Raw genomic sequence first — 57,671 nt, forward strand, 5'->3', positions numbered from 1 at the left:
GGCTCTGGTCTTCTATCCTATTTTTTTTAATCATTTTCCTGGTATTATTCTTTTTCTTTCCTGCGAATTCCAAGGAAGGCAGCCAGGTTGCCGCGTTTGCCGTGGGAGGCACGATGGGAAAAGAGAAAATCCGGATTGCAGCAGGTGCAGATTCCAGGCATGGAAATGTGTTCCTCCTGGATTCCTGCTTCCAGGAAAATAATGCGGTTGGCTTCCCAGAGATTCAGCTGATACTTTCCATTGTCTTTTTTGTAAAAAAGACGATTCCAGTATTTTTCATTAAAAGCATTCTGAAACTCAAGGATCACATCTTCGCTTACTTCATAGCAGTCCTGGCAGATGGACGGGCCGATGGCGGTAAGAAGTTCTGCAGGATCGGAGCCGAATTCCTGGTGCATTTTCTCTATGGTTACTTTTCCGATTTTGCCCACGGTTCCGCGCCAGCCGGAATGGGACAGGCCAATGGCATGATGAACCGGGTCTACGAAATACAGGGGCACACAGTCTGCATAGTAGGTGGCCAGCACCACACCCGGGACGTTGGTGATCATTCCATCTGTATCATGGAAGGTTCTCGGACGGGTGATGCCGTTTCCTCTGTCTTCTGCCCCTACCAGGCGCACATTCGTGGTGTGAGTCTGATCCGATGACACAACATCCTCCGGGGCAAAGACTACGGCTGCACCCAGTCTTCTGTAATTTTCTTTTACCGCATTCTCATTATCGCCTCGGGTGAAGCTTAAATTCATAGAGGAAAAAATCCCCTCACTTACACCGCCCAGCCTTGTGCTGAAGCAGTGAATGATCTCCGGGAGGTTCTCAAATGCAGGGTAAGCGAGAAAGGTAACACCATTCTTCTCTCTCACCTGCATGTGTGTCTCATCACTGCTGTGCCATTTGATATCCATAATGTTCTCCTTATGTTTCAGTATATGAACTCTAACAAGCATCTGCATATTCATCGGGCAGACAGGCTCTAATCTTCTTAAAACAGTCTGCCAGTTCTGGTACTGCGCTTATCGAAATTCAAAGGCATTCTTTATCCACCTGATCTCACTGCCCTCGATTCCCACTACGTCAAACCTGCATTTTACATCCAGACTTCTGTAATGAGTCATTAAATATCCGGCAGCTACCTTGGAGATGATCCATTGCTTGCGCTCATCGACTGCTGCCAGAGGATTGCCGGAGTACTCCGAGCTTCTGTACTTCACTTCCACGAAGATGAGCCATCCATCCGGGTCCAGCCCGATCAGATCAATCTCGCCTCGCTTGTTACGGTAATTCCGCTCCAGGATCATAACATTCTGTTTTTCCAAATACCTGGCAGCCAGATTCTCATAAAAGGTGCCAACACTTCTCTTATTGATCTCCACGAAAACTCCAAATTATTTTGTGTCGGTATCTTATGTACTTTCGAAATATTTTCTACACAAAGTTCTTAATAAACGTTGCCCTATGTATGGGGCTTGGCCCGTATTTCTTCAGCGCTTCAATATGCGCAGCCGCGCCGTACCCCTTGTTAGATGCAAAGCCATACTCCGGCATGGTCTTGTCGTATTCTACCATCATCCGGTCTCTTGTTACCTTCGCCACAATGCTTGCCGCAGCAATGGACACACTCTTGGCATCTCCCTTTATAATCGGCACCTGTGGGATAGTCACCTGGGGAATGGTCACCGCATCATTTAAAAGAATCTGTGGCACCGGATCCAGCTTACTGATAGCTTCCCGCATAGCCTCATAGGTAGCCTGAAGAATATTGATCTCATCAATCCGCTGGGGACTTGCCATTCCAATTCCCACTGCCACCGCATTCTCCATGATCACATCATACAGCTCTTCTCTTTTCTTTGCACTTAACTGCTTGGAATCATTAAGATACAAAATCTTGCAGTCCTTTGGCAAAATTACCGCACCTGCAACCACCGGACCGGCAAGAGGACCTCTTCCCACCTCGTCAATGCCGCAGATATAACCCAGGTCTTCATATTTATGCTCATAGACCTTCATCGCTTCCGTGCGGGCAAGCTCCTTCTGGTAAGCAGCCTCCTTCTTATGAAGCTGTTCCAGAAGCTTTCTGACACCGTTTCTGGTATCATCCTTGTATTTTTCAAAAAAGGCATCGTACTCTTCCGGCTGCAGTACCTGAAGCTCTGCCTTGATTTCTCCAATTTTCTGCATGTTATTTTTCCTCTTGGGGCACCCATTCCAAGGTAATTCTTCCAATTTTGCCGGAACGGAAATCATCAAAAAGGATCAAAGAAGCCTTGGCATAGTCAAGCTCCTCGCCTTTTTTCAGGCAGCCTCTGGATCTGGCAATTGCCTCTAACACCTGTACAGCGGTTCCCTCTTCTGCAATCTGATAGCGTTTTTCCAGCGCTCCTGCATATTTTTCCCTGAGAAAATCGATCAGGGTCAGGGAAAGCTCTTCCAGGTTCAGAATATCATCCTTGATGGAACCAATGTACGCAAGACGCATTCCCACTTCCTCATCCTCAAATTTGGGCCACAGGATTCCAGGAGTGTCAAGAAGCTCCACATTCTTGTTCAGGCGAATCCACTGCTTGCCCTTAGTCACGCCAGGCTTGTTGCCTGTTTTGGCGCAGGCTCTTCCTGCAAAAGTATTGATAAAAGTGGATTTGCCAACGTTGGGGATTCCCACTACCATGGCGCGGATGGGACGGTTCTTGATTCCTCTTCTTCTGTCCCGCTCTGTTTTCTCCTTGCAGGCTTCCTGGATGGCAGCCTGAATGGCTTTCATTCCGGCGCCGCTTCTGGAATCCACCTTCACCACATAGAATCCTTTCGCCTGGAAATAGGCCTTCCAGGCTTCATTCTGGCGTTCATCGCCAAGATCAGATTTATTCAGAAGGATCAGTCTGGCTTTGTTTCTGCCAAGCTCGTCAATGTCCGGATTGCGGCTTGCAAGGGGAACTCTGGAGTCCACAAGCTCAATGATCAGGTCGATCAGCTTGATATCCTCCTGCATCTGTCTTTTTGCCTTGGTCATATGACCAGGATACCACTGTACGTTCATATTTACCTCGCTTTATTGTTCTGCAAAATTTTTCAAGTAAGTTAGAAACAGAGCCCTTTCCAGGCAGGCCCTGCGCTCTACTATTGATCCAGCAGGCCGATCTCTTTTCTTGGGGAAATCTGGAACCACAGCTTGCCGGTTATGTATTTCTTATTTACCTTGCCGATGTCAGCGTAACGGCTGTCCTCGCTGTTGTTTCGGTTGTCTCCTAGAACAAAGTACTCTCCTGCTTCCAGAGTAATGGCATTGGCTGCCATTCCCGGATTGTTGATGGACGGAAAATCCTTGCCTTCTTTGTAGGCCTCTCCATTAATCAGGATCCGTCCGTTGACAATCTGGATCGTCTCACCTGGAAGTCCGATTACCCGGCGGACATGAAGTGCCGCATCGTCGCTTCCGTTGGTGCGAAAAACAATGATGTCGCCCCGCTTCGGTGAGGAAGTCTTATAGGCAAGTTTATTTACAAAATACTGGCTGCCAACGGCCAGTGTAGGCTCCATGGAGCTTTCCTGCATGGTTACGGACTGAAACAGCATCATGGAGGTGAGCACCGCAAAAATAAGGGTGACCACGATCTCAAATACCCAGATCAGCACCTTTCTTAACTTACTGTCTTCTAACTTCTCTCTGGCACTGGACAGGGCTTTCTTCTCCATCCGTGTGATCTCCGGCATATTAAAAAGCTGCTCCGTCTCTTTCTTGTTTCTTCTTTCGCTCATAATTACTCCGTTTACATACTGATACCGCGAATATTCCAGCGCTATTGTACCAGGTTGCAAAATTTATACCACTTGCTGCTACATTAGATACACGATTTCATTCTAACACAGTTTCCGGTAAAGAAAAAGAAAAAAATGCTGCACAGACAGTGATCGCCATCTGTGCAGCAAATTTCATTCACGATTGAATACGTCCAAAATTATCTAACCAGCTCTTTAACCTTAGCTGCTTTACCTACACGGTCTCTTAAGTAGTTAAGTTTTGCACGACGTACTTTACCACGACGAATAACCTCAACCTCTTTTACGTGTGGGGAATGAAGCGGCCATGTCTTCTCAACGCCAACACCGTTGGATGCTTTTCTTACTGTGAAAGTCTCACGGGTGCTTCCGCCCTGTTTCTTTAATACAGTTCCCTCGAAGATCTGGATACGCTCACGGTTACCCTCTTTGATAAGAGCGTGTACTCTTACGGTATCTCCTACGTTGAACTGCGGTACTTCTTTTTTCAGCTGCTCTGCTTCGATGTTTTTAATAATTTCGTTCATGTTATTCTCTCCTTATTCTCTGGATGTTCTTAATACCCATCACGGTAACAGCGGACCATCTTTTTTCACAACATAAGTGATTATACTATAGTTGTTCCCGTATTGCAACCATTATTTTTGCAAATTTTGTTTCTCACCAGGTTTTCTGAAGTTTTTTCGCATTCTTTACAAATAGCCATTATTTTTCAAGCCATTGTCGAAGCATATTCTCATTCACTTTAAGGATAGCCGCTATCTGCGATTTCGCCATCCCCACTTTTGTCAGTTCTATTGCCGTTTCTTTTGCCTTACGTATTTCACCCTCTGTAATACCTAATTTCTTTCCATCATCGTACCCGGCCTCATATTCTGCCTTACGGAGCTTTTTCTCCTCTTCCTCTTTGTCGTATTCAAATATACTCACAGCAATCACCTCTGCTCTATTTTTCTTCAGGAATTCTGCAAGGATCCCACTTTGAATGCATTCGTCCACTGCACATTTGACAGCTGCATCCAGTTTCATTTCTTTCTTGTATTTTCTTACCAATGCAAAGTATTTTGCATATTCTCTCAGTGTCTGGCACTGCTCCATCAGTTCTTTGTTATGCCCTTCATTCATATTTAATGTCAGTACCTTTAATTCAAGCCTTGGTTCTTTATCTGGCGTTTCATACGCATCTGACAATGCATTTTCCCATCGGTCTTCTTTTTTCTCTGTTCCATTGTAGAACACAATAAAATTCGGAGCCGGTATTTTCTGCAATACAGAAGAATATAAAGACTTATGGTCAACCAGCTTTTGATACTCACTGGAAATATAAAACAAATCCCTTAACGGCATGTTTGGATTATATGTAGACTGGTGTTCATACAAAAATAGATTCGTAGCAATGATAAACGCAAGATCATTCTTCATCCCCATATAAATTGCATTTTCCAGTGTCACGATTTCCAATTTTTCCGGATTTTTGTAGGAAGTCCCATTTACTGCATTATACAATGACAGCAAATTCTTCCTGTCAGAAAAAAGCATTCGAAATACGGTATCTTTATAGTTTCTGTTTGCTTTCAGATTCTTTTCTGTAATCTGCTTTTTCTTTACAGTACCAGCGTTATTCTTTCTTTTTGCCATAGGCTTATACCTCCTGTTCCTCCAGGAGTATGGGAATATGCCGCACTGCTATTTTACACCTCAAACCCCTGCCCTGTTTTTTGATTGAAATTAAAAGCATGGATTTCTGAAGTGATGATTTAGAATAACAGATGGCAAGAATGCCTAGACTTATAGAAATATGCTTTGAAATTATAGTACCATTTGCTCTAAACTTTTTCAAGAGCCTTTCTAAAAAAAGCCATGTATACAAGTAAAGAATTTCACCTGTACACACGGCTTATTGTTTTATGAAACTTTCTGTAGATGCCTTTCCCTTTCAGTAAAACCTTACCAGCAGATGACCTCGCAGCCGTCTTCGGTTACCAGGACGGTTACTTCCCACTGGGCGGAGGGCAGGCCGTCTTCGGTACGGACGGTCCAGTCGTCTTCCTCGTCGGTATAAACCTCGTCGCTTCCCATGTTTACCATAGGCTCAATGGTGAACATCATGCCAGGCTCCATGATCACGCCGCTGTTCTCCTCGGAGGTGTAGCTTACCCATGGATCTTCGTGGAATTCAAGGCCTACGCCGTGGCCGCCGATTTCTTTAACGATGGTGTAGCCATTCTCAAGAGCATGCATATGCACCGCATGTCCCATGTTACCGATTGGCTCCCATGGTTTTACCTTGGAAATACCGATTTCCACGCATTCCTTGGTAACGCGGACCAGCTTCTCCTTCTCCGGGCTTACGTTTCCGATGCAGAACATACGGGAAGAATCGGAGAAATATCCATTATAAATAGTAGAAACATCTACGTTTACAATATCGCCATCCTTCAAAATCTCATCCTCGGAAGGAATGCCGTGGCACACTACCTCATTAATGGAGGTGCAAACGCTCTTTGGAAAACCTTCATAATTCAGCGGGGCCGGGATTCCGCCGTGGCGTACGGTCTCCTCATGAACCCAGCGGTCGATCTCCTCTGTGGAAACGCCGGCTTTGATGTGTTCTGCCACGTAGTCAAGAACTGCAACGTTGATCTTGCAGCTCTCCTTGATCTTCTCGATCTGCTCCGGAGTCTTGATCAGCTTGTGGTCCAGGACCGGATAGCCTTTCTGTCTGAGCATCTCCACCTTCGCATCAAAAGCCTCATGACATTTTTTGTATTTCTTTCCGCTGCCGCACCAGCAGGGATCATTTCGTCCGATTTTTGTTGACATTTTACTCTCTCCTTCAAATCCTGGCTGCCAGATCCGGCAGTCTGTTTTCTTTTGTAAAAATTTTCTCTGGTGTCTATTTTATACTTGAAATATGCAAATTGCAACAGTATTTCCAATATGAAATCATGCTTTGCATGGTTTCGCACCGCAATTTTCGGATTTTCTGTGAACTTTATTCACAAAACGGACATGTCGCCTACCGGCGGCATCACCATATATGAAAGCTATCCAAGTGCCACATCCAGCACCATCATCAGCACAAACCCGCCTGCGAACGCCAGGGTTCCGATGTTGCTGTGTTCCCCTTCGCTGGCTTCGGGAATCAGCTCTTCCACTACCACGTAGATCATGGCACCTGCCGCAAAAGCCAGCAGATAGGGAAGCACCGGAGTAATGTACTTCGCAAGCAGAAGGGTCAGACCGCCCGCGATAGGCTCCACCGCACCGGATGCAGTTCCATAAACAAAGGATTTTCTCCGGCTCATTCCGTTGCCGCGAAGGGGCATGGAAATAATGGCGCCCTCCGGAAAATTCTGTATGGCAATTCCAATGGCCAGGGCAAATGCGCCCGCCATGGTCACCGTCTCATTTCCGGACAAAGCTCCCGCAAACACAGCTCCTGCCGACAGCCCCTCCGGAATATTATGCAATGTCACCGCAAGTACAAGCATTGTTGTTTTTTTTAAATTGCATTTTGGTCCTTCGTTTTCCTCACTGTCCAGATGAAGATGAGGCACTGTGCGGTCCATAAAAAGCAAAAATCCAATTCCAATCAAAAATCCAACTGCCGCAGGAATAAAAGCCAACCGTCCCATCCTAGCATTCATATCCATTGCCGGAATCAAAAGGGACCATACCGAAGCCGCCACCATCACGCCCGCCGCAAAACCAAGAAACCCTTTTTGCACCAGCGGATTCAGTTCCTTTTTCATAAAGAAAACACAGGCCGCCCCCAGGGTCGTTCCAAAAAAAGGGATCATCAGTCCCCAGAATACATTCATACGCACAAAACTCCTTTATATTCTACAATAGCTTATGCCGGAAAAAAGGTTCTGTACCAGATCTCTGCCGCATCCACGCGGCCAGGTACCATTCCTGCCCTTTTTATGTCCGGTCAAAAGCAGCCTCATTTAGTTAGAATATCCTAACTCGTAATATCATATCACATTTCCCTCTGAATTCCCATACTGCTTATTGGTAATTTCTATCATCAATCCATCCAAAACATTTTCGTATGCCGCTCCAATGGCACGGAATCATTCTTGCCTAATATTCGTCCCTATGTTATACTTACTCCTTGCGGGTTACTGCATATTCAGGCAGTCCTGCGATCCTTACAAATTACTTCTCAGCACCTGGCAGATACACAGTTTAGAGCGTGCCCCCAAAATCAATCCCGCAATCTGCACACCCCCGCTTTGCGGTATATTTTGCCCGAAGTCCGTTGCTGCCCGGAGGCTGAGTTTTAGAAAAGAGGTATTCCATGGAACAGACAAAAGAACAGAAACTTGGCACAATGCCCTTGCCCCGTCTTATGGCTAGCCTTGCAATTCCTTCTGTAATTGCCCAGCTGATCAATGTTCTTTATAACATTATTGACAGAATGTACATTGGGCATATCCCCAAAGTTGGACCAATCGCACTGACAGGAGTAGGACTTACCTTCCCCATCATTATGCTGATCTCCGCATTCAGCGCATTTATCGGTGCAGGAGGTGCTCCCCTGGCTTCCATTGCCCTTGGAAAAGGTGACAAAGAACGTGCGGAAAAAATCCTGGGAAATGGTGTCAGCGTCCTTCTTATTTTCTCCATTTCCCTGACAATTATTTTCATGATTTTTAAGCGTCCCCTTCTGTTTTTGTTCGGGGCAAGTGACCAGACCATCACCTATGCGGTAAATTACATCACCATTTATCTCATGGGAACGATTTTCGTACAGTTTGCTCTGGGACTGAACATGTTTATTTCCTCCCAGGGACAGGCGCGGACTGCCATGCTTTCCGTACTGATTGGAGCCGTGATCAACATCATCCTTGATCCCATTTTCATTTTTGTATTGAATATGAATGTACAGGGCGCTGCCCTTGCCACGATTATTTCCCAGGCAGTGAGCGCAGTGTGGGTAGTAAAGTTTCTTCTCTCTGAGAAATCCGCCATCCGCATCCGCAGGAAAAACCTTGCCATTGACTTTTCCATTCTGAAAAATATTATGGCACTTGGAATTTCTCCTTTCATCATGCAGGCAACAGAAAGCGCCATCAACATTGTATTAAACCGCGGACTTTCCATTTACGGCGGAGACCTTTATGTAGGATCCATGACCATCCTGCAAAGCGTAATGCAGCTTGCGGTAGTTCCCATCCAGGGCTTTACCCAGGGCGTACAGCCGATTATCAGCTATAACTTCGGTGCCCGTAAGTTTGACCGTGTGAAAAAGACCTATCGTCTTACCATCAGTTTTACCTTTGCGGTTTCCACTATTTTCTGTCTTCTGACCGTATTTTGCCCGGGTATGTTCGCCGGAATCTTTACCTCTGACCCTGAACTGCTTGCACTGGTGAAAAAAGTAATGCCAATCTTCATGGCGGGAATTGCCATCTTTGGTATTCAGATGGGCTGCCAGACTACTTTCATGGGACTTGGACAGGCGAAAATTTCCCTTTTCATTGCCCTGCTTCGTAAGGTGATCCTACTGATTCCGCTGGCACTGATTCTTCCGAAATTCTTTGGTGTTATGGGAATTTATTACGCAGAACCAATTTCCGATATCACCGCGGCAACCACAGCCTTCACTATTTTCCTCTGCGTCCGCAAGAAAATCGTGTCCGAGGAAGCCCTTTCCAGGCTGGGATAAAACACAACTATCATAAAAAGAGAGTATCTTCTTACCTTCCCCAAAAGGAAAATGGTAAAGATACTCTCTTTTATATTTCATAAATTTCAGCCGAATTATTAATTACCGCTGTCCGTTCCTGCATCCGCAGCCCCATCTGTACTTCCCGCGGTGTCCTCGCTTCCGGACATGATCTTGCTCAGCTCATCGATCATCTCGTCATCCTTCAAGCGGAACTTAACCTCAACACGGCGGGACGCTTCCTTATCTACGTTTCCATTGGCATCCAGAATAGGGTTCGCCATGGAATGTCCGTTTACGGTAAGGTAATCCTGCAGATCCAGACTCTGGTCTGCAGTCAGGAATTCTCCCTGGATGTCCAGAAGATACTGTGCCACTGCAAGGGAACGTCTCTGTGACAGTTCCAGGTTGTACGCATAATCACCATCTGTATCCGTATAACCGTCAATGATGATCTCCGCAAGATAACTCTTATATGTATCCTCCATCAGAACCTTGCAGTAAATGGGAAGTACATTTCGAAGGGCTTCCTTACCTGCATCCGTAAGCTCTGACTCATTGACATCGAACAGAACACTTGCATCCAGTGTCAGCGCTCCTGTCTGGGAATCCAGATTTACGTTGATATTGTTGTTCTGGAACTCTTTCTTGAGCGCCTCTACAACCTCAGCCTTGACACCGATAATGTTATCGATCTTGGTCTGCTGTTCGCTGAGCAGTGTGGTCTTCTCATCCAGATCGGTCTGCTGCTGATCCAGAAGCGCCTGCTGCTCTTTCAGCTTGGCTTCCTGCTCTGCCAGTGTCTGGGCAAGGGCCGTGAGCTTCTCATCCTTGGTCTTAATGGTGCCTTCCTGTTCCTCAATGGTATTCTGCTTGGCAAGAAGATCTGCTGTATACTCTGCCTGAAGGGCCAGCTTCTCATCTCTCTCCTGAATACTCTCGTCGTAGCTCTTCTGAGCCTGAAAAAGCGTCAATGACATGATCAGTATGAAAAGAAGCAGAACACCGGCCATAACATCGGAGTAGGAGCGCCATACATTAAAGCCGTCCTCTCCTGATTTTCTTTTTTTGCGCATGTTTCTCTCCTCTTATCTGAATAAGCCGAATTTCCCTTTCTGTGCAGCTTTGGAAAGCTCCTTCATGTTCTTGTTGATCTCTTCCAAAAGAGCCTGCTGTCTCTCATTCTGCTCTGCGATCAGGTCCGCAAGCTTGTCCATGGAATCATTTCTTCCGCTTGCGATCAGAGATACATCTCTTGTGTTGGCTGCAGAAACCTCGCTAAGGAGACGTCTTACCTGCTCCATAGTCTTATAGGAAAGCCGCTGATACTGGGCAAAATCCTCCATCTGTGCAGTGAAGCTCTCTGCCATCTTCTTATTGGCCTGAATCAGATCTGCACCTTCCTGGCCTGCAGAAGACACCTTCTCAATAGAAGCAGCTGCTGTCTCCACATATTTCTGCATTGCCTGGTTACATGCAACCCAGAACTTGGCAGCGGATTTCTCAGCATCCTTCAGGTAATCCACAACATGCTGGTAATCCTGCTGCTGCATCTTCTGGATCTCCTGATTCTCGGAAAGAATACGGTTGGCAGTGGACATATACCTAGTCTGCATGCCGCCCATCTCCTTCACCATATCGGTGATGGCCTTGTCCTGCTTCTCATAGGTCTCAGAAAGCTTCTGGCTCATGGTCTGGTACATGGCAGACGTATAAGCTGTGTTCTCTTTCTGGGCCTTCTTCAGCTGGTCAAGAGCCAGGTTGAAATCACGGAACTGCAGATGGAAGGAATTGTTCATCTGCTTCAAAAACTCATCGGAAATATCCCGGATGGCATCCTCCTGGCATCTGGTCACAGAAGCCACCAGCATATCCAGAGAATCGTTCATCTTCTGGAAGGTAGGGGTAATGACCTTTTCAAAGCTGTCTGCCATCTGAACGGAAAATTGCTCTGCCATCTGCTTCATGGCACTTGTCTGCAGCTTCTGGCTTGCAAGAAGCAGGTTCCTGGATTCATTCTCCGCAGTAGGCATTACACAGGAGTGGAATTTCTCAAGGAATGCCTGCAGTTCCTCTGTCATGGAAGAATACTCTCCTTTCATGCCAAAGGTATATACAATGGAAAAAGAAATACCATAAATAGAGGTAAGGAACGCTACCTTAATACCTTCTACCAGCGCTGCCACAGAGGAAGTCATGGCGCTGTAGTCTGTAGGCTGGAAATCACGAAGTCCCCATACCAGACCAAGGAAGGTTCCCAGAATACCGATGCTGGTGAAAATATCCGGCACCATTTCCAGAAGCTTCTTGTGGATGTGGATATCCAGCTCATCCTCATTGATAAACTCCTCGATATCTCCAAGACCTTCCTTACTGTTGTTGATGCTGTCTGTGAAGCTGTCCATCTTCTGATCCAGATATTTATCATCAAACAGTTCTCCTAAGTAAGTGAGATTCTTCGGGTCGGTCTTGCCCGGAGTCTTGAACATGCTGTTCAGTTCTTCTACTGCCCTGTGAAATGCAGAGCCAAGATTGTTCATGCGGAACATTCCGCCGAACATTGCGATCATGTACAGTACTGCGATCACCGCCAGGAATACGAAATTGTAAATGGTGGATGATACATTTCCTCTGCCTGCGTATAATGTCAGCGCAGTGGTACCTGCAAGGACCGCAACAAACAATACAGAATGTGTTATTTTTTTCTTCATTGTCTGCCTCCCCATGTTTAATTTTGATGTTAGGGTCAAAAGGTCTTTTGCCCCTAACTTGATATCCACGAATTGCTCCGCTGCAAAGCAGCTCCCGCAATTCTCGAACATTCGGAATCCGCTGATTTACTACGTAAATCGCTACTTCCTCATGTTCGGCGGGTCCCAAGTTCAAAAGCCTTATCACGCAAGCATGAACGGCTTTTTGACCTTTTGCCCCTGATATCATCATATATTGTGAATTATAGTATATTTTTATTATAATATCACAATTTTCTAATAATAACAAGTCGCCAGGCATAATTTGCATTACTATAAAAAATACCAGGCTAAAAAAATACCCCTGTCCGGTAAAAAGGCCTGTTTGACTGTCTTTTCACATAGACAAGGGTATTATAACATATCACATATTTTCAGGCGTAAACCTTATCTTCCTCCAGGAATCTGGCTTTGCCATCTTTTACTTCTACTAAATTGATGCTGCAGTTGGGCGGCACGCATCCATGCCAGAAATGCTCCGGATCCTGATACAGATTCTGAAGCAGCGCCCGCACTGCACATCCGTGGGAAGATACAAGCACGGTCTTATCTGCCAGAGAAGGATCCGTGGTTTTCTCCACCCAGAAATCCCTGGTCCGCTTCAGCACATCCTGAATATTTTCCCCATTGTTGGGACGTGGGAATTTCAGAGGATCCTTGAAAAACAGATCAAATTCTCCGCAGTCTGACTCCATGGCATCGCCTTTTCGCATCACATGGCCTTCCAGATCTCCGAAATTAATCTCCTGGATCCGCGCATCCGGTATCGTTGGAACATCCCTGCCCCCAAGTACCAGAGCCGCTGTCTGTCTTGCCCGGGTAAGAGGGCTGGTAAAACAGATGTCAAAATCCACATCCCGCAACACCTCTCCCGTCTTTTTCGCAAGGTCGATTCCCTCCTGTGCAAGAGGAATATCCGCTGCCCCCTGGGCCTTATGCAGATGATTCCAGGGAGTCAGCCCATGTCTTATCACATATAAAAGCATCAGCTTCTCAACTCGATTCCAAGTCCTTCCAGACCATTTAAGATTTTCTTCATTGCTGCAGAAATCTCGCTCTCCTCCAGAGTCTTGTCATGATCACGGAATACAAGGGCATAAGCCATAGACTTGTAGCCGCCTCTGATCTGGCTTCCTTCGTAGATATCAAACAGCTGATAGCTCTCCAGGATCTTTCCGCCGCGCTGTACCAGAATATCCTCGATCTGTCCTGCAAGAACGTGCTTCGGAACCAGCATACTGATGTCACGGGTTACAGCCGGATATTTGGCAATTCCAGTGAACTTGTGGTTGAAGTTTGCAAACTCCAGAACGCTCTTAATATCAATCATTGCAATATATGCACGGTCGCCGATTCCGTAATTGTCAGCAACCAGCGGATGAACCTCTCCAAGGTATCCCACAACAGTGCCTTCATAGATCATGTTGGCCTGTCTTCCAGGATGAAGGAACGCCTTCTTGCTTGCAGGATCATATTCCATTTTCTTCTTCATGCCGATCTTTTCAAAGAATTCCTCGCAAACACCCTTCATGTCAAAGAAATCACCGTTTCCGTACATTCCAAGTGTGAACATGGTTCTCTCATCCGGCAGTTCTGTAAGCGGCAGAGCCTTTGGCAGATAAACATTTCCAAGCTCGTACAGGCGAACGTCTTTGTTTCTTCTGTTGTAGTTGGTTGCAAGGGAAGAAAGCATTCCGTTCAGGGTGCTGGTACGCATGATGCTGTAGTCCTCACCAAGCGGATTGCTGATGGTGATCACCTGGCGGAGCATATCATCCTCCGGGATTCTTAACTTGTCAAATACCTTCGGGCTTTCGAAGGAGTAGGTCATGCCTTCGGAAAATCCGCAGTACTCTGCGATATCTCTTGCAATGTTCTCAATGCGAAGCTTAAATGGCATTTTTCCTGTGGTAGCTTCACCGGACGGTAAAGTAGTCGGGATCTTGTCATATCCGTAGAAACGTGCAACCTCCTCAGCAACATCTGCCATGCAGTGGATATCCTGACGGAAGGTAGGTGCTACGATCTCATTTGTTTCCTCATCATAGGCAAGCTCAATTTTTGCAAGATAGCCAAGCATCTCTTCTTTGGAAAGATTGGTTCCAAGAAGTCCGTTGATGCGGTCTGGCTCAAATTTCACACGGGATGGCTCACTTACTTTGCTGCAGATGTCAACCATTCCTCCAACAACCTCGCCGGCGCCAAGCTCTTCCATCAGCTGGCAGGCTCTGTCGATTGCGGCTTTTGCATTGTTTGGATCAAGGCCTTTCTCGAATTTACCGGAAGCATCTGTACGAAGTCCGATTCTCTTGGAGGAAAGTCTGATGTTGGTTCCGTCGAAGCATGCTGCCTCGAAAAGAACGGTGTGCACATTGTCTGTGATCATGGAGTTCTCGCCGCCCATGATACCAGCGATTCCAACCGGCTTCTCGCCGTCGCAGATCATCAGCACGTTCTCATCCATGGTACGCTCCTGGCCGTCAAGAGTGACGAATTTCTCGCCCTCGCCAGCACAGCGGACAACGATCTCATGGTTTGCAATGGTGTCAAGGTCGTAAGCGTGCATTGGCTGTCCGAACTCTTCCATTACATAGTTTGTAATATCAACCAGGTTGTTGATCGGGCGGATTCCGTTGGAAGCCAGGCAGCGCTGCATCCATTTCGGGGACGGTCCGATCTTTACATTTTTTACCACTCTTGCACAGTAACGCGGGCAAAGCTCCGGTTTCTCTACAGTTACTTTCACGTAGTCGGATGCTTTCTCATCGTTTCCTGTCACCTTTACTTCCGGCGGGCAGAATTTCTTGCCGAAGGTAGCGGCTGCTTCTCTTGCGATTCCAAGAACGCCGTAGCAGTCTACACGGTTGGAAGTAATCTCATATTCAAATACAATGTCGTCAAGTCCAAGTGCCTTGATCGCACTCTCGCCCACAACTGCATCTTCCGGGAAAATATAGATTCCGTATTCCGGAGCTTCCGGATACATGTCGCGGTTGCTTCCAAGCTCTTCAATGGAGCACATCATACCGTTTGACGGAACTCCGCGAAGCTTGCCGGCTTTGATCTTGATTCCGCCAGGTGTCATTTTGCCGTCATGGCCGCCAGCTACACGTCCGCCGTCCAGAACAACCGGAACCTTGTCTCCTTCTTTAACATTTGGTGCACCGGTTACGATCTGAATGGTCTCGCTGCCGATATTTACCTGGCAGATGATCAGCTTATCAGCATCCGGGTGCTTCTCGATCTTCTTGATCTGTCCGATGACGATTTTGTCAAGGTCTGCGTCAAGCTTGGTAAATCCCTCTACCTTTGTACCTGACAGGGTCATTGCATCTGTATATTCCTGTGCGGTTACATCAAGATCCGGCACATACATTTTCATCCAAGATAATGAAGTATTCATTTATTTAATCCTCTTCTCACTTTTTATTTATTAGAGCCTTTTTCAAACATGCTCTAGAACTGTTTCAGGAAACGGATATCGTTCTCATAAAGCAGGCGCATGTCATCGATCTCATATTTCAGAAGGGCAATACGCTCAAGACCTACACCGAATGCAAAGCCTGTGTACTCATCCGGGTCAATGCCGCACATGCGAAGTACGTTGGGATGAACAGTTCCGCAGCCAAGGATTTCAATCCAGCCGGAGCCTTTACAGAAACGGCAGCCTTTTCCGCCGCACTTGAAGCAGGAAACGTCAACCTCTGCACTTGGCTCTGTGAATGGGAAGTGGTGCGGTCTGAATTTGGTTTTTGTCTCAGGTCCGAAAAGCTCTTTGGCAAATACTTCCAGAGTTCCTTTCAGATCTGCAAAGGTAATGTTCTTGTCAATGACAAGTCCCTCGATCTGATGGAAGGATGGAGAATGGGTTGCATCCACCTCATCAGAACGGAATACACGGCCAGGTGCGATCATACGGATTGGCAGCTTGCCTTTCTCCATGGTACGGGCCTGTACCGGGGAAGTCTGGGAACGAAGAAGGATGGAGTCATTGATAAAGAAAGTATCCTGCTCGTCTCTTGCCGGATGGTTCTCCGGGATGTTCAGTTTGGTGAAGTTGTAGTCTGCATACTCCACTTCCGGTCCTTCTACAATCTCATAGCCCATTCCGATGAAAATACGCTCTACCTCTTCCAGGGCGATGCTGTTGGGATGACGATGACCGATTCTGGATTTCTTTGCAGGAAGAGTTACGTCGATGACCTCGGCTTTCATTTTCTCTTCTCTGACTGCTTCCTCTAATTTCTGTCTGGATTCTTCCAGAAGACCCTCGATCTTGGCTCTTGTCTCATTTACAAGCTGTCCTACTTTCGGTCTTTCTTCCGGTGATACGTCCTTCATTCCTTTTAAGATTGCGGTCAGTTCACCTTTTTTTCCAAGATATGCAACGCGCACATCGTTTAACTTGTCCAGGCCTTCGGATTCCTCGATCCGGATTCTGGCGTTCTCAGCCAGTTCCTGAAGTCTCTCTTTCATATCCATGGTTCATTTCTCCTTTATTCTTATGATCTGCCAGAAGAGTGGAAGGAAAGGAAATCTCGGCATAGCCGATATTTCCTATTGTAAAAGTGGATTGCTCCGCGCTTCGCGCTCCCGCAATCCACCCCATATTCACAATCCGGCCTATCGGCCTACTTGTTCATATGGGGTAGCCTGGGCAATATCTGTGCCTGCGTGCAAGCAAGCTTTCACGCAGGCACAGCTGCTGCCCAGACTTTTACAATAAAAAAGCTCCGTCCCCAGCTAAAGGGACGAAGCATATCCGCGGTACCACCCTGATTCCTGTGTATACAGGCTCTCTCGCCGCTTAACGCGCAGCATCACGTCGCTTCCTACTGAATCTTTCAGAAACGCGGCTCCGGTGCGAAACTCAGAAACTATCTGAACTTAAGGAAGCTTACAGCCGATGACTTCCTCTCTCTGGAAGAAAATAATTTCCTAAAAACACCTTCCTGGCTTTTTCTCTTTTATTACTATGCCACAGGAAAGCAAATCTGTCAAGGGCTTTCTTTTTCTTTCTTTTTGGCTTCGGAGGATTGTGTTTTCTTCTCCGGCACTTTCTCCAGAAGCTTTCTTTTCTCTTTTTCGATTTCTTTTTCCGCTTCCTCGTGCTCCCGGCTTAACATTTCCCGCACAGATGCCTGGGCCAGCCGGAACTGTTTCTCAAAGTAAGAATTGATCTCCGCACCGTACAAAAGCAGGTTCATGCAGATGTACAGCCACAGCATTACCATGATCAGTGCCGTCAGGCTTCCGTACATATTGCTGAAGCCTGGAAACAGCTCGAAATACAGGGAAAAGAAATAGGAAAACAAGGACCATCCCGCTGCGATCAGCACCGCTCCCGGCACCTGGCTTTTGAAGGTTGCCTTGCGGTTGGGAAGCATTTTATACAGAATCAGGAAGATCAGAAACAGGCCGGCAAACACAAGGGCTGTCCTGGCTCCGATCACCTTGCCGATGATTTTTCCCACAAAAGGAATGTATTTCAGCGCCATGGCCTGGATCTGGTTTCCCAGTACCAGAAGAAGGAGGCTGGCAATGATGGCAACGCTGAACATAAAAGTATATACCACTGCATACAGCCGGGTCATCAGCCAGTTACGGGTCTCCTTTACATGGTAAATGGTGTTCAGCCCATTGGTAAGGGACTGCATGGCTTTCCCCGCAGACCACAGTGCCATGATAGCGGAAATAGGCACCACTGCCGTGCTTCTTCCATAAACCTCAGATACAATGGTAAGCACAAAATTCTGTATATTATGGGGCACAAATGCCCGGATGGCCTCGCTGACCATGTTGTACGTCAAAGGCGTGTAACGGATCATAGTTGTAAGAAACAGAATAAACGGAATGAACGACATGATCAGAAAGTACGCAGCCTGGGCTGCATATGCGCCCACATGATCCCCGTTTGCCCGCTGCATGAACCCACGGATCAGCTGGACAACGCTCTGTTTTTCTTTCTTCTTATCCATACAATTGCTCCTGCTGTTACTGCGATAGGCGGTGCAGGACCTGATATAGCAAACATTAAACATCTGCTGCATTTAAGTACCCCTGCCAGTCTATCGCGCAATTTTTTTGTATCATACCATGAAATGGGATTTCTGTCTACGGTCTGCCTGGATATTGCCTGCCATCGGAAAATTTATTCATACCTGTCCAAGGTAATGTCCCGGAAAAAATATTCCAGGATTTCCTGCCAGCTGTAACCTTCTTTTGCCATCTCATTGGCTGCCGTCTGGCTCATTCCCACGCCATGCCCGAAACCGCCGCCTGTGATTTCCACGCAGCCGCCTTTATTTGCCTTCAACTGAAAATAAGAGCTTGGCAGAAGGCTTCCCCCAGTCACGGTGCTTCCATCTTTTTCCGTGATGGTCTGGCCCTGCGGGGACAAAAATTCCCGGATTTCGTATTCCCCTTCTAACTGCACCGCCTCCTTTTCTGTGGTGATCTGAAGCCCGGTTACGGCACCGCTTTCACTTTTTTTCACCACCTGTATGGATTCCAGGCTTTCACTGCCGGTCAGATTCCTGGTTCTCTCTTCCAGAACCGTCCAGGGAATTGTCACCTTCCAGCTACTCCAGGGAGCGTTCTGATCAAACTCGCATTCCACGCTTTTCAGATAGGAGGATGACGTCCCGCCCCAGATTTCGTCCGTGCTGGTTCTGCCGGATGAGGTGGAAAAATAATAGGCAGTTACTGGCTTTCCGTCCTGGCACATGATCTGGCCGCTGGTTTCTCTTACTGCCTGGCTGGTTTTGTCTGTGGGCGCAATGTTGCCATAGACCTGGAAATTCACGCTGTCATCCACATCTGCCCCGTATTCTTCCTGAAGGCTGCCCTCTTCCATCTGGCATACAGCATAGGTTCTGGCACATACTGCCTGTGCCATCAGGGCCTGGCTTTCGTAGGAGGCCGGCATCTCGCTTGGAACCACGCCTTCCAGGTAGGTTTCCAGGGGAAGTTCATTGATCAGGAGCAAGCCCTGGGGCGTATTTTGAATTTCCAGGGTTCCGTAGTAAACCGGCGGACTCTCCTGTCTTTCTATGGAAGTGATGGTGATTCCCGCTTCTCCGCCGCCCAGGACAAGTTCGCCCTGGGAAAGTTCGGGGGAATCTGGAGTATACTCATAATCTGCTCCGTTTAAATTCAAAGTCACAGAGGAATGATAATAAGATTGATAGCCTGAATCCATGAGAAGCACACGGATTTTTCCTGACAGCGTAGAAAGTCTCTCATCCCCAGATTCAGCAATTTCTGGAAGGTCATCGTTCTCCGTTGCCTCAGCGCTTCCAGTATTCTGCATACCAACCGTCATTCCGCTCTCAATCCCTCCCGCCCCGGCAATTCCCAGCACACATCCTGTCCAGGTTTTCCAGCCTTCTTTTTCCCTGGCGCGGTTCACCTCCGCCGCCTTATGAAACAGCAGCAGCCACCCCAACAGCACAATGAGAAAATAATTAATTTCATAAAAAAATCTGGTCTTCTTCATACAGTAAATATATGAAGAAGACCAGACAAACATGTCCTTATATATGGGAATATTGCCACAGGCAGCCTGTCCTTTTATTTGCGCACGCCAAACTTATATGCAGTAAAGGACTGGTATTTCTCTCCGACTTCCAGTACAGGAGAATGGAAGGTCTCCACATTCACTGCGTTTGGCTCCACCTGTGTCTCCAGACAGAAGCCCTCACGCTTGTTGTAAACATGTCCGTTCTTGCCTTTCTCATCAATGACGAAATTGCCTGCATAGAACTGCACGCACGGACAATCAGAAATTACATCCATCGTAATACCGGATGCCTCATTATAAGCAGATGCGATCACTCTTCTGCTGCCCTTGGCGTAATTGTCGGTCACATAGTTGTGGTCGTAGCCGCCAGTAAACTTCAGCTGCTGGAAATCGGCGTCAATCTCGTCACCAATCTTCTTAGCCTTGTTAAAGTCCATTGGAGTGCCCTCTACCGACGCATACTCACCTGTAGGAATGGAAAATTCATCCACCGGAGTGTAATCCTTGGCATGAATGGTAACATATGTATCCAGAACCTTGCCGCTGCCCTCTCCTGCAAGGTTAAAGTAAGAGTGGTTGGTCATGTTGGCCACGGTTGCCTTGTCGCTGATGCCGCCGTAATAAATCTGGATGGCATTGTCCTCAGTCAGCTCATAAGTAACGGAAACCTCAAACTCTCCCGGAAATCCGTTCTCCCCGTCCGGGCTGATCCTGAAAAAAGTAACTGCATTTTTATCCTGATCGGTATTCTTCACAGTCCAGATCTTCTTCTCGAAGCCATTGGGACCGCTGTGAAGATTGTTGTCATTCTCATTCTTTCCTAACTGATATTCCTGTCCATAAAGGGAAAATTTCGCGCCTCCGATACGGTTGCCGCTTCTTCCGATAATGGCTCCGAAAAAGCATCCGTTCACCTCATACTGCTGAACGTCATCATAGCCAAGCACTACATCTATAAGCCTGCCGTCCTTATCCGGAACAACCACCTTCACAAGGATGGCACCGTAATCCATAACCTCTGCATAAGCGCCTGACTGATTCTCAAGATGATAGAGAGTAATCTCCTCGCCGGAGGTTAATTCCCCAAATTTCTTTGCTGTAACACCCATGTTACCTGCCTCCTGATTCTAAAAAATCCCAGAATGCCGTTCCCTTTCTTTTGACGCCTAGCTTGCCGCTAGGTGGGTATCCTCAACAGGACTTCTGCCTACCACAACGAGAGGTCTGACATCCGCACTGCGATCTTGGATTCCCTTGATGTCAATGTAGGTTCAAAAATAAAAGGGGCCTCGCACATCCCAGGATTCTTTTTTTCTAAAAGTTATTATACTCTAGTATATGCCGTTTTTCAACATAAAATGCAGATTTTTCAGCAGACATTTCCTTTATTTGATTCCGAGAATATCCTTCACGGTCTTCGGCATATCCTCTGCATCCACTACGCGGTCATGAAGAACCGGTGCGGTACGGATATCGTTGACAGCTTTCGGCACTGCTACGCCAGAGAGCTTCTCCAGGGCGTCTGCAAGTCCGAAGTCATCCAGATTCTCATGTCCCTCTGAAATAGCATCCATAACGCTTCTTGTAAATTTGTACGGGCTTGCTGTGGAAGCGATCACTGCCGGAACATCGTCCTTTGTATCTGCCACATATTTCTTATATACGCCTGCCGCAACTGCAGTATGCGTATCAATGACATAATCACTGGCCTTATAAACCTCACGGATGGCATCCTTTGTCTCCTCTTCTGTACAGAAGTTGCCGTAGAAGTCTGCAAGCTGTGCTTTCATCTCAGGTGTAATGGTGTACTCGCCGCCTTTTGACAGTGCTTCCATCAGCTGCGCGCAGGTATCCGGATTCTCGCCTGTAATACGGTAGATCAGACGCTCCAAGTTGCTGGAAATCAGAATGTCCATAGACGGAGAGCTGGTAAGGATGAAATCTCTCTTGCGGTTATAAGTACCAGTGGAGAAGAAGTCAAACAATACCTTGTTCTCATTGGATGCACAGATCAGCTTCTTCACCGGAAGTCCCATCTGTTTCGCATAGAATGCTGCCAGAATGTTTCCGAAGTTTCCTGTAGGTACTACCACGTTGATCTCCTGGCCGGCCTGGATCTTGCCCTGGCGGACCAGTGTGGCATAAGCGTATACATAATATACGATCTGCGGAACAAGACGTCCGATATTAATGGAGTTGGCGGAAGAAAACTGGAAGCCTGCATCGGCAAGCTCTGCTGCCATCTCCTTGTCATTGAACATTTTCTTCACTGCTGTCTGGGCATCGTCAAAGTTGCCTGTGATGCCGACTACGTAAGTATTGGTGCCCTTCTGGGTCACCATCTGCTTCTCCTGGATGGGGCTTACGCCGTGCTTCGGGTAAAATACAATAATTCTTGTGCCCGGAACATCCGCAAAACCAGCCAGTGCAGCCTTGCCGGTATCTCCTGAGGTCGCTGTAAGAATGACGATCTCATTTTTCACGTTGTTCTTCTTCGCAGCGGTGGTCATCAGGTATGGCAGAATAGACAGTGCCATATCCTTGAACGCAATGGTCGGTCCGTGGAACAGCTCCAGGAAATATGCACCGTCTGCTTCCTTAAGAGGTGCGATCACATCTGTATCAAATTTCTTATCATATGCACTGTTAATACAGGTTCTTAATTCTTCCTCTGTAAAATCTGTAAGAAGACGGCTCATTACCTGATATGCTGTCTCCTGATAAGACATCTGGGAAAGCTCTTCCATAGAAACATCAAGGGATGGAATGCTTGTGGGTACAAACAGACCTCCATCTTCAGAAAGTCCCTTCAAAATAGCCTGGGAAGCGGTTACCGGCTCCCCTTTTCCTCTGGTGCTCTGGTACATTACCTGCATGTTGTCATTCCTGCCTTTCCTTTATTGTCACAGGGCTAACGCATTTCTCCTGTTCTGGTACAAAATTCTCTTATTTTTTCTATCATTTTGACCTTACAGGTATTATACATACTTCACCGTGCTAAATCAATAGGAAATTTTAAAAAGCCACCCAGGCGGCAGATGTGCCCGGTATGGCTTCCCGTTTTTCCAGAATATTATTTTTTCGCCAGCTGAACATCGGCTTCTTCCCCGGAGTCCTTGATCCCGTCTTTTCCCGAATCATTCTCGTCTGGATAGGTGTAAAATTCGTGAACGCCGTACTTAAACAGCTTCTTAAGGTCTTTATCAAACCAGACCACGTTCTGTTTCTCCGCTGCGGAGCGCTGTATAAAGAACAAAGCTCCCTGGGAGTAGTCCACGCCCTCCAGGGCCTGCTTTACCGCCTCTTTCGTCTCATCTGTGACCGTTACCTCATAGAACCTGCCGTCATAGATGGGGGAAAACTGGGGCACTCCGTTTTTCCGGTCCATGATCACATCCGTAACCGTATTAGGAAATTCCTTGTTTGCCACACGGTTCATAATTACATTGGCAATCAGTACCTTGCCCTTAATATCCTCGGTTCCTGCCTCTGCCTCCACAATATGGAGCAGATTGTCGTAGTCCGAATCGGACATCATCTTGGCACTTGAGGAAACAGACACGGCTGCGTCAAAGCTGTCCACGGTGTCCGCCATGGAATCTCCTACATCCAGCTCGTCCGCATTTCCTGTTACCTTTTTCACACGCTGACCTACCATTACGTTCTCACAGGAGGTTCCGATCCGTGTTACAGCAGATCCGGCCAGAGGGGTATCTGCAACACTTGTCACCATACCTGCAATTCCTGTAGGCAGGGTATACTCCAAAGTTCCCGAAACGATCCCGGCAAGCTCGGTCTCGTTCTCTGCATCCGAAGCTGCGTATACCTGGCTTCGTTCCCCGGACCCTGCTGCCTTTGATCCAACTGCCAAAATCATCGCCAACGCGGCACAGGCACTAAGAGCTACAAAATTATGTATGGGAGAATGATCCGGCTTTTCCAAAGGAATCTTATTATCCTCATCAGTTGTTACATCATGTAAACTTCTTTTTAATTTCATATTCTTCTTTCCTTGCACTTTTGTTATGTTTTGATTTCTTTAATTATTTATTTCGTAACATTTTTGTAATGTATGAGAAAATTATATTTAATAAAGGCTAAAATGTCAAGGTTTTTTTATTACAAATGTATTATACCCTGTGATTTTCTTTCTGGTCAACGCTTTTCCATCGTATTATTCGGACAAAAAAAGCCACCGCAGCTTCCTTTTTCGGGAAAATCTGCGATAGCTTTTCTTCTTATTATAATAATACGACAGCGTCCGTCAATATTTTCAGCGATTGTTGATGGCTGTTACAAGTGCGTCAATGGAGGCACGGATGATATCCGGGTCTACGCCTGCGCCCCATGCCATGGTGCCGTCTGGCTTCTTGATTCCAACATAGGCAATGGCCTTGGAACTGGAGCTGCGCTCTAAGGCATGCTCCTGATATACTTCCAGGGTATATTTCAGCTCGTATGCTTTCTTCAGTGCGTTGCTTACCGCGTCAAGACGGCCGTTTCCAGTGGCTTCTGTTGTAATGGTCCTGCCGTTAAATGTGGAGGTAACCTTAGTTGTGATTCCAACCTCTTTCTGCTGGAAATGAACCTCGTTGATGCTGTACGGCTGTGCCACGTTCTCGAAGGTTTTCTTAAACAGGTCAAAAATCTCATCCGGGTGAAGCTCTTTGTGAAGGTGATCGGAAACACCTTTGGCTGTGTAGCCCATTGCCTCACGCATTTTCGGAGGAAGGTTCAGGCCGTATTTGGTCTCCAGGATGTAGCCTACGCCGCCTTTACCGGACTGGCTGTTGATACGGATAACGTCTGCATCGTAGTTGCGGCCAACATCGGTCGGGTCGATCGGCAGATAAGGAACGGTCCAGCGGTTCGGGTCTTTTTCCTCGATCCAGTGCATGCCTTTTGCGATGGCATCCTGATGGGAGCCGGAGAAGGCTGCAAATACAAGAGCGCCGCTGTATGGGCTTCTCTCTCCTACTGACATTCCCGTGCAGTGCTCGTATACCTCGCAGATATGCGGCATGTCGGAGAAGTCAAGCTTCGGATCAACGCCCTGGGAATACATGTTCATGCCAAGGGTTACAATATCAACGTTACCGGTACGCTCGCCGTTTCCAAATAAGGTTCCCTCAATACGGTCTGCGCCTGCTAAGATTCCCATCTCGGAATCTGCTACGCCGCAGCCTCTGTCGTTGTGCGGATGCAGGGATACGATCACGTTCTCACGGTGCAGCATATGCTTGCACATGTACTCAACCTGGCTTGCGTATACATGAGGCATGGAATGCTCTACGGTTACCGGAAGGTTGATGATGCATTTGTTCTCCGGGGTCGGCTGCCATACATCGATGACTGCGTTGCACACTTCGAGAGCATATTCCGGCTCGGTTCCGGTGAAGCTCTCCGGGCTGTACTCAAACTGGAAGTTTCCTTCTGTCTGCTCAGCCAGCTCTTTTAATAATTTGGCACCGTCTACAGCGATCTTTAAGATTTCTTCTTTGGATTTTTTGAATACCTGTTCACGCTGTGCAACAGATGTGGAGTTGTATACGTGGACAATGGCTTTTGGAGCACCTTTGACTGCCTCAAAGGTCTTGCGGATGATGTGCTCTCTGGCCTGAGTCAGTACCTGGATGGTAACATCCTCCGGGATCAGGTCGCGGTCGATCAGGGTACGAAGGAAGGTATACTCTGTCTCGGAAGCTGCCGGGAAACCAACCTCGATTTCTTTGAAGCCAATTTTTACAAGAAGTTTAAAAAACTCAACCTTCTGCTCCAGGCTCATTGGGATTACAAGTGCCTGGTTGCCGTCACGAAGGTCTACGGAACACCATGTTGGTGCTTTGTCAATGTAGTCCTTCTTTGCCCAGTCCATGCAGGTTTCCGGTGGAAGGTAATACTGTCTTTTGTACTTGCTTGCGTTCATCATTTTTCTGTTCCTCCATATTGTAAATTTAAGATCTGGCTTTTGCGGATTTTTCGTGAATGTCAAATATAATCTGCTTACTTGGGAAAAATATTCTCGTCTTACAGGAAAGCAGTTTCTGTAAACAAAAAAGTCTTCCGCCCCGCACATATCTGTGCAAGAGACGGAAGACATTATGTCCTACGCGGTACCACTCTTATTTCATGAAAAATCATACACTCAACGGATACGGGATCACTCCTTATATCCTCTCCTGGTAACGGTGGAAGCCGTCTGCGTCTACTCTTGCCGACAACCGAAATATGTACGGGCAATTTCAAGCAGCTGCTCCAAGGCGAGTTCTACAGATTCCTTCCGCTGTCTTACACCGACCGACAGCTCTCTGCGCTCTGGTTCCTGTATACTATTCCTTATCAAAGCATTTCTCTTATTATCCTGTGGTTAATACATTAACATTTTTGCCGCATTTTGTCAATGAGAAATTTAAGCGGCCGGTTGTCAGCCATTCAGGTAGTGGTGTACGCCTGTTCCTGTGTGGCCTTTCTGCTTGATGTAATTGTTAATGTAGCTGCAGCCTGCAGAGAAATTTCCCTTTCCGATCACACGGATCAGGGAATTGTAGCTGGTGTTGTCGCTTTTGGTGATCATCTCACGAAGCAGGGTCTTTACGTTGGCAGTCAGGGCGATTCTTTTTTCCCTGACGCTGGCGTAGGTAGCTTCCATGACAAACAGCTTGATGATGCTGGCCGGGTACATGCTGGTGTCGTTGATGGTGAATGAAGTGTTGGTCTTTAAGTCTTTTACATAGACAGACCAGCCGCTGCCGTAGCTGTTCAGTACGGACTGAACGTTTTTCTTCAGGGTGCCAAGGTAGTTTTCCAGTTGGTCCAATTCCGTAGTTCACACCGCCGACCCGATACCATCCGTACTGCTGATGAAGTCTTCCATTCACTTCCCCGAAACAGTAAGTTCCCTTGAAACGTGTGCTGCCAATTCTGGTATCCAGGTCATGAAAGGTTCTTCTGTCAAGCCTTCCCTGGGTATTAAAGTAATAGTATCCAGTGGTGATTTTACATCCCTTCGGAGTCTGCAGATGAACAATTCGTCTCAAATAATTGAGTCTCTTGAAATTCACTTTACTGCAGTTAAGATACCATTGTGTTCCATCCAAAGTCAGGGTTCCGCTATATTTCTCATTTACCTTGACTTTCCAGGTGGTCGTGTTCTTGGTGGCTGCCTGCGGTGTTGCTGTTGGCATGAAAAACAGAACCGTAAGCAGCGCAGCCAGACCCACAAACCACTTTTTCCATTCCTCTCCTGTAAAATATGTATACGAACCATATTTTACCGCAAAGAAATAGAAATTTTAATTTTTCTCGAGAATTTTCGACATTTTTAGTAATTTTTCGTTACGATCTACTGACAGCATTTTTGTTTTATGTAATTTTAGAAAATAAAAAAGAACCTGAAGTCAACTGCTCCAAGTTCTTACATCTCTGCTTCTAATCGGGGCAACAGGATTTGAACCTGCGACCTCACGGCCCCCAGCCGTGCGCGCTACCAAGCTACGCCATACCCCGAAACGATTAATAGTATATCAAATTCCAAATAAGATTGCAACTATTTTTTTCAAAACATTAAATATTTTTACATAAAACGTGAAGCCCATTCCTGGAACTTCACGTTTTATAGTTGATGTCATGGGACAAACCGCCACATTCTCAAAAAGGGGCAAAACGCCCATCCTCCAACCATGCATCAATTCAATTATCAAGGAGAATTTCAAAATCAATAAAACTACAATTTTATTCAGTCAAAAGCCGCATTTTTTCGCTCCATATATCTGTTTCTTAATTCCTGAAATTCTTTTCCGTCAATCCCTTTCCAATCACCTCCATCATTCTGCCATGTCAATAAACTGCTATTGGCAGCTTAAATGGCTGTGGCAATTCCGCCTACCATATTTGCAGCTGCCTTTGTTACAAGTCACTAATCAATTTCATCAAATAATTCGTCAAAAGTAATCTTTATCTTGGGAAAATGTAATAATTGTAACTCGTCTTTGTTTTCTTCCGTAATCGTTTTTAAAAGGTAGTATTTTGGAGTCTCTCCCTCATAGTCCAGCTCATAAATTTCAACTGTTCTTTTACGCCAGTCAACAATCCAATATTCTTCAATCTCCTGCTCACAATACAACTGCATTTTCTCTGTTCGGTCATAATTTTCTGTTGATGGTGACAAAACCTCCATAACAAAACGCGGCGCATCTGTAAATGTATTTCCACGATTTCCACATCCCTTTTCGTTTTTGATAACATAAATATTTATTTGTGTCTGTTTTATTGTATTGAAGTTTCTACATTTCAGGAATATCCGGGACGATTGGACATTCAAAAATTGTCATGGGATCAATATCAATACACTCATACTCATTCCGCTTTCCAGCTATGTCCCACGCAACTGTCCCATTCAATACGGTCAGTGTATTTTTAAATACTGTTTCATCCTCGATCTTCTTGAAAATACCGCCTTGCTTGATCAGCGGCTTAACATCAAATTCTCTTACGCTTCCATCATTCATATAGGCATAGACTGTATAGTTTTCTCCTGCCACTGCCTGGTAAACTTCTGGATAGAATCGTTGATCAAGTTTATTATCACCCATTCCATTCACCCCTTTTAGATTAACGGATTTATTCTGTTTAATGGCTTGCCATCCTTTGACAATTCCCAGTTCTGCATTAATTCGTCTTTATGGATTTCCGTCCATGCCAGAACAAATTTCAGCTGACGGCTGGGTAAATAACCTTCACTGATTACTCCATCTTCTATCAATACCACAGCTTTATTATTTCCGTATTGTGCATGAAAATGTGGCGGATTGTGATCGTTCCAATCCATCGTAATGCGTATTCCATAAAATAAACTAATCTCAGGCATTGGATAATCCCCCCTTATATTGAATGCAATTATTTATTTTAGTCTACTCTATTATAACATCATTCCCATTGATTAGAAAAGTAATTTTTATCCGCCTCCTGTATTGGTATAATTTACTATCGATTTTGCCCGGTTTGCGGTATAATTAGGGTACTGCCACTAATTCTTATACCATTACAGGAGGTTTATTATGGACGCTAATTCAGTACTTATTGCCGCATTAGATTCATATTCACTGGATCTTGGAGATTACAAAGGGGACACTGCAGCTATAGCCAATGCCATTTCTAAATGTAAGGATTATCTATCACATAATACTGTCACTACCGATTGGGTAAAAAGTAACTGGGGTAACAGGCTGAATATTATATTTTATCCCCTTATATAGAGCTATTTAAAACGTTTCCTAATTTCCTCCATTGAGTTAAAAACATGGAAATCTGTGCCGTTTCGGATTCGCTCCACAACACGTTTTTGTCTGTCTGTTAATGGCTCTTTATAGCCGTGGTCTTTGATTGTAAATGCCGCCATCTTTCTTGCTTTCTTCGCAGCATCTACTTTATAATCCCTGACTGTCCACTCTTTTCTTGGTTTAGGGTTGCGGAAATTCCGTATGATGTAACCGAAATACTCCGTAAACGGCACATCCTTTGGGATTTCCTCGCCTATGTGTTTATACTTTTGGAGGCAATCTAAATGCCGCCACATGTCTTTATCATATTGCTCAAGCTCTTTTTCCAGTTCTTTTAATTCGGCATCTGATAAATCGTCTATTTCTCTTCGGTTGTCGATTATTTGGATGGGTGGTTCTGCCACGACTTCTGTGTTACTTGTTTCTAATTTCTTATTTTCTTTCATTGGTTGATCCTCTCTTTTTTTGTTTTCGCCGTTTATGTTTTGTCCAGGGAGAATCGTTTTTCCTATTATTTTCCTTCACCAAAAACTCGAACCACTTAAATTATTTCAATCTTAAATGGGTACGAGAAAATTATTTTTAATTTTTCTTCTGAGGTCAATTTTTGGCACTCTGGCATTGTTTTTATTTTGGCTGCGAATTTGTAAATTTCTTCTATATTTGCGATTATTGCTTTTTTCGTTTCCGCCATTTTTCTCCTTATAATCAAAAAGACCTTGCGCCTAGTAAAACTAGGTACAAGGTCAATATGTGAGGCTGTGGAATTTGCCCCTTAACAGGATATTTTACTTTGCCTGTTGACAAAAATATTAGTGCTGTGCATTAATATAATTTACAAGTCCCTCTGCCTTAATAATCTTCTGCATAAATTCCGGGAAGGCCTGACCCTTGAACTGGGTTCCTTTGGTACGATTGTAGATCATACCAGAGTCGAAATCCACTTCCACCTGATCTCCGTCATCAATTCCCTTGCTCGCTTCCGGGCACTCGATGATCGGAAGTCCGATATTGATGGCATTTCGGTAAAAAATTCTGGCAAATGTCTCAGCGATTACACAGCTTACACCAGCTGCCTTGATAGCGATAGGCGCATGCTCACGGGAGGAGCCACAGCCAAAATTCTTGCTTGCTACGATAATGTCACCCTTCTGCACTCTCTTCACGAAAGTGTTGTCGATGTCTTCCATACAATGGGTTGCCAGTTCAGCCGGATCTGAGGAATTCAGATAACGGGCCGGGATAATAACGTCTGTATCTACATTGTCTCCATATTTAAATACTCTGCCTTTTGCCTGCATGATGGGTACTCCTCCTTATAATCCTAATTCTTCCGGTGCACAAATATATCCGGTTACAGCACTTGCAGCGGCTACTGCCGGGCTTGCAAGATAAACTTCAGAATCCACATGTCCCATGCGGCCTACAAAGTTACGGTTGGTAGTGGAAATGCAGCGCTCTCCTGCCGCAAGAATTCCCATGTATCCGCCAAGACACGGTCCGCAGGTCGGTGTGCTTACCACTGCGCCAGCCTCAATAAAGATCTTCAGAAGACCCTCTTCCATTGCCTGCAGGTAAATAGCCTGAGTAGCCGGGATCACGATGCAGCGAAGTCCTTTCTTCACTTTGCGTCCCTTCAGAATCTCTGCGGCAACACGAAGGTCATCAATACGGCCGTTTGTACAGGAACCAATCACAGACTGATCCACAACAACCGGCTCTTTGATCTCGGAAATGGTCTTGGTATTCTCCGGTAAATGCGGGAACGCAACTGTCGGCTCAAGTGTACTGAGGTCGATGGTATACTCAGCCTCATAAACAGCATCCTCATCTGCTTCATATGCAGAAAACGGACGTTTGGAATGCTCTTTCATGTATTCAATGGCAAGGTCGTCAACCGGAAAAATTCCGTTCTTTCCGCCTGCCTCGATAGCCATGTTGGCAATTGTGAAACGGTCATCCATAGACAGGTTCTTAATGCCCTCGCCTACGAACTCCATAGATTTGTAAAGGGCTCCGTCTACACCGATCATTCCGATAATATGAAGGATCACATCCTTACCGCTTACCCATTTCTTAGGTTTGCCCACAATATTGAATTTGATTGCGGACGGAACCTTGAACCATGCTTTACCGGTAGCCATTCCAGCTGCCATATCAGTACTTCCAACACCTGTGGAAAATGCTCCGAGAGCTCCGTATGTACAGGTATGGGAGTCTGCTCCGATGATCACATCGCCAGCTACCGTCAGGCCTTTCTCCGGAAGAAGGGCATGCTCGATTCCCATCTGTCCTACATCAAAATAATTGGTAATATCGTGACGACAGGCAAATTCACGGACACATTTGCAGTGTTCTGCAGACTTGATATCTTTATTTGGAATAAAATGATCCATAACAAGTGCAATTTTATCTTTATCAAATACAGTATCTACGGTCATCTTATCCATCTCATGGATTGCAACCGGAGAAGTAATATCATTTCCAAGAACAAGGTCAAGCTGTGCCTCTATAAGCTGTCCTGCTTCTACATGATCCAAGCCTGCATGAGCCGCCAGGATCTTCTGAGTCATTGTCATTCCCATTTTTATATTCCTCCTAGTTATTGTATAATGGTATGATACCAGGGTCAAAAGGTCAAAAAGCCTTTTGACCCCAACATCATGGTATTTTTCAGCAAATATATACCGCGAGGTGATTCTTCCCTTCTTTATCACTGTATGTTGCTATTTTAGCACATTCTCTGTTATAATAACAATACATATTAATCATATTTATTATAACCAGTAGTTATATTAATATGAATAAAAAAGGGAGAATCACATATGCAGGAAAATCTATCGCTTTATCATATTTTCTATATAGTCAGCCGCACAGGAAATATTTCCCAGGCTGCCAAAGAGCTATACATCAGCCAGCCGGCTATCAGCCGCGCCATCAAAAAATTAGAAGATAATCTGGACACTATTCTTTTTAAGCGCAGCTCCAGAGGTGTCACTCTCACTCCGGACGGACAGCTTCTGTATGAAAAAGTAAAAGCAGCCTTCGAGCTTCTTTCGGAAGGAGAAGACTCCATTTTGCACAATCGTTCCAGGGAAATTCCAAGACTGCGTATTGGTGCCAGCACCACACTGTGTAAATATGTGCTGATGCCAAGGCTAAAAAATTTTATTTCTGCAAATCCGCAGATGCGCATTACTATTTCCTGTCAGTCTACTTACCAGACACTGCGCCTTCTGGAAGAAGACAGAATCGATATTGGTCTTATTGGGCGTCCGGGAAAATTATCTGGATATGAATTTCTTCCTCTGCTGCAGATTCAGGATACCTTTGTAGCCACAAAGCAATATCTGGAAAATCAGCACAGGCTTTTCCCTTTGGAGCCTCTGTCCCATACTGCAACCTTCATGCTTCTTGATGAACAGAATATTACAAGGCAGTCTGTAAATATCATGCTTCACGACCATCAGCTTCAGCTTGGACATATTCTGGAGGTTTCATCTATGGATCTTCTGATCCAGTTTGCCCAGGTAGGTCTTGGAATCGCATGCGTGATCAAGGAATTTGTGCAAAAAGAGCTGGATGAGGGTGCCCTTGTTGAGGTACCGCTGGGACTTATATTCCCCTCCCGTGAAATCGGCTTTGTTTGCCGCAGTGGAGCAAAAGCACAGGAGCTGGTGACATCCTCCCAAAGCCTGTTCATATAATTTGATGATACCAGGGTCAAAAGGTCAAAAAACCGATGCAATGTTTTGAATGTAACAGGAAATTACACCATGAAGCTTCTGTTATATAAAAAAATCCGGGTCGCCCCGGATTTCTTTATAGTTAAAATTAGTTGTTGATCAGCTTATCTTCGCCGTTCCAGCTGTAAAGCTTACGAATCTCTTCGCCAACCTTCTCTGATGGATGCTCAGCAGCTTTCTTTCTCATGGCTTTGAAGTGAACCTGACGTCCAGCTGGGCTCATGTCAAGCAGGAACTCTTTTGCAAAAGTACCGTCCTGAATGTCGGAAAGGATCTTCTTCATAGTCTTCTTGGTCTCTTCTGTGATAAGCTTCGGTCCTGTGATGTAATCGCCGTACTCAGCTGTGTTGGAGATAGAGTATCTCATTCCAGCGAAGCCTGACTGATAGATCAGGTCTACGATCAGTTTCATCTCATGGATGCACTCGAAGTAAGCGTTTCTTGGGTCGTAGCCAGCCTCGCAAAGAGTCTCAAAACCAGCCTGCATAAGTGCGCAAACACCGCCGCAAAGAACTGCCTGCTCACCGAAAAGGTCTGTCTCTGTCTCTGTACGGAAGGTTGTCTCAAGAACACCAGCTCTTGCTCCGCCAATACCAAGTGAATATGCAAGTGCAACGTCAAGAGCTTTTCCTGTATAATCCTGCTCAACAGCTACCAGACACGGAACACCTTTGCCTGCCTGATACTCGCTTCTTACTGTATGTCCAGGTCCCTTAGGAGCGATCATGGTAACATCTACGTTCTTCGGCGGAACGATACATCCGAAATGGATGTTAAAGCCATGAGCGAACATAAGCATGTTGCCTTCCTCAAGGTTTGGCTCGATATCTTTCTTGTACATATCAGCCTGTTTCTCATCATTGATCAGGATCATGATGATATCAGCTTTCTTTGCAGCCTCTGCTGCTGTATATACTTTAAATCCCTGCTCTTCAGCTCTCTTCCAGGATTTGCTGCCTTCGTAAAGACCGATAATGACATCGCATCCGGACTCCTTCAGGTTCAGTGCGTGAGCATGTCCCTGGCTGCCGTAGCCGATAATTGCGATTGTTTTTCCATCTAATAAAGAGAGATTACAATCTTCCTGGTAAAAAATTCTTGCTGACATTTTCGTTTCCTCCTACTGTATTAAAACTTAAAAATATATATCGTTAAGGGAATAGATATGCATATTCCGTGTATGTATATTCATTCTCCAAAATACGCACCCCTTAGCAAACTATAAGAACTTCACTCCGTGAGAGCCTCTCTCAAGTCCCATAACACCGGCTCTGGCCAACTCTAAGATCTCGTAGTCTCCCATCAGATCAATAAATGCTTCCAGCTTGGTCTTGCTGCCTGTCATCTCTACGATCAGGGAATCCTTGCTTACATCCACAACCTTAGCGCGGAAAATATCTGCAATAGAAACAATTCCCTGGCGCTGCTCCGGTGCTGCCGCAACCTTCACAAGAACGGTCTCGCGGACTACGCTGTCTGCCGGGTCAAGGACCTTGATATCCCTTACATCCACAAGCTTGGCAAGCTGTCTCACGATCTGGTCGAGAATGGCATCATCCCCGCTGCACACCACAGTAATACGGGTGTAATTCACATCTGCTGTAACTCCAGCAGTGATACTGTCAATATTATAACCACGACGGCTGAACATTCCGGCAACCCGGCTGAGCACGCCTGAAGTGTTGTCAACTAATAATGATAAAATCTTATTCTGCATAAAATAATCCTGCTTTCGTGCTTCAGATTGATATGCTTACCATTATAACAATTTAATTTTTTTTGTCAATGCTACACACTAAAAAAATTTTAATGTTTTATTGTATTAAAGCATATTTATACATAATTATACCGTTCCAAAGAGGCTTCTGCAATTTTTCAGATCAGATATTTGTTCTGCATATCGGAAACGGTCTTTGGATTCAGGTACAATCCCCTGCGCAAAAAGCGCTCCACCTTGCCATACTCTGCATAGATGGCTGCAAACAGCCGGTCCAGATATTCTTCCTTTACCTTAAACAGCGCGGATACCTTGTTTACATTATCAATGCTGTCCAGCTTATTGGCCTCCAGGTAGCGGAGCATATAATCCAACTCTCCTGCCAGACAGATATTGGAGCGCATAAAATCCTCCCGGATCTCGTCCCTGTGCACCCCAAGAACGCATAGAAGAAGGGCTGTCATCACCCCTACCCGGTCTTTTCCAAGACTGCAGTGCCATAATACAGCACCGTTATCATGGTGGAAAAGCACATCCATAAATCTGGCGCACTGCTTCACGGAATACTGATCCTTCACGAAATTCTCGTACTGCTTCCCGATCAAAGCCTCAATGTCCCCGTCATATTCCAGGATCTGGCGAAGCCTTGTGCTTCCCTGTAAAATGCCAAGGGTACTTTCCGGCATGTCCGCAACAGTCTCCTCATCGATCATGGGGATGTGATAATATTCCACCCCCTTCATCACGGCATCCGGCTTTTCCTTTTTCTCCGTCTGGTCCCGAAGGTCGATCACAGTCTTCAGGCGATAATCCTCCAAAAGAAGGTTCTGATCCTGCAAAGAAGCGTGATACAGGTTTCCGCTTCGAAAAAGCCTGCGGGGAATAATATGCCGTCCGTCCTTTGTGGCAAGGGCGCCAAGGTCCCTTGTATTGGGCAGGTTCAGAAGCGGCAGCCTGCCCCCTCTTGGAAAGCCGGTGGCCATGTCCGGATTCAATATTTTCAAAAGGCGTAGGCAGTCCTGGGCCTCATGCTCTGTCATCTCAAAACGATATCGTTTCTTTCTTCTGGTTATGATCACAAGATAATTGGAAATCATCTGCTTCACAGCAGCTTCTGCGTTTTCGCCTTCCCGATGGATGTATGCCCAGACAATGTCCCTGCATGGGAGATTGTTCTGTATCATATGCCTGAGAAAGATCAGGTTGCCATCTTCTATGCGAATTTTACCGTATCTCATAATTTTCCTCCATTCGTCCCCCCGTTTGTTATAAGATACCACAGAAAACAATATTTGACAATTATAGGAAAGGGTTTATAATCAAAAAAGATATTTCGCAGTTACTGTTCATAGGTAATATTCCGCGAGGTGTTTTTTGTGAACAAAGTTCACAGAAAACCCGAGGATTGCGGCGCGAAATCATGTTTTGCATGATTTCTGTGCATCGCGAAGCGTGTTACTGGGCACGGAGTGAACAGTAACATTTCGCACTTTATTGCGGCAATTTCAGAAAGGTGTTTTTGATTATGGAAAATCTGGTTTTTTGTCTTAATGCTACTATCCCTATTTTTATAACCTTAATGCTGGGATATCTTTTTCGGAGAATTGGACTTTATGATGACTCCTTTGTGTCCCAGATGAACAAGTTCGCATTTAAGGTTGCCCTGCCTGCCATGTTGTTTCTGAACATTGCAGAGGCAGATTTCTATGAAGTGTGGGACACCAAAATGGTCGTCTTCTGCTTTGTGGCTACGTTTTGCAGCATCGCCATTTCCATTGGGCTTTCCTTCCTTTTGAAGCCCAGGGATATCCAGGGGGAATTCGTACAGTCCTCCTACAGAAGCAGCGCCGCCATTCTGGGAATGGCTATTATCCAGAACCTTTACGGGAACGTGGGAATGGCTCCGCTTATGATCATTGCCAGCGTGCCTCTTTACAATGTGATGGCAGTTGCGGTGCTTTCCTTTCTGAAGCCGGGAAGCCATGGGATGAGCCGGCAGATGGTTATGAGGACCCTGAAAGGAATTGCTGCCAACCCGATCATTCTGGGAATTGTGACAGGGCTTGTGTGGTCAATGCTTCGCCTGCCCCTTCCAACCATTCTTTACAATACAGTAAACAATCTGGGAAAAACAGCGACGCCTCTTGGTCTTATGGCAATGGGCGGTGCCCTTCATTTTGGAAAAGTATTTTCACGGCCGAAGGCGACCATTGCATGTACTTTCTTGAAGCTGGTTGGATTCTGCGCCATCTTCCTTCCTATTGCCATCCATCTTGGGTTCACCCATGACAAGCTGGTTTCCATTTTGATCATGCTTGGCTCTGCCACCACAGTGACCTGCTACATTATGGCGAAAAACATGGGACATGAGGGTTCCTTTTCTTCCAGCGTGATCATGCTCACCACCCTGCTCAGTTCTTTTACACTTACAGGATGGCTGTTTATCTGCAGAAGTCTGGGGCTGATTTAATAACATAGAAAACAGAATATTTTTAAATCTAGGTGTTATTTCATAACAATATTATTAAAAAGCCCGTGCATGTATCATTGAGCTATACATGCACAGGCTTTTCTTATCTCGATATTGACTTATCTGCATTTTCATATACCGCAAAACGGGGCGTGCAGATTGCTGGAATGATTTTGGGAGCACGCGCCAGAGCGTACTCCCACAGCTGCCGACCCCATTGGTTTCTCTTTGCCGAATCAGTTCTCTTCTTCCCTGGAAATTCCCGCAAGGATTTCGTACAAAGCTTCCAGACTATAAGGCAGCACCGCCTCGTCAATCTGGAATTTGGGATGGTGAAGGGGATAGGTTTTTCCTGGAATCCCAGCGAGAAATACGCTGAAAAGTCCCCTGGATTTCTGGAAATACCTGTAGGCATTATCCCCGGACAAAAACAGCTGGTTCTCATCTTCCAGGATAAAATGTTCCCCAAATACCTTTTTCCCGGCGGCAGCGGCAATCCGGGTAAGGCTGGCATCATTGGCAAAAGGAAGCACCGCAGGCTTAGGATATTCGATCTCAATCCTGGTTCCGGTACGCTTCTCAATTTCCTGCAAAACTGCCTGCATTTTCTCATCCAAAGCCTGATAGTCCTCTTCATAGGCAGCCCGGATGTTTCCCCGCAGGGTCACAAGATCCGTGATAATATTGGAATACTCCCCGCCATGAAAGGTTCCGATTCCCACCAGACAGGGACCTTTTCCCTGATAGGTTTCGTTCAGGTCATGAAGCGCCTGCACCACCAGCGAGGCGGCATAAATGCTGTCGATTCCCTGGGATGCCTGGCACCAGTGGCTGGACTTTCCGTGAACCCGGATTTCCATGCCGTTGATCATGGCTGACGCCTGTCCTTCATGAACCGCCATTCCAAAGGGCATATCCACTGCATAGTGGAACATCAGAAAGGCATCCGGCTTCGGCTCAAGGGCCCCAGCAGACAACATTCTCTTCGCCCCTTCTCCAATCTCTTCCGCAGGCTCAAAAAGGAACCGCACCTTTACAGGAAACTGCTCTTTCTCCTTTGCAAGGATTTTCGCCAGGATCAGGGCCGTTGCCACAATCCCGTCATGGCCGCAGGCGTGCATGACGCCTTCTCGCTCAGATGCAAAGGGAAGTCCGGTCTGCTCCTGTATGGGAAGGGCATCCATCTCCGACCGGAGCACTACCTGCTTTTTGTCTGCAAAGGCGGCAGTCTCCTGGCAGGGGTGCTCTGCAATCCATCCTGTAGGTTCTACCTTAGTCAGTCGATAGCCCAGTTTTTCCAGATAATCACGGATAAACGCCGAGGTCTCAAATTCCTGCAGGCCCAGCTCCGGGTGTCTGTGAAGATGGCGGCGTATTTCGATCAGTTCTTTCTCGTATGGTTCAAATCTGCGCTGGTACTTTGTATTTTCCGGCATTCTAAATCCTAAACCTTTCTTTTGAGTCGCGTACACTAGAGCGTGTTTGAAAAATCATTCCCGCAATCTGCACGCCCCACTTTGCGGTATATTTTGCCCGAATTCGGTTGCCGTAGCCCGCTACGGCGCCCTCATCCGGACAAAATCTCCCACAAATTGTGACGCACATCTTGCAGAAAGCCTTTTTCAAACACGCTCTAGCTTCACAATACACCCAAAATCATGCAAATCATAATTTCACGTCAAGCTTCTTGGGTTTTCTGTGAACTTTGTCCACTTAAAAACACCTCGCAAAATCTCATCATTAAACCTAATATTTTCTCAAATTAATTCCAAATGCTCTAACCCATTTCGGATTCCGTAGTGGAAAATATCGCTGGTCACATAATCTGCCAGTTTCTTGATCCCTGGCGCTGCATTTCCCATGGCAATCTTGGTCTGGGCAAATTCGAACATGGAAATATCGTTGTTGCTGTCCCCGAACACGATGGTGTCCTCATGGGCAATGTCAAAAATCCGGCATACAGCAGCAATTCCCACTGCCTTGGAAAATCCCTTTGGAATCATCTCAATGGTATCTCCCGCCAGTCCTTCTCCCACATGTCCGATAAACTCATAGTAATCTGCCAGTTCTTCACATACCTTCTCCGGGCTGCTTCCCGGAAGGATCTTGGAGCTGACCTTGTTGATATGAAGATCCTGCTCAAAGCCTTTGATAGGGCGCCATTTATTTCCAAGTGCTTTCGTGATCAGATCCGCATACCAGTTAACTCCTGTGTGATACTCGTCCTTATCATAGTACATAAAATCCGCGCCTTCCATCACCGGAACCATGCCGTATCTGCGCAGCACCTCCACAGAATGCCATGCCTGCTGCGGAGTCATCTCCTTGTTGAAAAGGCGCTCCCCGTTTTTCTCGATGGTGCAGCCGCATGCCGTGATCATCCCGGTAAAGGGGATTTTCTCCAGGTAATCCGGCACAAAGGAACGGCTTCTTCCTGTGCACAGCCATGCCTCATGTCCGTTGTTTACCAGCTTTGTAATGGCTTCCACCGCACTTGCGGGAGTCCCTTTCTCAATGTCGCAGATGGTTCCGTCTGCATCGAAGAAAACTGCTTTTTTATGAAAATCAGGCATAAAACACCTCCGCAAGCTTCACGAAATCACAGGTATCCTTCACACCTGCAGTCTCATAAGGAGAGTGCATAGCCAGCTGGGGAAGCCCGATATCCACGGTATTTAAGGCAACCTGCGTATTGGAAATATTTCCGAGGGTAGAGCCTCCTGCCACATCGGAACGGTTCACATAAACCTGGCACGCAACTCCCGCTTCCTTACAAAGATCCTTAAACATTGCTGCAGAAATTCCATCTGTACAGTACTTCTGATTTGCATTGTACTTCACCGCAATTCCTCCATTGATATGAGGACGGTTCACAGGATCTGCCTTCTCCGGATAATTAGGATGGATGGCATGTGCATTGTCCGCAGAGATCATAAAGCTCTTTGCCAGGGAAATCAGATAATCCTCATAGCTTCTGCCAAGTCCCAGATTAATGCGAAGCAGCGTATCCCGAAGGAAAGTAGAGGCAGCTCCCTGCTTGGTACCGCTTCCCACTTCCTCATTGTCCATTACCATATGTACGCAGATGCTCTTCTCATTTTTTCCTGCGATCAGGCCTTCCATAGAGGAAAAAGCACACTGCAGGTCATCCAGTCTGGGAGCAGAAACAAATTCCTCCTCGCCGCCCCAGATGGTACCAGGCATACGGTTGTAAAGGAACAGATCATGTCCCAGAATCTCCTCTTCTGCAACGCCAGCAGCTTCTGCCACAGTTTTAAAAAAGGTTCCCTTTGCGCTCTCCAGTCCGTAAAGAGGCAGCAGATCCTTCTGCACATTGTACTTGTATCCGCTGTTCGCCTCACGGTTCATATGAATGGCCAGATTGGGGATCATCAGCATATCCTTGTCCACTGTCACCAGCTTCTCGCAGATCTGTCCGTTCTCCTTCACGATCACACGTCCAGCCACAGAAAGGGGTCTGTCAAACCAGGGTGCCAGAAGGGCACCTCCATAAAGCTCCACATTCAGCTTCACATACCCGTTCTCCACCATCTCCGGATTCTCCTTGATCTTAAGGGACGGAGAATCGCTGTGGCTTGCAATAATGTGAAATACATCGCTGGAAGCCTCCGGCACCGTAAACGCAATGACAGCAGAATGATTCCGGGTCACAAAATACTTCCCGCCATTTACCAGCTCCCAGTGCTCATCCTCCTTCAGCTCTGTAAATCCATTTTCCCCAAATCTTTTCTTCATCATCTCCACTGCCTGAAACGCAGTAGGACTCTCTTTAATAAATGTAAGTAGTTTCTCAGCTGTACTGTTCATTTCCAAACTCCAATTCCTTCATTTCTATCTTATTTCAGTCTTTGATAATCAGTGCCATAAACACCAGATCGGTGTTTCCAGTATTTGCAAGGCCGTGGCCTCTTCCGTCTGGGGTAAAGGTAATGTCTCCAGCCTTCACATGTCTCCAGGAAGTGCCGTTGTCATTATACTCGCCCTCTCCGGTAAGAATATAGTAAGTCTCGCTCTCCCCATAATGCATATGGAATCCCAGAGAACATCCCGGCTCCAGAGTCACCTCCGCATAAAGCCCGCACTTTCCATTCAGCTGCTTCTCATCCAGCAGTTCCTTAATAATCACATGTCCGTTACCCTCACACATATGCTCAATCCGACTGATCTTCATAACCAAAATCCTCCTTTATCTTTCGCAAAGCCCCCGACAAGAAAGAATCCTGCTTTGCAGGATTCTCCGCCTGCGGCGGGTCGCCTCAAGCGACATCTACCTTTCCGCTGCAGTGCGATCCTGCCCGGTAGGGCTTTTATGTAATAGGAGATTCCAACGGAATTTCCTATTACATAAAAAGCGTACCCCCAGCCCCGGAACAGCGATCACATCCAATCCACTGTCCCAGCCAGAGATACGCCCTGTCAGCTTTCTTCAATTATAATTACAAACTCTTGATCCTGTCAATGGCTTTCCGTGTATTCTCATAAGTGCCAAAGGCAGTCAGACGGAAAAAGCCCTCTCCGTGAGCGCCAAAGCCGGAGCCTGGAGTGCCAACCACATTTGCCTCCTTCAGAAGATAGTCAAAAAACTGCCAGGAGGTCATTTTGTCCGGAGTTTCCAGCCAGATATACGGCGCATTCACACCCCCTGAAACAGAAAATCCTGCCTTTTCCAGTTCATCGTGGATCAGCTTTGCATTTCGCATATAATAGCCAACCTGCTCCTTCAGCTGTGCCTTTCCAGCCTCAGAATAAACGGCTTCCCCTGCCTTTTGCACAATGTAAGGAGCTCCGTTAAATTTGGTGCCGTGACGTCTTGCCCAGAGACTGTGAAGGGAAACACCATCTCTTACAAGCTCATCCGGAATCACGGTAAAGCCAAGACGAACTCCTGTAAAGCCTGCATTCTTGGAAAAGCTGCGAAGCTCAATGGCACAGGTTCTTGCACCCTCACACTCATAAATGCTGTGCGGCACATTGTCCTGGGAAATATACGCCTCGTAAGCAGCATCATAGATGATCACGCAGCCGTTTTTGTTTGCATAATCCACCCATTTCTGCAGCTCATCCCTTGTGATGGCAGAGCCTGTAGGATTGTTCGGGAAGCAAAGATAGATCAGATCCGGCACTTCCTTTGGAAGCTCCGGTAAAAATCCGTTTTCCTTGCTGCAGGGCATGTAAATCACGCCGTCAAAATTCTCACGGGCAGTATTATACTCTCCTGTGCGCCCAGCCATTACATTTGTATCCACATACACCGGGTAAACAGGATCACACACAGCCACTTTATTGTCTGTTCCGAAAATTTCCTGAATGTTCCCGGAATCACTTTTGGCACCATCAGAAACAAAAATCTCATCAGCCTTAATGTCACAGCCTCTGTCCTGATAATCGTTTTTTGCAATGGCATTTCTCAGAAATTCATAGCCAAGATCAGGAGCGTAGCCGTGGAAAGTCTCCGCATGGGCCATCTCCTCCACCGCATTGTGAAGCGCCTCGATAATCGCCGGAACCAGCGGCTGGGTTACATCTCCAATTCCAAGGCTGATCACTTCTTTATCCGGATTTAATTCTTTATATGCACGCACCTTTTTTCCAATGGTAGAAAAAAGATAGCTTCCCGGTAATCTCAGGTAATTATGATTTACGGTAACCATTTCATTATCCTCCTCGTATAGTTCGTCTTAACTAATTATTGTATATACTTTTTTCTTAATGTCAATCCCAAAACGCTTATAAGCCCCGGCGCGAAACCATGCCATTGCATGATTTCATTGCATCCGAAGCATAAGCATCTTTATTTTCTCTTTTCAACCTCTGCCAGCAGCGCCTCTCTCACGCTTGCCGGGTTGGCCTTGCCCTTCATTTCCTTCATGATCTGGCCTACGAAGAAGCCCATAACCTTCTCCTTGCCGCCAAGAAGTTCAGACAGCGGTCCCGGGTTCTCATCCAGGATCCGGCTGATGGTGCTGGTAAGAAGTCCGGTATCCTCCACGATCTTCAGACCATGCTCTTCGATATAGGCAACGGCATCAATATCTTCGTCAAATACTTTTTCAAATATTTTCTTCGCATTCTGAGGGCTGACCTGTTTCTTGTCCACCATTTCCAGAAGGTCTGCAAGGTGCTGCGGGGTAAATCTTACCTTCTCAGCTTCCACTCCTTTGTCCTTCATCAGGCGAAGCACTTCCACCATAAACCAGTTTGCCGCCTTCTTCGGATTGCCGCAAAGACCGGCAACCTCCTCAAACAAAGCAGCCAGATGTCTGGACTCTGTAAGGATTCTGGAATCATATTCCGGAAGGCCGAATTCCTCCTGGTAGCGGGCTGCTTTTTCCTCGCGGAACTCCGGCAGCTCTTCCCTGATCTTCTGAATCCACTCATCAGAAATATGGATTGGAGGAAGATCCGGGTCCGGGAAGTAACGGTAATCCTTGGCATCCTCTTTGGAACGCATTGCATGGGAGGATTCCTTGTTGTCATCCCATCTTCTGGTTTCCTGGACAACGCTTCTGCCCATTTCCAGAAGCTCGATCTGGCGCTCTCGTTCTCCCTCAATGGCATGTGCAATGGCCTTGAAGGAGTTCAGATTCTTCATCTCTGTTCTGGTTCCAAGCGTATCACTTCCTGCCACACGGACAGAAAGGTTGACATCGGCACGCATGGAGCCCTCCTGAAGCTTACAGTCAGAAACGCCCAGATACTGCATGGTGCAGCGAAGCTTTTCCAGATAAGCAATTACTTCATCTGCGCTTCTCATATCCGGCTCAGAAACGATCTCGATCAGCGGAACGCCGCTTCGGTTGTAATCCACCAGGGAGCAGTCCTCCCACTCATCATGAATCAGCTTACCTGCGTCCTCCTCCATATGCATCTCATGGATCCGCACCTTTTTCTTTCCTGCTTCTGTCTCAATTTCTACAAAGCCATCATGGCAGATTGGCAGATACAGCTGGGAAATCTGATAGTTCTGCGGGTTGTCCGGGTAAAAATAGTTTTTACGATCAAACTTGCAGTACTGGTTGATGCTGCAGTTTGTGGCAAGTCCTGCGCGAAGGGCAAACTCTACCACCTTTTTATTTAATACAGGAAGGGAGCCTGGCATACCGGTGCACACCGGACAGGTGTGGGTATTGGGTGCTCCTCCAAACGCAGTGGAACAGCCGCAGAAAATCTTGGTTCTGGTGGCAAGCTCTACATGGACTTCCAGTCCGATTATGGTCTCATACTGTTTCATGCTTCCCTGCCTCCTTCTTCTGGTGTTCCGAAATCTCCTCTTGCTTTTTCATAAGCGTGGGCTGCGCGGAGAATCTTTTTCTCCATAAAGCAGTCACCGATCATCTGGATTCCGATTGGAAGACCGATTTTATCTTTTCCGCAGGGAACGGTAATTCCCGGAAGGCCGCACAGGTTTACGGCAACGGTGTAAATATCGCCAAGATACATTGCCATAGGATCCTTTAAGCTTTCCCCAAGCTTCGGTGCTGTATACGGAGCAGCCGGCGCAAGAAGAACGTCATATTTCTCAAATGCCTCATCAAATTCTTTCTTGATCAGGGCTTTTGTGCGCAGTGCTTTCAGATAATAGGCATCATAGTAGCCGGAGCTTAAAACAAAGGAACCAAGCATGATACGGCGCTTTACCTCTTCACCGAAGCCCTCTGTCCTGGTGCGCTTGTACATGTCGTGAAGGCCGTCATACTCAGCAGCACGATAGCCGTATTTCACGCCGTCAAAACGCTCTAAGTTGGAGCTTGCTTCCGCACTGGCAATGATATAATAAGCAGGAATCATATACTCCATAGTCTTTACGGAGAAAAATTCCACAATAGCACCCATCTGGGTAAGCACCTTCAACGTCTCCATAAAAGCATCCTTTACATCCGGGGAAAGTCCCTCTGCCAGATATTCCTTGGGCACGCCGAATTTCATTCCTGCGATCTTGTCTGTCATTTCTTTTCCAAAGTCAAGATCATGTCTGTCTATGGAAGTACTGTCTTTTGGATCATGGCCTGCAATCACTTCCAGAAGCGCTGCACAGTCTGCCACATCCTTTCCCACAGGACCGATCTGATCTAAGGAGGAGGCGTAGGCAACCAGGCCGTAACGGGAAACGGTACCGTAGGTTGGCTTCAGGCCGGTAACGCCGCAGTAGGAGCTTGGCTGACGGATGGAACCGCCGGTATCAGAGCCAAGTGCCAGATAAGCCTCCCCTGCTGCCACAGCCGCACAGGAGCCGCCTGAGGAACCGCCAGGAACATGTTCTTTGTTCCACGGGTTTCTGGTGACACCGTAAGCAGAAGTTTCTGTGGTGCTTCCCATGGCAAACTCATCCATATTTGTTTTTCCAATAATGATCATTCCCGCCTTCTCAAGACGGTCGATAACCTCTGCCTGATACTGGGGAACAAAGCCCTCCAGGATCTTAGACGCGCAGGTGGTTGGCTTTCCCTGTACGCAGATGTTGTCCTTTACCGCAATGGGAACGCCGGCAAGAGGGCCTGTGTAGATTCCCTCGTCAATGCCTTTCTGCACCTCTTTTGCACGGGCATAGGCTTCTTTTTTGTAGGTGTCCAGGTAGGCGTGGATCTGTCCGTCCTTTTCCTCAATCTGGGAAAAGACCTCTTTTACCCCGTCCAGGACACTGATCTCATGTTTTTTTATTTTATCAGCCAGCTGCAAGGCTGTTAATTTCGATAATTCCATGTGAATGTCTCCTATCCTATGGTCTTTGGAACCTGATACTGTCCTTCTTTGGCTTTCGGCGCGTTTGCAAGCATCTCCTTACTGTTGTCGCCGTTTGTAACCACATCCTCACGGAATACGTTCTGATCCCCGAAAATATGGGACATGGGCTCTACGCCAGAGGTGTCCAGTTCATCCAGTTTATCTACATAATCCAGCATTTCCTGCATGTCCTTTTTGGCCTTTTCTTTCTCCTCTTCTGTCAGGGAAAGCTTTGCAAGAATGCAGACATTTTCCATGGTTTCGTCATCTATCTGTTTTGCCATTTCCTCATCCTCCTGAAATATTTGTTACGGCTCCAGACGGTTCAGATCTCTTGGGAACAGGCATGCTTCGCGGACATTTTCCTCACCAAGAAGCTGCATGGTGAGACGCTCCAGGCCGATTCCAAGACCGCCATGAGGCGGCATACCGTATTTGAAGGTATCCAGATACTGTTCCATTCCTTCTGTCTCCATGCCTCTGTCCTCGATCTTTTTCAGAAGGGCGTTGTAATCGTGGATTCGCTGTCCTCCTGTGGTGATCTCAAGGCCGTGGAAGAGAAGGTCAAAGCTTAAGGTAAATCTGGTGTCTTCCGGATCGTCCATTGCGTAGAAAGGACGCTTCTTGGAAGGATAATGGGTAACAAATACGAAGTCTGCGTCATACTCTTCCTTGAAGTACTGACCGATCAGGGCTTCCTCTTCCGGCTCTAAATCAAATGGGTTGCGGATCTGGCGGTTGTATTTCTTTGCCACCAGCTCCTTGGCCACATCAAAGCGGACTGCCGGGATTTTGGATGCATCGGGAAGCTCCACCTTTAAGATCTCCAGCTCTTTTTCATAGTCTTCCTTCAGAAGCTTCATGGCATACTGTAAAAATCCGGTTTCCATTGCCATGATCTCCTCGAAACTGTCAATATAGCCCATCTCGAAGTCAAGGCTTGTGTATTCGTTTAAGTGTCTCTTTGTGTTGTGCTTCTCTGCGCGGAAAACAGGTCCGGTCTCAAATACCCGGTCAAAAACACCCACCATCATCTGTTTGTAGAACTGGGGGCTCTGAGCCAGTACCGCCGGCTTGTGGAAATAGCTTAATTTAAACAGGTTTGCGCCGCCCTCTGCGCCTCTGGCACCGATCTTCGGGGTATGGATCTCGGTAAAGCCATTCTCATAGAGATAGTCGCGGAACGCTCTTGTCAGGGCTTCCTGGATCTTGAATCTGGCGCGCTCCTGAATATTTCGGAGGGAAAGGGAACGGTAATTTAATTTGGCTTCCAGGGAAGTATTTAATTTCCATTTGTCAATGGCAAGAGGAAGAGGCTCTGCAGGTGCGGATAACACCTGGATTTCACGGATGCGGAGTTCTCTGCCATGAGGGGCTCTTTCTTCTTCATTTACAATTCCTTTTACTTTTGCGGTCATGCCTTCCTTCAGGTCGTGAATGGAGAAATTTACTTCTTCATTTACAAATACTGTCTGGAACAGACCTTCTCTTTTTCTGATGATCACAAACGCAACATCACCCATGTTGCGGATACTGTGAATGGCACCTTCCAGGATGGCTTCCTGATTCAGAAGTTCCTCTCCCATCAGTGCATCCCAGCTGCTCACTTCTTTTTTCCAGCTTCCATCCAAAAACTCCATTTCCTCATCCTCCATTTCAAAATTCTTTCTATACTTCGTCATACAACAGCATCAGAACCATCTGTGCTGTCTCTGCCATATTGGTACCGGAATCCATACTGCATTTCTGAATATACCGATGCGCATCCTCTTCGCTTAAATGGTTTCGTTCCATGAGAAGAAGCTTCGCATTGGAAATATAATTCTGTTCCTTCCAGGAGCGGGCTTTGGGCTTCTTTTTCTCCCTGCGCAGCCGCCGTTCGATCTGGGAAAGCATCATGTCCACTGTGTTTACCAGATCACTTGCCTTCATAGGCATTTCCACAGTCAAAACGGAGGTTGGTGCTTCTGCGATCACCCTTCCGGATGCCAGCAGAAGCATTTCAAAGCAGGGAGGAAGATCGTCCAGCACATCCCGGTAATACCGATCCGGCAGCTTGTATCCGCAGATCAGGATACCGCTGTCCAGCTCACTCATGCTGGCAAGTGCTGTTGAAGCAGTTGAACATACCGCAGCTACCGGAAAACCGTGCCGATTCAATATGGTACGTATTTTCTTTGCGTCATCTATTTTCGGTAATGCAATTACAATGCTGCTGTTCATATGAGTGCCACTCTCTTCATCTTAAATCTTGTACAGGTATTCGCTGATTTCCCATTCACTTACCTGTCGCATATAATTCAGCCATTCTTCTTTCTTGGCTGCTGCATATTCTTCGCAGAACTTCTTTCCAAGAATGGACTGGATCCAGGTGCTGTTTTCAAAATGCACAAGTGCATCGTACAGGTTCTCCGGAAGATTTCCAATATTCATTGCCTTCTGATCGGACTCGGAAAAAGAACGGTCAGATGCTTTGGTTGGGTACAGCTTATGATGGATTCCATCCAGTCCTGCTGCCACGCACACTGCAAAAACAAGGTATGGATTTGCAGCTGCATCCGGGCTTCTCAGCTCAATGGCAAGGCTGTCTTTTCTTAAATTGGAAATACGGATCAGGGAGTTCTGGTTGTTCTTTGTCCAGGTCAGCTCCGTCGGCGCATCGTAGCCAGGTACCAGTCTCTTATAGGAATTTACAAGAGGATTGGTGATGGCTGCCATCTCCTGGCTGTGTGCCAGAAGTCCGCCGATAAAATGATAAGCATCCTCGCTGAGTCCGTTTACATCGGAAGGATCTGCAAAAATATTTTTGCCGTCTTTATATAAAGCGAAATGAATGTGCATACCGGAACCATTTACCTCTGCACGGGGCTTTGGCATAAAGGTTGCATGAAGACCGTGGCGCTTTGCGATGGTACGCACTGCCATCTTGAAGGTCATGACACAATCTGCCATCTCGTTTGCTCCTGTGAATTTGAAATCGATCTCATGCTGCGCCGGAGCAGTCTCATGATGGGAAGACTCTACCTCATATCCCATATCCTCCAGAGTCAGAACCATATCACGTCTTGCATTTTCTCCAAGATCAAGTGGGCTGATATCCAGATATCCGGCTTTTTCGTGTGTCAGTGTGGTCGGCACTCCGTTGTCATCTGTGTGGAACAGGAAAAACTCACATTCCGGGTCTACCTCGCAGATATAGCCTTCCTCTGCGGCCATATCAACCACCTGCTTCAGAATGTATCTCGGGCTTTTCTCAAGAGGGGTTCCGTCACAGCGGTAGATATCGCAGATCAGTCTGGCTACTTTTCCCTGCTGCGGACGCCACGGAAGAATGGTGAAGGTATCGTAGTCCGGATGCAGATACATATCCTGCTCCTTTTCTCCGGCGATTCCTGCAATGTAGGAGCTGTCTACCACATACTCATTGTCAAGTGCCCGGGGGAGCTCCCTCGCGGTAATCGCAATATTTTTTAAGGTACCGAACATGTCGGTAAACTGAAGGCGAATGAACTCTACATCTTCGTCTTCTGCCATCTGTAACACTTCGTCTCTGGTGTAATTCCCCATAATGTGCTCTCTCCTTTTCATTTTATTTCCTCATCCTGATTGAACATTGGGAAGATCTGTCCGGTAGGACAAATCCCTATAAAAACAAAAAAGGCGCACTTCAGAAAGATACCCTTCTGAAGAACGCCCTTGTTCATGCAGGTTATTATAGCAATCTGGGTTAGGTTTGTCAACTGGTTTTTTAACGCTTTACCATGGTTAAGTGAATATTATTGTCTTTTGCGGTCTGATTCGTGGCAGGCTTTGCTGTTGGCTCATAGGGAGGCAACTGCTTCATGGCTTAATTTGTTTAAATATTGCTTTGAGCCACTGTACGTCTTCTTTTGTTACTTCACGGAAACCGTAGCTGGCATTTAATATCAGGGCCTGCAGGTGGCTGATGGCCTCGTCTGGCACAGACGGACAATTTTTCTGCAGATAATCTGCCATGCTGTCGTCTGCATTGGAAGGATAACCCATCTGAATACAGATGAGAAAACGGTCCAGCTGGGGCTCCGGGAGCATCTGGGTTCCGGCAGAGCCAATAGGGTTCTCAGTGGCAATGACCACGAAGGGATCCAGCACCTGGCGGGTGACGCCGTCTACGGTTACCGTGCCCTCTTCCATGACTTCCAGAAAGGCGGACTGGGTCTTGGCGGAGGTACGGTTGATCTCATCGGCAAGGAACAGGTTGCACATAACTGCACCGCGCTGGTATACGAAGGTATCCTTTTCTTTTATGTACATGGAAATACCTGTGATGTCGGAGGGGAGAACGTCCGGGGTGAACTGGACACGGTTCTGGGTCAGGTTCATGGCACGGGCAAAGGCAAGAGCCATGGAGGTTTTGCCTACGCCGGGGATGTCCTCGATGAGGACGTGTCCGCCTGCCATCATAAACAGGAACCAGGGCCATACATCTACCAGTCTTCTGGCCATTGCAGCAGGCTGAAGCTGGGAAACGGTTTTGGACTTTTCTTCTCCTGTGTATTCCACTCTGCGGCCGCGCACCAGAAGCCTGTGGGTGTTCACCGCGTAAGGGGTGCAGGTCACAAGGGTCACATAGTCCTGCCATCTTCCCTTTCTTCACCTCATTTCGGTTGCCCATCGTCATACGGTTGCCGTACATAAAATATATCGGAATCACCAATCTGCGCCAACTCGCAGAACGACCAAAAAAACTGCCCCAAAATCCACCTTCCCCTATGCGGTTTCCATAGCACAAAAAGACCGGCAGCCCCAAAAGACCACCGGCACACTCGATCACTTCCCCTGCCCAAGGAGTCCTGGTCTCTGATTTTTTGACTTTCCGGACAAAAAAATAGACCTGCTGTCATCTGCAGATCTCTCCACAGACAACAACAGGTTTCCCCTAATGCATTTATTTACTTTACCATCCGTTCAGTACCATCGGTCATACGGATTCCCTCGCACCTTCTTTGTCTCTGGTGCTTTCTCAATACTCTTCTCAGCCTCTTCCCTCGTTGCAAACAGCCTGTGAACCTTCACCTGTATTCCGCCGCCCGTATCTGTAAAACGTACCAGGAACATCCCGCCGGAACACCTGCGGATCTCCACTTCTCTCACATACCTGTTTGATTCCACAATATATGCAGTATCCCCGACTTTCATAAAATCACACTCCTGCACTCAAAACATCCTTCATCCTCACCAGAACAGGAAGCACCTGCCCGTCAGCAAATCTCCGTTCAAAAGAACCATTAGAAAAATGATCTTCTCTCAGCAGCATTGTCAGCAATGCTGTACAAAGCTCATAATCCGCACCCGAAATTCGTTCCAATTCTTCATCACAGTCAATCGGCTCCGTAATCATATAATCCCCATAATTTGTTTTCAGATCTCCCATTGTCTTCAACAGATCCACATACAGATCTCCACGGGAATCCTTCAATTCCAGTATTCCCTGAATCTTTCTTATCTTCTCTGCTTTTGTCAATGCTATGCACCGCCTTCCATCAATCGTCCAAGAATCGAATATATGTTCTTTTATTTTAACATACCTTATATAATTATTCCAGTCCCCAAAAAACATAAGGATTTTCACAGCCTGCTTCTTCTAAGGAATAAAAAAACAGACCATATAACAACTCTATATGCTCTGTTTTCTATTCCTACAAATCTTCGTGCAGTTTTACATCGCTATTATCTGCCATGCATTTTTTTAAAGCAACAATCATTTTTTCCGCATCCAGCGGTTTTGCAAGATGTGCGTTCATTCCTGCTTCCATACACTTTTCTGCATCTTCCCTGAATGCGTTTGCAGTCATAGCAATGATAGGGATTGTTTTTGCATCCTGCCGTTCCAGGGATCTTATTGTTTTTGTGGCAGTAAGCCCATCCATCACCGGCATCATGACATCCATTAAAATAACATCGTATGTTCCCGGTTCGGAAGCTTCAAAATGCTGAACAGCTTCTAACCCATTTTTCACTGTTTCTACTTTAGCCCCATTTTCCGTCAGCATAAATTCTGCTATTTCTGCATTCAGCTCATTATCTTCAACCAATAATATCCGGACACCTGATATATCTGCATTGAAATCTTCTTTTTCTTCCGGTCGTGCATTCGTATCAATTTTAAATGGAAGTATTACAGTAAAACAGCTTCCTTCACCAAGCTTGCTTTCAACTGTTATGGTTCCGCCCATCTTTTCTACAAGTTGTTTCACAATAGGCATTCCCAGACCTGTCCCATTATAATCAGAACGTGGGGAATTGTCTGCCTGTACAAATGGAGTAAACAATTCATTTTTTATAAATTCTTCTGACATTCCAATTCCATTATCTTTTATTTTAAATTCACATGTCATGTGATCTTCTGATCTTTCAATCGTTCTCATACTCATGTAAATAAAACCATTCACCTTATTGTACTTCATACTGTTTGTAAACAGATTCATCAATATTTTTTTCAGATGAACTGCATTGCTCCAAACATATATACCACTGTAATCATCATGTTCTCCTATAACATGAAGTCCTTTTTCTTCTGCCTGAAAAGATAGTGACTCCGTGATTTCCTGACATACCTGATCCAGATTGATGGATTCATCACTAAAAACCACGGTATCCGATTCTAACTTTGCCATATCCAAAACATCATTTACCAATGATAATAGCAGTTTCGAAGACTCATTTATTTTATTCATGCAATCTTTTGCCCGCTCACCATCATTTCCGCTTTTTTCAAGAATTGTAAGCATGCCAATAATGCCATTGATCGGTGTCCTGATGTCATGAGACATGTTATTTAAAAAGGAAGTCTTAGCCTTATTGGCACTCTGTGCTTCTACAAGTGCATTATGTAATTCCTGCTGTTTTTCTTCAAGCTCCCGATTCAGCTTCAATGCCTGCTCAGCAGACTTCTTGGATTTTTCTTCCGCACGTTTTGATTTTTTCAAAGAATCAAGAATTATGCACAGGACAACCAAAATAGAGATTCCAACTATGAGTGAGACAGCCAGTAAATTGTCCTGAATAAAATCCTTCGCCGTAACTTTTCGTGAAGAAGCATTATACGAAACTACCGCACCTGAAAATTGAGTTGTAGGCATAGATGTCAGTGTTTTATTCAGAATGGACAAAAGAACCGGTTCTCCCTGCTGAACAGCAAATGAAACATCGGCTTCTTTTGTCAGGAAAACACTATGAAGCTTATTATTTTTCAAATAGTCAGAAACAGTACCTGAATTGCTTACAATACAATCTGCCTCCCCTTTCTGCATTGCTTTTACTGCTGCATCTGATGTCTCATATTCCATAACCTCCCATTGTGGATAATTGTATGAAAGATATGCTTTCAATACAAAATTATCTTTTTCAACGGCAACTATATTCTCTTTATTTTCATCAAAAGAATCCTTTGCCGTAATTGCTGCCATATTGAGAGTCAATAGCGTATCCGACAAAGCAAATCCATTTGTTTCTGCAAAGTATGGATTCTGGTTTGCATGAAAAATCAGGTCTATTTTTCCATCCTGCAATGCCTGAAGCAGTTCACTTCTTGTATCATATCCATTTAATTCAAATTCCAGAGTCTGACCTTGCAGACAATTTTCTGCAAGATCCACATAATCTGTAATAACACCTGTCAGTTTACCTGTTGATGGATCTACACTGCTGATACCTCCATCCTGATTCAGATACCCTATCCGGATTGCACCATGCTGCCCGATCCACTCACTTTCTTCTTTTGAAAGAAACGAGCTGCTCTGTGCAGAAAGATAACGCCTGTAGAGATCATCTGTGTAAAATGGGTTGTCATCCTTGATTCTGCGCATAGCACTATCCAGTGCTTCTTTGATATCCGGACGTTCTGGATTTATAGCGAAATAGATTTCTGTCTCTCCAATACTTGTAAGCGGTGAAATATCCGATTCTTCCCAACGGGATTCTTCTACCGAAACGAAGCAGTCAATTTCATGTTTCGACAGTTTGTCCATAACTTCTGCGGTATTAGAAACATTGACATGCTGCATATGCAGACCATACTTTAACTCCCATTCGTTAAGCACATCCTCCGTTATATTATCTTTAAACACACCAATATTTTTTCCCTCAAAAGAATCCAGATTTCCTGCTGTAAGATCTATATTGGATGCATCCGTATAGATGTAATATTTCTCTTCCCCCATAGGCATATCGGAAAAAAGCATATTTTCAGCACGTTCGTCTGTATAGGAAATGCCACCAAGAATATCAATCTCTCCATTTTCCAACTGTGTAAAGCAGTTTTTCCAATCACTTGTTATGTATTTATATGTCCATCCTGCATAACCTGCAATATCTTGAAGATACTCATAACCATAGCCGCTTCTTTCTCCCTTTTCATTGACTACATTATAAGTTTCCTCAAAAGATCCTACCCGAATAACATGATCAGAATTTTCTTGGGCAGATGTGGAAACAGGAAAAACAACCAAACATATCATTGTGCAAAATATAAAATAACAAGATTTGAAATTTCTTATATTCTGTACTAATTTGCACTTCTTCATCTTTCTCCCACCCTCCAGGCTACAGTTGCTTGCTTGCTTGCTTGCTTGCTTGCTTGCTTGCTTGCTTGCTTGCTTGCTTGCTTGCTTGCTTGCTTGCTTGCTTCCAGATTTTAATTTTGCATTCATTAATGTTCAATACCCCCACAACATTTTTATAAATATCTTTGCGACAGCTTCTGCTGTACTTTTACTCTTTATTATATAATCCAATTTTATCTATTTTTGTCTTTTATCCATTATGATCCCTTCCTCTTATACCTCCATCGATGTAGTTTTAATGAACATATCTTAAAATCGTTTTTATCACTTTCTCAATCACAATCGGCTTTGACAAATGTGCATTCATTCCTGCAGCCAGCGATGCCTGAACATCTTCAGCAAATGAATTGGCTGTCATTGCTATAATAGGAATGTTTTTTCCATCCGGTCTGTCATTCATCGCCCTAATTGCTTTTGCCGCTTCATAACCATTCATTTCAGGCATCATGATATCCATCAGGATTACATCAAATGTGCCTTCCGGATGATTTCTGAAAATCTCAACAGCATTCTTTCCATCCACAGCTCTTTCTACATTCATCCCGAACTCTTCCAACTGCACGGCAGCAATCTCTGCATTCAGTTCATTATCCTCTGCAAGAAGGACATTCACACCTGTAAGATTTACCTTTTCAGAAAAACCTGTGTCTGACTTATTACATTCCTTATCTGTAATTTCCAAAGGAATATCCACAGTAAATGTGGTTCCCTCATGCTTTTTACTCTGCACGGAAATGGTTCCACCCATCATATCTACATACTTCTTTACGATAGCCATCCCCAGTCCAACTCCATGGTACTGCGTTCTCACATCGGAATCTTCCTGTGCAAATTCCTCAAAAACTTCTTTTGTAAATTCCTCACTCATGCCAATACCAGTATCCGAAATGCGGTAACGCATATTTATATATCCATCCCCGCCCTTTTCCAGACACCGGGCTTCAAATGTAATCGTCCCTCCATCCGGAGTGAATTTCACGGCATTGCTCAGAATATTGACCAGCACATCGCGCAGGCGTGCAGGATCCGCAAGTACATTTGGAATCTTTGCTTCTTCACGCTGAATCTTAAAGTTGATATCCCTGTTCATAAGAAAACCTTTTGTAATATCCAATGCAGAATCTGTAATGTTTTTCACATCCGCCGGTACCGGATTGTAATTCACTTTTCCACTTTCGATGCGGGTCAGATCTAATATATCATTGATCAGCGACAGTAAATGCTCTGAGCTTTCGTCAATCTTTTCCAGACAATTTTTCACTTCGCCTGACGGATTGTTTTTCATTGCAATACCGGTAAATCCTATGATTGCATTCATCGGTGTCCTCATATCATGGGACATATGTGACAGAAATGCTGTTTTTGCCTTGTTTGCAGCCTGTGCATGCTCTGCCAGTTCCGCCATTTCCTCAGCTTTCTCCTGGGCCGCCTTCTGAGCTTTTTTTCTTGCACTGAGACGCACCATTATCACAGCCATAGTAGTCAGCAGCCATCCAAAAATAAGAAGAACCCAAACAGTAACAACAGGATGCAGACGTATCCAGTCAACAAATGTCAGCTCTGTTGCTTTGTATGTGGTATACTGTGCTGCAAGATCTTCAACAAGATTTTGGGGCATGGCATACATTGCTTTCGTCAGAATACCAGCCAGCGCATGGTTCTCAGTTGATGAAATTACCATGCGGTAGGTGAATGTAGGCTGTTCCAGCAGAGTATATGTCATGGTGCCCGTAGTGTCACTGTTCACAAACGCCTGTGCCATGTAATAGTAGACGAAGGCGGCATCTGCTTTACCCTCACGGACAGCTTCCATCATTTCCTGTCGGGTACTGCACATCAGTTTTTCTGCACCGGGTGCCATTGCATCTTCAATTGAATTTGATGCTGTCTGGTCAACAGTAGTAACAACATTAATTTTTCCATCAAAGTCACGCCGTGTCACCCTTGCCAGCTGCATCGTAATGAAAGGTGCAGTAATCCCCCATTTTTTCGTCTCAGCATAGTTATCTGTTTCCAGGCGCGCATCGATGCTCATATCTGTGGTTTCCTTATTTTTCTGATAAGCAATATACTCATCTCTGGTGGCAGGTGTAAGAAACTCATAGGAAATCCCGGCATAGTCTGCAATTTTCCGGAAGTAATCCGGGATAATACCCTTCATCTCACCATTTTCATTATAAGAATATGGATAACGGGTCGGATCACACAGAACATGCAGCGGGTTGTCCTTGGAATACTGTGAAATAATACTTTTTTCTTTCTCCGTATATTCCAGATTCTTAGTTTCTATGCTTTCATAATTTTTATTGTAAAGCGTCGTTTTCCAGTCACCCTCAACCGCATTCATCTGATCGATCGCATAATTGATCTCATTCAGCAATTCTGTATTGCCCTTTTTAACAATGACATAGAAATCGCTGCTGCCAAATTTATCCACGATTCGCTCATTGTTTGTTTTTCTCAGAGAACTGGTAACAATCGCATCAACTTTTTCGCTCTGAAGGGCTTCCTCCATCTCTGCGGTCGTATCAAAATAAGATGGAACATATGTAAATCCTTTGTTGTCTGCAAAATCCGCAAACTCTTCATTCCGGGTGTTTCCGTTCAAAAGCGCCACACGCATACCGTTGTAAGTGCTGTAATCGCCGTCCACAATCGTGCTGTTGTCACTGCGGACGGTCAGCATCCCATAATTGGTTCCGATCGGACGTGAAAAATCAAACTTTTCTTCTCTGTCCGGTGTTTTGCGGGCAGATGTTACCATGTCGATCTCGCCATCTTCAAGCATCTGCTGCATATCATCCCAGCTCTTATCATATCCGATATATTCGTAATCTACATCCCAATAACGGGCCATCAACCGAAGAAAATCATAGCCATACCCACTGCGGTTGCCTTCTTCATCCATCACATGATAACCATCCATGGCAAAGAAACCGACTTTGACAGTTTCATGCTGCGAACTATCCTCGGCCGCATATGCAGTCAGGGGAGAAAATATCATACACACGCATACAAAAACCAGTAACACTGCCACATATTTCTTTGCTCTCGAAATCATATTAAATCTCCTGTCTGTCTGTCTGTCTGTCTGTCTGTCTGTCTGTCAAATATATTTCTCTATACATCTCTTTGTCAACCTTCTGATTTAATAAAATTACACTACTGTATCAAAACCATTTGTCACTGTTCAATGCCCTGCGGTTCGGTGCCCCCCCCCGCCGGATTTTATGCTTCTGATCGTCTTCTCCAGTACCGTCATCTCAACCGGTTTTGAAACATGTGCATTCATACCGGCTGACAGAGAATGCTGGATATCCTCTGAAAATGCATTGGCGGTCATGGCAATGATCGGAATCTTCTTTGCCAGTTCATGGGAGCTTCTG

At 45.9% G+C, this 57,671-nt stretch carries 53 protein-coding genes, 1 tRNA gene, 1 other RNA gene, 1 pseudogene and 2 other annotated features (1 of these 58 only partly in view); of the genes and pseudogenes, 5 read left to right on the forward strand and 51 right to left on the reverse strand.

Features of this window, described 5'->3' with window-relative positions:
• Positions 1-44: 44 nt before the first annotated feature.
• From pgeF to H8S54_RS16915, 9 genes are all read right to left on the reverse strand, one after another.
• On the reverse strand, positions 45-908 hold the full coding sequence (gene pgeF / locus H8S54_RS16875) for a peptidoglycan editing factor PgeF (protein ID WP_117849697.1): 864 nt from the start codon (positions 906-908) through the stop codon (positions 45-47).
• Between the two features lie 108 nt (positions 909-1,016).
• On the reverse strand, positions 1,017-1,376 hold the full coding sequence (locus H8S54_RS16880; RefSeq protein ID WP_243000129.1) for a YraN family protein: 360 nt from the start codon (positions 1,374-1,376) through the stop codon (positions 1,017-1,019).
• 52 nt (positions 1,377-1,428) lie between these two features.
• On the reverse strand, positions 1,429-2,184 hold the full coding sequence (locus H8S54_RS16885) for a ribonuclease HII (RefSeq protein ID WP_117849695.1): 756 nt from the start codon (positions 2,182-2,184) through the stop codon (positions 1,429-1,431).
• A 1-nt stretch (position 2,185) separates the two neighbouring features.
• Positions 2,186-3,040, reverse strand: a complete 855-nt coding sequence (gene ylqF / locus H8S54_RS16890; protein ID WP_021924397.1) for a ribosome biogenesis GTPase YlqF — start codon at positions 3,038-3,040, stop codon at positions 2,186-2,188.
• An 80-nt stretch (positions 3,041-3,120) separates the two neighbouring features.
• Positions 3,121-3,759 (reverse strand): signal peptidase I, encoded by a 639-nt coding sequence (lepB, locus tag H8S54_RS16895; RefSeq protein WP_021924396.1) that lies wholly within the window; start codon positions 3,757-3,759, stop codon positions 3,121-3,123.
• Between the two features lie 200 nt (positions 3,760-3,959).
• The gene (gene rplS / locus H8S54_RS16900) at positions 3,960-4,307 is read right to left on the reverse strand and encodes a 50S ribosomal protein L19 (RefSeq protein WP_021924395.1); all 348 of its coding nucleotides are present in this window, start codon (positions 4,305-4,307) and stop codon (positions 3,960-3,962) included.
• Positions 4,308-4,485: 178 nt separating this feature from the next.
• Positions 4,486-5,418: a hypothetical protein gene (locus H8S54_RS16905; RefSeq protein WP_243176872.1), complete on the reverse strand. Its 933-nt coding sequence runs from the start codon at positions 5,416-5,418 to the stop codon at positions 4,486-4,488.
• Positions 5,419-5,727: 309 nt separating this feature from the next.
• Positions 5,728-6,603: a methionyl aminopeptidase gene (locus tag H8S54_RS16910; RefSeq protein WP_117849691.1), complete on the reverse strand. Its 876-nt coding sequence runs from the start codon at positions 6,601-6,603 to the stop codon at positions 5,728-5,730.
• Positions 6,604-6,827: 224 nt separating this feature from the next.
• The gene (locus H8S54_RS16915; RefSeq protein ID WP_117849688.1) at positions 6,828-7,604 is read right to left on the reverse strand and encodes a ZIP family metal transporter; all 777 of its coding nucleotides are present in this window, start codon (positions 7,602-7,604) and stop codon (positions 6,828-6,830) included.
• 482 nt (positions 7,605-8,086) lie between these two features.
• On the opposite strand from H8S54_RS16915, the gene H8S54_RS16920 reads away from it, so the two are divergent.
• Positions 8,087-9,457 carry an MATE family efflux transporter gene (locus H8S54_RS16920; RefSeq protein ID WP_021924593.1) on the forward strand — a complete coding sequence of 457 codons (1,371 nt, stop codon included), beginning with the start codon at positions 8,087-8,089 and terminating at the stop codon, positions 9,455-9,457.
• A gap of 98 nt (positions 9,458-9,555) precedes the next feature.
• Here the strand turns inward: H8S54_RS16920 and H8S54_RS16925 are convergent, their stop codons facing one another.
• The 17 genes from H8S54_RS16925 to H8S54_RS17005 form a co-directional block, all read right to left on the reverse strand.
• Positions 9,556-10,533 (reverse strand): OmpA family protein, encoded by a 978-nt coding sequence (locus tag H8S54_RS16925; RefSeq protein ID WP_186901882.1) that lies wholly within the window; start codon positions 10,531-10,533, stop codon positions 9,556-9,558.
• A 12-nt stretch (positions 10,534-10,545) separates the two neighbouring features.
• Positions 10,546-12,168 carry a MotA/TolQ/ExbB proton channel family protein gene (locus H8S54_RS16930; RefSeq protein WP_186901883.1) on the reverse strand — a complete coding sequence of 541 codons (1,623 nt, stop codon included), beginning with the start codon at positions 12,166-12,168 and terminating at the stop codon, positions 10,546-10,548.
• Between the two features lie 413 nt (positions 12,169-12,581).
• Positions 12,582-13,193, reverse strand: a complete 612-nt coding sequence (locus tag H8S54_RS16935; RefSeq protein ID WP_021924963.1) for a histidine phosphatase family protein — start codon at positions 13,191-13,193, stop codon at positions 12,582-12,584.
• Positions 13,193-15,610 carry a phenylalanine--tRNA ligase subunit beta gene (gene pheT, locus H8S54_RS16940; protein ID WP_186901884.1) on the reverse strand — a complete coding sequence of 806 codons (2,418 nt, stop codon included), beginning with the start codon at positions 15,608-15,610 and terminating at the stop codon, positions 13,193-13,195. The genes H8S54_RS16935 and pheT overlap by 1 nt, the downstream gene beginning before the upstream one ends.
• Positions 15,611-15,663: 53 nt before the next feature.
• Positions 15,664-16,683 carry a phenylalanine--tRNA ligase subunit alpha gene (gene pheS / locus H8S54_RS16945; protein ID WP_117850375.1) on the reverse strand — a complete coding sequence of 340 codons (1,020 nt, stop codon included), beginning with the start codon at positions 16,681-16,683 and terminating at the stop codon, positions 15,664-15,666.
• A gap of 268 nt (positions 16,684-16,951) precedes the next feature.
• Positions 16,952-17,170, reverse strand: a binding site (T-box leader).
• Between the two features lie 34 nt (positions 17,171-17,204).
• Positions 17,205-18,185, reverse strand: coding sequence for a YihY/virulence factor BrkB family protein (locus H8S54_RS16950; RefSeq protein ID WP_021924966.1), 981 nt, complete (start codon positions 18,183-18,185; stop codon positions 17,205-17,207).
• Between the two features lie 173 nt (positions 18,186-18,358).
• Positions 18,359-19,705 (reverse strand): SpoIID/LytB domain-containing protein, encoded by a 1,347-nt coding sequence (locus H8S54_RS16955; protein WP_186901885.1) that lies wholly within the window; start codon positions 19,703-19,705, stop codon positions 18,359-18,361.
• Positions 19,706-19,779: 74 nt separating this feature from the next.
• Positions 19,780-20,838, reverse strand: a complete 1,059-nt coding sequence (locus H8S54_RS16960) for an aldose epimerase family protein (RefSeq protein WP_186901886.1) — start codon at positions 20,836-20,838, stop codon at positions 19,780-19,782.
• Positions 20,839-20,859: 21 nt separating this feature from the next.
• Positions 20,860-21,037, reverse strand: a non-coding RNA gene (gene ssrS, locus H8S54_RS16965) — 6S RNA.
• A 77-nt stretch (positions 21,038-21,114) separates the two neighbouring features.
• Positions 21,115-22,605 carry a threonine synthase gene (gene thrC / locus H8S54_RS16970; RefSeq protein ID WP_021924969.1) on the reverse strand — a complete coding sequence of 497 codons (1,491 nt, stop codon included), beginning with the start codon at positions 22,603-22,605 and terminating at the stop codon, positions 21,115-21,117.
• 197 nt (positions 22,606-22,802) lie between these two features.
• The gene (locus H8S54_RS16975) at positions 22,803-23,729 is read right to left on the reverse strand and encodes a cell wall hydrolase (protein ID WP_021924970.1); all 927 of its coding nucleotides are present in this window, start codon (positions 23,727-23,729) and stop codon (positions 22,803-22,805) included.
• 273 nt (positions 23,730-24,002) lie between these two features.
• Complete coding sequence (locus H8S54_RS16980; protein WP_173767228.1) at positions 24,003-25,658, reverse strand: 2-isopropylmalate synthase; 1,656 nt, start codon at positions 25,656-25,658, stop codon at positions 24,003-24,005.
• Between the two features lie 153 nt (positions 25,659-25,811).
• Positions 25,812-26,081, reverse strand: a binding site (T-box leader).
• Positions 26,082-26,153: 72 nt separating this feature from the next.
• Positions 26,154-26,546, reverse strand: a complete 393-nt coding sequence (locus tag H8S54_RS16985; protein WP_186901887.1) for a serine hydrolase — start codon at positions 26,544-26,546, stop codon at positions 26,154-26,156.
• Positions 26,547-27,161: 615 nt separating this feature from the next.
• Positions 27,162-27,235: transfer RNA gene (locus H8S54_RS16990), tRNA-Pro, on the reverse strand.
• A gap of 409 nt (positions 27,236-27,644) precedes the next feature.
• Positions 27,645-28,049, reverse strand: coding sequence for a Uma2 family endonuclease (locus H8S54_RS16995; protein WP_330600214.1), 405 nt, complete (start codon positions 28,047-28,049; stop codon positions 27,645-27,647).
• A complete protein-coding gene (locus H8S54_RS17000; RefSeq protein WP_021924975.1) occupies positions 28,012-28,320 on the reverse strand; it encodes a DUF2442 domain-containing protein in 309 nt (102 codons plus the stop codon). Before H8S54_RS17000 ends, H8S54_RS16995 begins: the two co-directional genes overlap by 38 nt.
• Before the next feature lie 14 nt (positions 28,321-28,334).
• On the reverse strand, positions 28,335-28,595 hold the full coding sequence (locus H8S54_RS17005; RefSeq protein ID WP_021924976.1) for a DUF4160 domain-containing protein: 261 nt from the start codon (positions 28,593-28,595) through the stop codon (positions 28,335-28,337).
• A 190-nt stretch (positions 28,596-28,785) separates the two neighbouring features.
• On the opposite strand from H8S54_RS17005, the gene H8S54_RS17010 reads away from it, so the two are divergent.
• Positions 28,786-28,983 (forward strand): hypothetical protein, encoded by a 198-nt coding sequence (locus H8S54_RS17010; protein WP_186901888.1) that lies wholly within the window; start codon positions 28,786-28,788, stop codon positions 28,981-28,983.
• Positions 28,984-28,985: 2 nt separating this feature from the next.
• Here the strand turns inward: H8S54_RS17010 and H8S54_RS17015 are convergent, their stop codons facing one another.
• The 4 genes from H8S54_RS17015 to leuC form a co-directional block, all read right to left on the reverse strand.
• Complete coding sequence (locus H8S54_RS17015; RefSeq protein WP_186901889.1) at positions 28,986-29,453, reverse strand: hypothetical protein; 468 nt, start codon at positions 29,451-29,453, stop codon at positions 28,986-28,988.
• A gap of 95 nt (positions 29,454-29,548) precedes the next feature.
• Positions 29,549-29,701, reverse strand: a complete 153-nt coding sequence (locus H8S54_RS17020; protein WP_186901890.1) for a hypothetical protein — start codon at positions 29,699-29,701, stop codon at positions 29,549-29,551.
• 118 nt (positions 29,702-29,819) lie between these two features.
• Positions 29,820-30,308 carry a 3-isopropylmalate dehydratase small subunit gene (gene leuD, locus H8S54_RS17025; RefSeq protein ID WP_021924979.1) on the reverse strand — a complete coding sequence of 163 codons (489 nt, stop codon included), beginning with the start codon at positions 30,306-30,308 and terminating at the stop codon, positions 29,820-29,822.
• A 15-nt stretch (positions 30,309-30,323) separates the two neighbouring features.
• Entirely contained in the window at positions 30,324-31,592 is a 1,269-nt protein-coding gene (gene leuC / locus H8S54_RS17030; RefSeq protein WP_021924980.1) for a 3-isopropylmalate dehydratase large subunit, read from the reverse strand.
• A 240-nt stretch (positions 31,593-31,832) separates the two neighbouring features.
• On the opposite strand from leuC, the gene H8S54_RS17035 reads away from it, so the two are divergent.
• Positions 31,833-32,714 carry a LysR family transcriptional regulator gene (locus H8S54_RS17035; protein WP_173767128.1) on the forward strand — a complete coding sequence of 294 codons (882 nt, stop codon included), beginning with the start codon at positions 31,833-31,835 and terminating at the stop codon, positions 32,712-32,714.
• A 127-nt stretch (positions 32,715-32,841) separates the two neighbouring features.
• Here H8S54_RS17035 and ilvC read toward each other — a convergent pair whose 3' ends face one another.
• The 3 genes from ilvC to H8S54_RS17050 form a co-directional block, all read right to left on the reverse strand.
• Entirely contained in the window at positions 32,842-33,861 is a 1,020-nt protein-coding gene (ilvC, locus tag H8S54_RS17040) for a ketol-acid reductoisomerase (RefSeq protein ID WP_117855136.1), read from the reverse strand.
• A 111-nt stretch (positions 33,862-33,972) separates the two neighbouring features.
• Positions 33,973-34,470 (reverse strand): acetolactate synthase small subunit, encoded by a 498-nt coding sequence (gene ilvN / locus H8S54_RS17045; RefSeq protein ID WP_021925577.1) that lies wholly within the window; start codon positions 34,468-34,470, stop codon positions 33,973-33,975.
• Positions 34,471-34,628: 158 nt separating this feature from the next.
• Positions 34,629-35,708 carry a tyrosine-protein phosphatase gene (locus H8S54_RS17050; RefSeq protein WP_186901891.1) on the reverse strand — a complete coding sequence of 360 codons (1,080 nt, stop codon included), beginning with the start codon at positions 35,706-35,708 and terminating at the stop codon, positions 34,629-34,631.
• Positions 35,709-35,995: 287 nt separating this feature from the next.
• Here H8S54_RS17050 and H8S54_RS17055 point away from each other — a divergent pair, with 287 nt between their 5' ends.
• Entirely contained in the window at positions 35,996-36,940 is a 945-nt protein-coding gene (locus tag H8S54_RS17055; RefSeq protein WP_117855134.1) for an AEC family transporter, read from the forward strand.
• 236 nt (positions 36,941-37,176) lie between these two features.
• On the opposite strand, the gene H8S54_RS17060 is transcribed toward H8S54_RS17055, so the two are convergent.
• Complete coding sequence (locus H8S54_RS17060) at positions 37,177-38,376, reverse strand: M20 metallopeptidase family protein (RefSeq protein ID WP_021925580.1); 1,200 nt, start codon at positions 38,374-38,376, stop codon at positions 37,177-37,179.
• A gap of 1 nt (position 38,377) precedes the next feature.
• Positions 38,378-38,533 carry a DUF6783 domain-containing protein gene (locus H8S54_RS19220; protein ID WP_334298078.1) on the reverse strand — a complete coding sequence of 52 codons (156 nt, stop codon included), beginning with the start codon at positions 38,531-38,533 and terminating at the stop codon, positions 38,378-38,380.
• Here H8S54_RS19220 and H8S54_RS19225 point away from each other — a divergent pair.
• Positions 38,465-38,611 carry a DUF6783 domain-containing protein gene (locus tag H8S54_RS19225; RefSeq protein ID WP_334298079.1) on the forward strand — a complete coding sequence of 49 codons (147 nt, stop codon included), beginning with the start codon at positions 38,465-38,467 and terminating at the stop codon, positions 38,609-38,611. The two genes, H8S54_RS19220 and H8S54_RS19225, sit on opposite strands and share 69 nt — an antisense overlap.
• An 86-nt stretch (positions 38,612-38,697) precedes the next feature.
• Here the strand turns inward: H8S54_RS19225 and H8S54_RS17065 are convergent, their stop codons facing one another.
• The 16 genes and pseudogenes from H8S54_RS17065 to H8S54_RS17140 form a co-directional block, all read right to left on the reverse strand.
• Positions 38,698-39,513, reverse strand: coding sequence for an HAD-IIB family hydrolase (locus H8S54_RS17065; protein ID WP_186901892.1), 816 nt, complete (start codon positions 39,511-39,513; stop codon positions 38,698-38,700).
• Entirely contained in the window at positions 39,506-40,768 is a 1,263-nt protein-coding gene (locus tag H8S54_RS17070; RefSeq protein WP_021925418.1) for a M18 family aminopeptidase, read from the reverse strand. The genes H8S54_RS17065 and H8S54_RS17070 overlap by 8 nt, the downstream gene beginning before the upstream one ends.
• Before the next feature lie 34 nt (positions 40,769-40,802).
• A complete protein-coding gene (locus tag H8S54_RS17075) occupies positions 40,803-41,132 on the reverse strand; it encodes a cupin domain-containing protein (protein WP_021925417.1) in 330 nt (109 codons plus the stop codon).
• A gap of 265 nt (positions 41,133-41,397) precedes the next feature.
• The gene (locus tag H8S54_RS17080; protein WP_021925416.1) at positions 41,398-42,612 is read right to left on the reverse strand and encodes an LL-diaminopimelate aminotransferase; all 1,215 of its coding nucleotides are present in this window, start codon (positions 42,610-42,612) and stop codon (positions 41,398-41,400) included.
• 140 nt (positions 42,613-42,752) lie between these two features.
• A complete protein-coding gene (gene gatB, locus H8S54_RS17085) occupies positions 42,753-44,192 on the reverse strand; it encodes an Asp-tRNA(Asn)/Glu-tRNA(Gln) amidotransferase subunit GatB (protein WP_186901893.1) in 1,440 nt (479 codons plus the stop codon).
• Positions 44,189-45,661 carry an Asp-tRNA(Asn)/Glu-tRNA(Gln) amidotransferase subunit GatA gene (gene gatA / locus H8S54_RS17090; protein WP_117855127.1) on the reverse strand — a complete coding sequence of 491 codons (1,473 nt, stop codon included), beginning with the start codon at positions 45,659-45,661 and terminating at the stop codon, positions 44,189-44,191. Before gatA ends, gatB begins: the two co-directional genes overlap by 4 nt.
• A gap of 11 nt (positions 45,662-45,672) precedes the next feature.
• Positions 45,673-45,966 carry an Asp-tRNA(Asn)/Glu-tRNA(Gln) amidotransferase subunit GatC gene (gatC, locus tag H8S54_RS17095; RefSeq protein ID WP_021925413.1) on the reverse strand — a complete coding sequence of 98 codons (294 nt, stop codon included), beginning with the start codon at positions 45,964-45,966 and terminating at the stop codon, positions 45,673-45,675.
• A 24-nt stretch (positions 45,967-45,990) separates the two neighbouring features.
• Entirely contained in the window at positions 45,991-47,322 is a 1,332-nt protein-coding gene (aspS, locus tag H8S54_RS17100) for an aspartate--tRNA(Asn) ligase (RefSeq protein WP_186901903.1), read from the reverse strand.
• A gap of 28 nt (positions 47,323-47,350) precedes the next feature.
• The gene (locus tag H8S54_RS17105) at positions 47,351-47,905 is read right to left on the reverse strand and encodes an ANTAR domain-containing response regulator (RefSeq protein ID WP_021925411.1); all 555 of its coding nucleotides are present in this window, start codon (positions 47,903-47,905) and stop codon (positions 47,351-47,353) included.
• Positions 47,906-47,926: 21 nt separating this feature from the next.
• Complete coding sequence (gene glnA / locus H8S54_RS17110) at positions 47,927-49,249, reverse strand: type I glutamate--ammonia ligase (RefSeq protein WP_021925410.1); 1,323 nt, start codon at positions 49,247-49,249, stop codon at positions 47,927-47,929.
• Positions 49,250-49,693: 444 nt separating this feature from the next.
• Positions 49,694-50,167, reverse strand: a pseudogene (locus H8S54_RS19230) (AAA family ATPase); the annotation flags it as partial.
• 462 nt (positions 50,168-50,629) lie between these two features.
• The gene (locus tag H8S54_RS17120) at positions 50,630-50,860 is read right to left on the reverse strand and encodes a hypothetical protein (RefSeq protein ID WP_021925408.1); all 231 of its coding nucleotides are present in this window, start codon (positions 50,858-50,860) and stop codon (positions 50,630-50,632) included.
• Positions 50,861-50,864: 4 nt separating this feature from the next.
• On the reverse strand, positions 50,865-51,185 hold the full coding sequence (locus H8S54_RS17125) for a DUF6508 domain-containing protein (RefSeq protein WP_021925407.1): 321 nt from the start codon (positions 51,183-51,185) through the stop codon (positions 50,865-50,867).
• A 175-nt stretch (positions 51,186-51,360) separates the two neighbouring features.
• Positions 51,361-54,372 (reverse strand): response regulator, encoded by a 3,012-nt coding sequence (locus H8S54_RS17130; protein WP_279288587.1) that lies wholly within the window; start codon positions 54,370-54,372, stop codon positions 51,361-51,363.
• A gap of 148 nt (positions 54,373-54,520) precedes the next feature.
• Positions 54,521-57,346: a transporter substrate-binding domain-containing protein gene (locus H8S54_RS17135; protein WP_186901894.1), complete on the reverse strand. Its 2,826-nt coding sequence runs from the start codon at positions 57,344-57,346 to the stop codon at positions 54,521-54,523.
• Between the two features lie 129 nt (positions 57,347-57,475).
• Positions 57,476-57,671, reverse strand: partial view of an ATP-binding protein gene (locus H8S54_RS17140; RefSeq protein ID WP_186901895.1) — the final stretch only. The gene runs 1,949 nt beyond the window's last position; only the last 196 of its 2,145 coding nucleotides appear in the window; its start codon lies beyond the right edge, outside the window; its stop codon occupies positions 57,476-57,478.

The organism is Blautia segnis (assembly GCF_014287535.1).
GTDB lineage: Bacteria > Bacillota > Clostridia > Lachnospirales > Lachnospiraceae > Blautia_A > Blautia_A acetigignens.

Bases quoted from the DNA above. Each gene is read 5' to 3' on its own strand.
- pgeF (WP_117849697.1), bottom strand. From the start codon at position 908: ATGGATATCAAATGGCACAGCAGTGATGAGACACACATGCAGGTGAGA.
- H8S54_RS16885 (WP_117849695.1), bottom strand. From the start codon at position 2,184: ATGCAGAAAATTGGAGAAATCAAGGCAGAGCTTCAGGTACTGCAGCCG.
- ylqF (WP_021924397.1), bottom strand. From the start codon at position 3,040: ATGAACGTACAGTGGTATCCTGGTCATATGACCAAGGCAAAAAGACAG.
- lepB (WP_021924396.1), bottom strand. From the start codon at position 3,759: ATGAGCGAAAGAAGAAACAAGAAAGAGACGGAGCAGCTTTTTAATATG.
- rplS (WP_021924395.1), bottom strand. From the start codon at position 4,307: ATGAACGAAATTATTAAAAACATCGAAGCAGAGCAGCTGAAAAAAGAA.
- H8S54_RS16905 (WP_243176872.1), bottom strand. From the start codon at position 5,418: ATGGCAAAAAGAAAGAATAACGCTGGTACTGTAAAGAAAAAGCAGATT.
- H8S54_RS16910 (WP_117849691.1), bottom strand. From the start codon at position 6,603: ATGTCAACAAAAATCGGACGAAATGATCCCTGCTGGTGCGGCAGCGGA.
- H8S54_RS16915 (WP_117849688.1), bottom strand. From the start codon at position 7,604: ATGAATGTATTCTGGGGACTGATGATCCCTTTTTTTGGAACGACCCTG.
- H8S54_RS16920 (WP_021924593.1), top strand. From the start codon at position 8,087: ATGGAACAGACAAAAGAACAGAAACTTGGCACAATGCCCTTGCCCCGT.
- H8S54_RS16925 (WP_186901882.1), bottom strand. From the start codon at position 10,533: ATGCGCAAAAAAAGAAAATCAGGAGAGGACGGCTTTAATGTATGGCGC.
- H8S54_RS16930 (WP_186901883.1), bottom strand. From the start codon at position 12,168: ATGAAGAAAAAAATAACACATTCTGTATTGTTTGTTGCGGTCCTTGCA.
- H8S54_RS16935 (WP_021924963.1), bottom strand. From the start codon at position 13,193: ATGCTTTTATATGTGATAAGACATGGGCTGACTCCCTGGAATCATCTG.
- pheT (WP_186901884.1), bottom strand. From the start codon at position 15,610: ATGAATACTTCATTATCTTGGATGAAAATGTATGTGCCGGATCTTGAT.
- pheS (WP_117850375.1), bottom strand. From the start codon at position 16,683: ATGAAAGAGAGACTTCAGGAACTGGCTGAGAACGCCAGAATCCGGATC.
- H8S54_RS16950 (WP_021924966.1), bottom strand. From the start codon at position 18,185: ATGGATAAGAAGAAAGAAAAACAGAGCGTTGTCCAGCTGATCCGTGGG.
- H8S54_RS16955 (WP_186901885.1), bottom strand. From the start codon at position 19,705: ATGAAGAAGACCAGATTTTTTTATGAAATTAATTATTTTCTCATTGTG.
- H8S54_RS16960 (WP_186901886.1), bottom strand. From the start codon at position 20,838: ATGGGTGTTACAGCAAAGAAATTTGGGGAATTAACCTCCGGCGAGGAG.
- thrC (WP_021924969.1), bottom strand. From the start codon at position 22,605: ATGCAGGTAATGTACCAGAGCACCAGAGGAAAAGGGGAGCCGGTAACC.
- H8S54_RS16975 (WP_021924970.1), bottom strand. From the start codon at position 23,729: ATGAAATTAAAAAGAAGTTTACATGATGTAACAACTGATGAGGATAAT.
- H8S54_RS16980 (WP_173767228.1), bottom strand. From the start codon at position 25,658: ATGATGAACGCAAGCAAGTACAAAAGACAGTATTACCTTCCACCGGAA.
- H8S54_RS17000 (WP_021924975.1), bottom strand. From the start codon at position 28,320: ATGGGTGATAATAAACTTGATCAACGATTCTATCCAGAAGTTTACCAG.
- H8S54_RS17005 (WP_021924976.1), bottom strand. From the start codon at position 28,595: ATGCCTGAGATTAGTTTATTTTATGGAATACGCATTACGATGGATTGG.
- H8S54_RS17010 (WP_186901888.1), top strand. From the start codon at position 28,786: ATGGACGCTAATTCAGTACTTATTGCCGCATTAGATTCATATTCACTG.
- H8S54_RS17015 (WP_186901889.1), bottom strand. From the start codon at position 29,453: ATGAAAGAAAATAAGAAATTAGAAACAAGTAACACAGAAGTCGTGGCA.
- H8S54_RS17020 (WP_186901890.1), bottom strand. From the start codon at position 29,701: ATGGCGGAAACGAAAAAAGCAATAATCGCAAATATAGAAGAAATTTAC.
- leuD (WP_021924979.1), bottom strand. From the start codon at position 30,308: ATGCAGGCAAAAGGCAGAGTATTTAAATATGGAGACAATGTAGATACA.
- leuC (WP_021924980.1), bottom strand. From the start codon at position 31,592: ATGGGAATGACAATGACTCAGAAGATCCTGGCGGCTCATGCAGGCTTG.
- H8S54_RS17035 (WP_173767128.1), top strand. From the start codon at position 31,833: ATGCAGGAAAATCTATCGCTTTATCATATTTTCTATATAGTCAGCCGC.
- ilvC (WP_117855136.1), bottom strand. From the start codon at position 33,861: ATGTCAGCAAGAATTTTTTACCAGGAAGATTGTAATCTCTCTTTATTA.
- ilvN (WP_021925577.1), bottom strand. From the start codon at position 34,470: ATGCAGAATAAGATTTTATCATTATTAGTTGACAACACTTCAGGCGTG.
- H8S54_RS17050 (WP_186901891.1), bottom strand. From the start codon at position 35,708: ATGAGATACGGTAAAATTCGCATAGAAGATGGCAACCTGATCTTTCTC.
- H8S54_RS17055 (WP_117855134.1), top strand. From the start codon at position 35,996: ATGGAAAATCTGGTTTTTTGTCTTAATGCTACTATCCCTATTTTTATA.
- H8S54_RS17060 (WP_021925580.1), bottom strand. From the start codon at position 38,376: ATGCCGGAAAATACAAAGTACCAGCGCAGATTTGAACCATACGAGAAA.
- H8S54_RS17065 (WP_186901892.1), bottom strand. From the start codon at position 39,513: ATGCCTGATTTTCATAAAAAAGCAGTTTTCTTCGATGCAGACGGAACC.
- H8S54_RS17070 (WP_021925418.1), bottom strand. From the start codon at position 40,768: ATGAACAGTACAGCTGAGAAACTACTTACATTTATTAAAGAGAGTCCT.
- H8S54_RS17075 (WP_021925417.1), bottom strand. From the start codon at position 41,132: ATGAAGATCAGTCGGATTGAGCATATGTGTGAGGGTAACGGACATGTG.
- H8S54_RS17080 (WP_021925416.1), bottom strand. From the start codon at position 42,612: ATGGTTACCGTAAATCATAATTACCTGAGATTACCGGGAAGCTATCTT.
- gatB (WP_186901893.1), bottom strand. From the start codon at position 44,192: ATGAAACAGTATGAGACCATAATCGGACTGGAAGTCCATGTAGAGCTT.
- gatA (WP_117855127.1), bottom strand. From the start codon at position 45,661: ATGGAATTATCGAAATTAACAGCCTTGCAGCTGGCTGATAAAATAAAA.
- gatC (WP_021925413.1), bottom strand. From the start codon at position 45,966: ATGGCAAAACAGATAGATGACGAAACCATGGAAAATGTCTGCATTCTT.
- aspS (WP_186901903.1), bottom strand. From the start codon at position 47,322: ATGGAGTTTTTGGATGGAAGCTGGAAAAAAGAAGTGAGCAGCTGGGAT.
- H8S54_RS17105 (WP_021925411.1), bottom strand. From the start codon at position 47,905: ATGAACAGCAGCATTGTAATTGCATTACCGAAAATAGATGACGCAAAG.
- glnA (WP_021925410.1), bottom strand. From the start codon at position 49,249: ATGGGGAATTACACCAGAGACGAAGTGTTACAGATGGCAGAAGACGAA.
- H8S54_RS17120 (WP_021925408.1), bottom strand. From the start codon at position 50,860: ATGAAAGTCGGGGATACTGCATATATTGTGGAATCAAACAGGTATGTG.
- H8S54_RS17130 (WP_279288587.1), bottom strand. From the start codon at position 54,372: ATGAATGCAAAATTAAAATCTGGAAGCAAGCAAGCAAGCAAGCAAGCA.
- H8S54_RS17135 (WP_186901894.1), bottom strand. From the start codon at position 57,346: ATGATTTCGAGAGCAAAGAAATATGTGGCAGTGTTACTGGTTTTTGTA.